This is a genomic window from Microbacterium sp. Ru50 (genome assembly GCF_002920555.1).
Lineage (GTDB): Bacteria > Actinomycetota > Actinomycetes > Actinomycetales > Microbacteriaceae > Microbacterium > Microbacterium arborescens.
On record NZ_PQSV01000001.1, the window covers coordinates 908,864 to 964,773 of the forward strand.

Sequence of the window (55,910 nt, forward strand, 5' to 3'; positions counted from 1 at the left end):
ACGCGGATGCGGTCGTTGGTGCGGGGATCGCTGATGTGCGGAACTCCTGTTCGTGCGGTGGTGGCCACCGGGACGCGAGGACGCGACCCGGGCGGAAGAGCATCGCATCCACCCCGCACGACGCACGTGCGTCGGCATTCGTGTTCCGCACCCTGGCTACTCCGGCCGTTGTGACACGGACGGAGCGGAGTGCATGACCCGGTAGCCTGGAACGGCAAGCGCGGGTGGGATGTGATCCTCTTTCGATCCGGAGTAGAACACTCCGGTGCCCGCACAGTCTAGCAGAGAGCGACACGTGGACACGAACCCCGCCGACAACAGCACCTTCACCGACGACGAGGCTCGTCGCCAGCGGTGGGAGGAGCAGGAGCGCGCCGCCTCCGCCGCGACCCGCGACATCGCCGATGTTCCCGCCGTCGAGGTCATCACCACCGCCGCCGTCCACCTCATGAGCGCCGCCGCGGTCAAGGTCGGACTCGCCGACGACCCGGCCACGCAGCTCGATCTCGACGAGGCCCGCAAGCTCATCAACGCCCTCGCCGGGCTCATCACCGCCGGCGCACCCGAGATCAGCGACATGCACGCGCGTTCGCTGCGCGACGGCCTGCGCTCGCTGCAGCTGGCCTTCCGCGAGGCGTCGACGATCCCCGACCCGATCGGCAAGGGTCCCGGCGAGAAGTTCACCGGCCCGGTCAACTGACGTCGTTCCGGGCTCGGGCCGCGCCCGGGTCCGGGACCTCCGTCAGGACGCGCGCACCAGCTTGACCGTCAGCGAGTCGACGAGCACCGCGATGCGATCGTCGGCAGCCCACCGCGAAGCGAGCCGCGACAGCACGGCGTCGAGCTCGGCGGCATCCAGTCCGTCGATGAGATGGAGCCGAACGACCAGCTCGGGTCCGCGCATGCGCGCGTCGGGATCCCCCGCCGCGACCGAGAGGTCGAGCACCGCGAGTTCTCCCCCGATGCTCGCCTGCAGTGCGGTGAAGACCTCGGGTGAGGTCGGTGCGGGCTCCCACGGCAGACCCTGACCGATCGCCCAGACGGCAGGTCGCCGCAGCACGAACTCCGTCTCGGAGCCCGGATCGATCACGATCAGGTCGGTGTCATCGGATGCCGCGGCCATGGCCGTGCGCACACCGTCGGCCGGGACCGGCCGAGCGACGGAATCCCACCGCGCCAGCGCCGCGACCGAGGTGAAGACCGGCAGGACCCGACGGCCGTCGGGGGCCGCAACCGTGACGATCGACAGCTCCTGCGTCTTGTCGACACGGAGCCCGGTGGGTCCGATCCCCTCGTCGCCCTTCTCGGGGACGAGCGGGATCAGCAGCCGCGCCGTGCGGTACGCCTCGACGACCGCCACCGCGTCACCAGCGCCGACGCGGAACGCCTCCAGCGCGGCGAGCAGCGCGGGATCGGCGGAGCCATCGTCGCCGGCGTGCGGGTTCGACTCGAAGCTGCGCCCCTCCCAGGGGACGCCCGCCGAATCGGCGGCGTGGCCGCAGCCGTCGTCAGTCTCCGGCGACATCCAGCGCCTCGGCCAGCGTGAACGCGCCGGCGTAGAGTGCCTTGCCGACGATCGCGCCCTCGACACCGAGCGGCACGAGCTCGCGGAGCGCGGCGATGTCATCGAGGCTCGAGATCCCACCGGATGCGACCACGGGCTTGGGCGTCCGCGAGGTGATCTCGCGCAGCAGCTCGATGTTGGGCCCCTGCAGGGTGCCGTCCTTGGTCACGTCGGTGACGACGTAGCGGCTGCAGCCGGCATCCTCGAGGCGCTCCAGGACGTCCCAGAGGTCGCCGCCGTCTCGCGTCCAGCCGCGGGCGGCGAGCGTCGTGCCGCGGACGTCGAGTCCCACCGCGATCGCGTCGCCGTAGCGTCCGATCACGTCGGCCGCCCACTCCGGGTTCTCGAGCGCCGCAGTGCCGAGGTTGATGCGGGTCGCTCCGCTCTCGAGGGCCGCCTCGAGCGTCGCGTCGTCGCGGATGCCACCCGAGAGCTCGATCTGCACGCCCTTGACCTGCTTGATGACCTTGCGCAGCACGGCGGCGTTGTTGCCTCGGCCGAAGGCGGCGTCGAGGTCGACGAGATGGATCCACTGCGCGCCCTGCTTGGCCCAGGCGAGGGCCGCGTCGACGGGGTCGCCATAGGTCGTCTCGCTGCCGGCTTCGCCCTGGGTCAGGCGCACGGCCTTCCCGTCGGCGACGTCGACCGCGGGCAGGAGGATCAGTTCGGGGGTGGACGCGAAGTCGTTCATCACATTCCAGGGGTGGGTCGGGATGCGCGCTCGTCCACGCGAGCGCACCAGAGGGAGACTAGTGGCGCGGCAGGGCGCCGATCCAATTGGCGAGGAGACGGATGCCGGCGGCCCCCGACTTCTCGGGGTGGAACTGCGTCGCAGACAGCGGCCCGTTCTCGACCGCGGCGAGGAACGGTGCGCCGTAGTCGCACCACGTCAGCACGGGCTCGGCGAAGGGCTTCATGACCTCGAGGCTCCAGTCCTGGGCGCCGTAGGAGTGCACGAAGTAGAAGCGCTCGTCCTCCAGCCCGTCGAACAGCGTCGACCCCGCCCCGGCACGGACGGTGTTCCAGCCCATGTGGGGCAGCACGGGCGCCTGCAGCTCGGTGACGGTGCCCGGCCACTGTCCGAGCCCCTCGGTGTCATCGCCGCGCTCCACGCCGTTGCCGAACATGATCTGCATCCCGACGCAGATGCCCAGCACCGGACGTCCCCCGGCCAGGCGCCGCTCGATGATCTCGTCGCCGCGGCTCTCGCGCAGGGCGGCCATGACGGCGCTGAAAGCACCGACTCCCGGAACGAGAAGCCCGTCGGCGTCGCGGATGAGGCCGCGGTCCGACGTCAACCGCGCATCTGCCCCCGCGGCGGAAAGAGCCTTGACCGCCGAGTGGACGTTGCCCGACCCGTAGTCGAGCACGGCGACGAGCGGCGCGCGTTCGGTCCGGTCACCCTCGGTCATAGGGCGCCCTTCGTGCTGGGGATGCCGTGCACGAGCGGATCGAGCGCCTTCGCCTGCCGGAAAGCTCGGGCGAACGCCTTGTACTCCGCTTCGGCGATGTGGTGCGGATCACGTCCGCCGAGGACGCGGACGTGCACCGTCAGCCCGGCGTTGAACGCGATGGCCTCGAACGTGTGTCGCACGAGCGAACCGGTGAAGTGCCCGCCGACGAGGTGGAACTCGTAACCGTCCGGCTCCCCCGAGTGCACGAGGTACGGACGCCCCGAGATGTCGACGACCGCCTGCGCGAGCGCCTCGTCGAGGGGCACGAGTGCATCACCGTAGCGGGAGATGCCCGACTTGTCGCCCAGCGCGGAACGCAGCGCCTGTCCGAGCACGATCGCCACATCCTCCACCGTGTGGTGCGCGTCGATGTGCGTATCGCCCGTCGCGCGCACGGTCAGGTCGGTGAGCGAGTGCTTCGCGAACGCCGTCAGCAGGTGGTCGAAGAACGGCACGGTCGTCTCGATCGTGCTGATCCCGGTGCCGTCGAGGTTGAGCTCGAGCTCGACGCTCGACTCGCTCGTGGCGCGACGGATGCTGGCCGTTCGGGGGCTGGTCATGCCTCCGAGTCTATCGAGGCCAGTGCTTCGAGGAACGCGGTCGTCTCGTCTTCCGTGCCGGCGCTCACACGCAGGCTGTGCGGGATGCCCACGTCGCGGACGAGGATGCCGCGGTCGTACAGAGCCTGCCAGGTCGCCCGCGGGTCGTCGACGCCGTCGAACAGCACGAAGTTCGTCCAGCTCTCGTACGCGTGATAGCCGAGGGCGTCGAGCGTCGCCGACATCCGGTCGCGCTGCGCGACGATCTCGTCGACCATCCGGAGCATCGTCGTCGAGTGGGAGAGGGCGGCTGTCGCCGCCGCCTGCGTCAGCGCGCTCAAGTGGTACGGCAGTCGGACGAGCCGGAGCGCGTCGATGAGCGTGGGGTCGGCGGCGAGGTAGCCGACGCGGGCGCCGGCGAAGGCGAAGGCCTTGCTCATCGTGCGCGACACGACGAGCCGGTTGCGCTCACCGAGAAGCGTCAGAGCGGAGGAGCTTTCGCGCGGCGCGAACTCCTGGTAGGCCTCGTCGACGATCACGATGCCGTCGGTGGCCCCGTACACCGCCTCGATGACGTCGAGCCCGAGGGGTGTGCCGGTGGGGTTGTTGGGCGCACACAGGAAGACGACGTCCGGGCGGAGCTCGGCGACCTGGGCTGCGGCGGAGGCGGGATCGAGCGTGAAGTCGGGTCCACGTGTCCCCGTGACGTACTGGGCGCCGGTCGCGCGCGTCAGCAGGGGGTACATCGAGTAGGTCGGACCGAAGCCCATCGCGGTGCGTCCCGGGCCTCCGAAGGCCTGGAGGAGGTGCTGCAGGACCTCGTTCGATCCGTTCGCTGCCCAGATGCGATCGGGGGTCAGGCCGTGGCCGAGGTACTCGGCGAACGACTCGCGGAGGTGGGTGAACTCGCGGTCGGGATAGCGGTTGACGTCGCGCAGGGCGCGGGCTACGGCATCCAGGATGTCGTCGGCGACCTCTTCGGGAACGGGATGCGTGTTCTCGTTGACGTTCAGCGCGACCGGAAGGGGCGCCTGCGGGGCGCCGTACGGGGTGAGGCCTCGCAGATCGTCTCTGAGGGGCAGATCATCCAGACTCGGGCTCATCCCACCCATGCTAGGCCGCGCGCGCCACTGTTGCCGCCGGTGTCAGCTCGCGGCGTACTCGGCCGGGATCGCAAGCGTCTGGCCGGCCTCGAGCTGGCCCGAGCCGAGAGCGTTCAGCCGGATGATCGCATCGACGACATCGCGGGGGTCGGCGGCGGGCGCCACCTCTTCGGCGATGGACCAGAGCGATTCGCCGGACATCACGGTCACGGTCGTGAACGAGCCGGCGGGGGCGCCGACCTCGCTCGAGGCGAGCGCGCCTCCCCCCGAGAGCACGGCTGCCGTGATGGCGACGACCGCCGGAAGGGCGGCGATCGTGGCGACGACGCGGCGTCCGCGGCGCGTCAGACGCAGGCGGGTGCGGGGGGCCGGTGCGAAGCGGGCATCGATCGTGGTCATGGCATCTCCTCGGGAGCGGTAGGAAGATTCGCCCCCGCCTCTCGGCCGGGAGAGACGGGTGCGAACTTCGGTTCCGAACGTATCTTCGATATTGTGTGGTGTCAACCACCCACCGAAATCGGAGACCGATCGAAGAGACACGCGGAGCGTTCCGCGATGTCGCCGTCGTATCGGGCTACCTTTTCGACAGCGAGAGCCCACCATGAACCTCCGACATCGGGTCGGGGACGGGGCGCGACGACAGGAGACCGGCGGTATGAGCGAGAAGCCGCAGACGCGACGACGCAAGAATCTGAGCGACAAGCAGCTCGCGATCCTCGAGGTGATCCAGAACGCGATCGCCCGCAACGGCTACCCGCCGAGCATGCGCGAGATCGGCGACGCGGTCGGCCTCAAGTCGCTGTCCAGCGTCACCCACCAGCTGAACCAGCTCGAGCTCAGCGGCTACCTGCGGCGCGACCCCGGCAAGACCCGCGCGATGGAGGTGCTCATCGATCTCCCGGGCACCGCCGGCGAGAACCCGGCCGACGCCGCGCCCGCCCTCGGCGACGCCGCCCTCGTGCCGCTCGTGGGCCGCATCGCGGCGGGCGTGCCGATCACCGCCGACCAGCAGGTCGAGGAGATCTTCCCGCTGCCGCGCCAGCTCGTCGGCAAGGGCGAGCTGTTCATGCTCAAGGTCGTCGGCGACTCGATGATCGACGCGGCCATCTGCGACGGCGACTGGGTCGTCGTGCGGGCGCAGGCAACCGCCGACAACGGCGAGATCGTCGCGGCCATGCTCGACGGCGAGGCGACGGTGAAGACGCTCCGCCAGCGCGACGGCCACACGTGGCTCCTCCCCCGCAACTCGGCGTTCGAGCCGATCCTCGGCGACGACGCGACGGTGCTCGGCAAGGTCGTGGCGGTTCTGCGCACGGTCTGAGGCGCCCCGGGACGGCATCCGCTCCCCACCGTCTCCCCGGTCGAGGTCGGGAAGCCAGGCCTCGCGTAGCGTGGCTGTATGTCGCAGCAGCTTCCCTATGGTTCCTGGCCCTCTCCCCTGACGGCGGCATGGGCCAGCGCGTCATCATTGCGCCTCGACGGCGCGAGCTTCGTGGGTGATGAGATCTGGTGGGGCGAGTCGCTGCCCGACGAGGCCGGTCGCGTCGCGGTCATGCGCCGCCGCGGCGATGGCACCGTGCAGGTCGTCCTCCCCGCACCCTGGAACGCCCGGTCGCGCGTGCACGAGTACGGCGGCGGAGCCTGGACGGTGTCGGATGACGGCGAGCTGTTCTTCGTCGACAAGTCCGACCAGCGCATCCGGAGCCTTCGCCCGGGCGGCGATCCCCGACCGCTCACTCCGGAGGAGACCGGCACGCACTACGGGGGCCTCCGCTGGCAGCGCGGCGTCCTTCTCGCGGTTCGCGAACGCGAACGTCCCGGCGGCACGCCCGAGCGCCACATCGTCCGCATCGAGCGCGCTGACAGCGCCGAGGTTCCCGACGCCTCGAGCGTGACCGAGCTCGCCGGCGGTAGCGACTTCGTCGCCCAGCCGGCGCTGTCGCCCGATGGCTCGCGCCTCGCCTGGGTGGCCTGGGATCACCCCGACATGCCCTGGGACCGCACGCGCATCCGCGTCGCCGACCTGGACGCCCCCCGCGGCATCCGTGACGTCGCGGGCGGCGCCACCGCCGCGCTGCAGCCCGAGTGGACCGACGACGGCGCGCTGTTCTTCGCCGACGAGCCGACCGGACGCTGGAATGTCTACCGCGTCGACCCCGCGACCGACGCCCCGCCCACGGCCGTCTCGCCCGCCGACGCCGACACGGGTGGTGGCCTGTGGGTGCTCGGCACCCGCTGGTACGCGCCGCTCGATGACGGCCGCCTGGTGGCCGTGCGCACCCACGGATCGGACCAGCTCGTGATCGTGGACCGCGACGGCGGCGCCATCCCGCTTCCCTTCCCCGCCACCGCACGCGTGCAGATCGAAGACGTCCGCGGCAGCCGCGCCCTCGTCAGCGGGGCGATGCCGGGAGGGGCGGGCCTGTGGCTCGTCGACCTGGACACCGGCGAGACGAGCGCGGTCCGCGGCGGTGCTCCGGACGTCGACGCATCGTGGATCCCGCACGCCCGGCAGCTGACGACGGAGGGCCCGCACGGCCTGGTGCATGCCTTCGCCTACCCGCCGACCAACCCCGACGTCACCGCGCCGGCCGACGAACTGCCCCCGTACCTGGTCTGGGTGCACGGCGGGCCGACCTCGCACGTGGGCGGCGCAGCCGACAGCAAGGTGGCCTACTTCACGAGCCGCGGCATCGGCGTCCTCGACGTCAACTACGGCGGTTCGACGGGATACGGCCGTTCCTACCGCGAACGGCTGAAGGGACAGTGGGGTGTCGTCGACGTCGACGACGTCGCCGCGGCCGCACGCGGTCTCGCCGACGAGGGTCTCGCGGATCCGTCACGGCTGGCGATCGAGGGAGGATCCGCCGGCGGCTGGACCGTGCTCGCGGCGCTCGTCGGAACGGATGTCTTCGGGGCGGGCGTCTCGCGCTACGGTGTCGGCGATGCGCGTGCTCTGGCCGCCGAGACGCACGACTTCGAGGCGCGGTACCTCGACGGTCTCATCGGCCCCCTCCCCGAAGCCGAGCCGGTCTACATCGAGCGATCGCCGCTGAGCCGACCCGAGCGGTTCCGGGTGCCGCTGCTGCTCCTGCAGGGCGACGAGGACGCCGTCGTGCCGCCGGCGCAGGCCGAGGCCATCCGCGACGCGCTCGTGGCGCACGGTGTGCCCCACGCCTACGTGCTATACGCGGGCGAGGGACACGGGTTCCGGCGCACCGAGACGATCGTGAACGCGCTCGAGACCGAGCTGGCGTTCCTCGGCCGGGTCTTCGGCTTCGACACCCCCGGCGTCGCACCGCTCGCGCTCGATTGAGCCCCGCGACGGCCGGTGCTGATACATCCGTCAGGCCGGTGGTGTTGGTGAGGCCTTCCACGCGCGCGGAGGACTCACCGGCACCACCGATCGTGCAGGTGTATCGCCGCGCGCCGATTCAGACGGCGTAGGGCGCAAGCTCGGCCGCGAGACGCTCCGAGACATGCGCGTGCACGGCGGTCCCGTCCTGCTCGTGCGACGTCGCGACGATGTGGCCGCTCTCGTGCACGGCCGAGATCAGGTCGCCGCGGTCGTACGGCACGAGCGCGCGCACCTCGACGGCCGGCAGGGGCAGCGCGTCCTCGATGGCGGCGCGGAGCTCATCGATGCCCTCGCCGGTGCGCGAGGACACGAAGTGCGCCGTCGGCTCGAGCCCGCGCAGCAGCAGCCGAGCATCGTCGTCGACGAGGTCGGCCTTGTTGAACACGACGAGCTCGCGCGTCGCACGAGCGCCCACGTCGCCCATCACATCGCGGACGGTCGCGAGCTGTGCCGCAGGATCGGGATGCGACCCGTCCACGACGTGCACGATGACGTCCGCACCCGACACCTCCTCGAGCGTCGACCGGAAGGCCTCGACGAGCTGATGAGGCAGATTGCGCACGAAGCCGACGGTGTCGGTGAGCGTGAAGACGCGGCCGTCGGCGGCCTCGGCCCGGCGCACGGTGGCATCCAGCGTCGCGAACAGGGCGTTCTCGACGAGGACGCCGGCGCTCGTCAGCCGGTTGAGCAGGCTCGACTTGCCGGCGTTGGTGTAGCCGGCGATCGCGACCGAGGGGATTGTGTTGCGCCGGCGCTCCGCCCGCTTGGCCTCGCGCGACGGCGCGAACTCGCGGATCTGCTTGCGCAGCTGCGCCATACGGGTGCGGATGCGGCGACGGTCGAGCTCGATCTTCGTCTCACCCGGTCCGCGCGAGCCCATGCCCGCGCCGCCGGCGCCGACCTGGCCACCGGCCTGACGGCTCATCGACTCACCCCAGCCTCGCAGGCGCGGGAGCAGGTACTCGAGCTGGGCGAGCTCGACCTGGGCCTTGCCCTCACGGCTCTTCGCGTGCTGGCTGAAGATGTCGAGGATGACCGTCGTGCGGTCGATGACCTTGACCTTCGCGACGTCCTCGAGGGCACGCCGCTGACTCGGCGCCAGCTCAGTGTCGGCGATCACGGTGTCGGCTCCGACCGCGGCGACGAGGTCGCGCAGCTCGGCGGCCTTGCCGCGTCCGATGTAGGTCGCGGGGTCCGGATGCGGCCGCCGCTGGAGCACGCCGTCGAGCACGACCGCGCCGGCGGTCTCGGCCAGCGCCGCGAGCTCGCGCAGCGAGTTCTCCGCGTCCTCCTGCGCCCCCTGGGGGTAGACGCCGACGAGCACGACGTTCTCGAGTCGCAGCTGGCGGTACTCGACCTCGGTGACATCCTCGAGCTCGGTGGACAGGCCGGGGACGCGACGCAGCGCGGCACGCTCCTCGCGGTCCCACTGGTCGCCGTCGGTGTCTCCGTACGCGACGGTCGCCTCGTCCTGCAGCGCCTGGGCGCCGCCGAAGACGCGGATCGACGAACGCGTCTCCGCGCTCGCGAGCACGCGCTCGACCGGGTCCACCGCGATGTCGTCGTCGCCGTCGGGGGTGGTGATATGCGTCATAACTCTCTTCCCGGGATGCCCGTGCCCGGGCATCCGTGAATTCTAGTCTCCCGCCGGTACGTCCGGCTCCGATACGCTCGGATGCATGGGGAGCGATCATTACTTCAGCGCGTCCCCGTCCAGCGAGCAGAACCTCCGCCGCATCCGCGTGACCCTCGCGGGCCGTGCCGTGGAGGTCACGACCGCGGGCGGGGTGTTCAGCCCTGACCACGTGGATTCGGGCACAGGGGTTCTTCTGGCCAATACTCCGCCGGCACCGTCCGGCGGGGATTTCCTCGACCTCGGCTGCGGCTGGGGGCCGATCTCGCTGTCGCTGGCTCTGGAGTCGCCTCACGCCACGGTGTGGGCCGTCGACGTGAACGAACGGGCACTCGACCTGGTGCGACGCAACGCCGCTGATCTGGGACTCGACAACGTCAACGCCGTCCTGCCCGACGATGTTCCCGACGACGTCGTATTCCGGACCATCCGCTCCAATCCGCCGATCCGCGTGGGCAAGAACGAGCTCCACGGGATGCTGCAGCGGTGGATCCCGCGTCTGGCCGAACGCAGCGACGCGTGGCTCGTCGTGCAGCGCAACCTCGGTTCCGACTCGCTGCAGCGGTGGCTCGCCGCCACGTTCGACGACGGCTACGGCGTCTCGCGCGCGGCGACCGGCCGCGGATTCCGCGTGCTTCGGGTGCGCCGGCACGGCACTCCCCCGACGGGCGCGATCGAACTGCCCTGATCACGGGCCGGGCGTCCGGACGCCGTGGCGCTCGGATCAGTCTGCGAGGGTGACCTGCCCCGAGAACACCAGCGTCGCGGGGCCCGAGAGCAGAACGTGCTCGCCATCGGCCTGCCGCACGATGCGCACGCCCAGCGTTCCGCCCGGCACGTCGACGGTCCAGCGGTCGGGCGCGGCCGCCCCGGCCCAGTGGCGCACCGCGAGAGCGGATGCCGCCACCCCTGTGCCGCACGACAGGGTCTCTCCCACGCCGCGCTCGTAGACGCGCATCCGGATGGCCCCGACTCCGTTCTGCACGAGCGGCTCGGCCGGGACGACGAACTCGACGTTCGCGCCGGCCGACGGACGGGGCTCGAGGGTGGGCTGCACCGTCAGGTCGAGCCCGTCGAGTTCGTCCTCGCCCGCGAGCGCGACGACGACGTGCGGGTTGCCGACGTCGATCCCTTGACCGGGGCGGGCGACTCCGAGCCCGCGTGCCCGGACGAGCACGTCGCCGTCGTCGGCGCGCCAGAGCCCGAGGTCGACTTCGAAGCCGTTGTCGGCGCGAGTGATCGTCTTGACGCCCGCGCGCGTGCCGATGCGGAGTCCGGCCTCGACCGACGCGAGACCCGCGTCGGCGAGGTAGCGGGCGAAGACCCGCGTTCCGTTGCCGCACATCTCGGCCTTCGACCCGTCGGCGTTGCGGTAGTCCATGAACCATTCGGCCCCGGCGGCAGCGGCATCCGCTCCCTCGGGGATCGCGGACGAGCGGACGACCCGCAGCAGCCCGTCGGCGCCGATACCGACGTGGCGGTCGCACAGGGCGGCGATCTGCGCGTCGCTGAGGTCGAGCGCACCGTCCGGATCGGCCAGGATCACGAAGTCGTTGCCGGTGCCGTGGCCCTTGGTGAACGCGAGAGTCGCCATGAGCCCAGCTTAGGCGGGGCCGCCCGGGCCATCGACGACGAGGCGCTTGCCCGTCGACCACACGGTGAACGGCTCGTAGCCGAGCTCGTCGTAGAAGCCGCGCACGGCCTCGTTCTCGGGCCGCACCATGAGCTGCACCTTCGGGCACCCCATGGCCTCCAGCAGGCGCTCGGCCTCCGCGACGAGCATGCGCCCGACGCCGAGTCCGCGGTGCGAGGGGTCCGAGGCCAGGTAGTAGAGCCAGCCGCGGTGACCGTCGTACCCGGCCATCACGCTGCCGACGACGGCTTCGGTCGTCCCGTCGTCAGGCTGATCGACCGCTACGAGGAACAGCTCGGGCTGAACCGTCAGCTTGCGCCTGATGTCGGCACGCGGGTCGTTCCACGGTCGCGTGAGACCGGCCGCGTGCCACAGCTGGACGACCGCGTCCTCGTCGGCGAGCGCGAATGCGCGCACGGTGATGCTCATCGTTCCTCCCCTGTCGACCGGGACGCTCCATCACCCGGCGCGGCCGCCCCGTCGACGACGGACGCCGCGTCGACCTCGCGGGCGTCGACCCACCGCACCTCGTCGTAGCGCTTGAACCATGAGACCTGCCGGCGCGCGTAGCGCCGCGTGAGGGCCTGCGTCTGCGCGATGGCCTCTTCCTCGCTCAGGTCCCCGCGCAGCTGCGCGAGGGCCTGCGCGTAGCCGATCGCGCGCCCCGCCGTCACTCCGCGCTCGAGGCCCTGCCGCCGCAGCGCCTCGACCTCGTCGAGCAGCCCGGCGGCCCACATGCCCTCGACACGCGCGTCGAGCAACGGGACCAGCTCCTCGCGCGGCACCGCGGTGCCGATGATCCGGGTCCGGGGCGACCAGAACACCGGTGCCTCGGGCAGCGCTCCGCCGTGGGTACGTCCGCCTTGAGCCAGCACCTCGAGCGCGCGCACGACCCTGCGGCCGTTCCGCGGATCGATGCGATCGGCCGCGGCCGGGTCGGCGGCACGCAGGCGCGCGAACAGCGGCCCCGCGCCGAGGCGTTCGAGCTCGTCCTCAAGGCTCGCGCGCAGCCGTTCGTCGCGCGGAGGGAAACGGAAGTCGAACAGCACGCTCGATGCGTACAGGCCGGAGCCACCGACGAGGATCGCGTCCGCGCCCCGGCCGTGGATCGCATCGATCGTGCGTCGCGCGAGCTCCTGGTACCACGCGACCGCGGCCTCCTCCGCGACGGCGAGCGCATCGAACAGATGGTGCGGGATGCCGCGGCGATCCGCCTCGGGGATCTTCGCCGTGCCGATGTCCATGCCGCGATACAGCTGCATCGCATCGACGTTGACGATCTCGGCGCGGCGTCCGCGGGCGGCGAGCTCTTCGGCGAGATCGAGGGAGAGACCGGTCTTGCCGGTGCCGGTCGCACCGAGGATCGCCCACAGGATCGGCGGCCCGGCATCCTCGCCGTCGCGGTGGCCGGGGGCCCGGCCCGGAGCTGCGGTCACACGCCGACGCGCAGGGACGGCAGACCCAGCGAGACGGAGCGCGGGCCGCCATCCGACGTGGCCGGAGCCGGCACACCGCACGACTCGGCCAGCGAACGGTCCCACGCGTCACCGGCCCGGGTGCGGCGGACACGCAGCGGTGAGCCGTCGGTGCTGTCGGCGAGCAGATGGAACGGCGCGGCATGCGTGACGGTCACCGTCACGACATCCCCCGGCCGCGGCGTCTCGGAGCCGTCGGGCACCTCGAAGTGCACCAGGCGGTTGTCCTCCGCGCGCCCGGTGAGTCGGTGCGTCTCGGCGCCCTTCTTGCCTTCGGCCGACGAGACCAGCACCTGGACCTCGCGACCGAGCTGCTTCTGATTCTCCTCGAGGGCGATCCGGTCCTGCAGTGCGACGAGGCGTTCGTAGCGCTCCTGCACGACCGCCTTCGGCACCTGGTCGGGCATGGTCGCGGCGGGTGTGCCTTCTCGGATGGAGTACTGGAAGGTGAACGCGCTCGCGAAGCGGGACTGCTCGACAACCCGCAGGGTGTCTTCGAAGTCGGCGTCGGTCTCGCCGGGGAACCCGACGATGATGTCGGTCGAGATCGCCGCGTGCGGAATGCGCTCGCGCACACGATCGAGGATGCCGAGGAACTTCGAGCTGCGGTACGACCGGCGCATCGCTTTCAGGATGCTGTCGGAGCCCGACTGCAGCGGCATGTGCAGTTGCGGCATGACCGCCGGGGTCTCGGCCATCGCGTCGATGACGTCGTCAGTGAACGCCGCCGGATGCGGGCTCGTGAAGCGGATGCGCTCGAGACCGGGGATCTCCCCCGCCGCGCGCAGGAGCTTGCCGAACGCCTGGCGGTCGCCGAACTCGACGCCGTAGCTGTTCACGTTCTGGCCGAGGAGGGTGACCTCGATCGCCCCGTCGTCGACCAGCAGACGGATCTCGTTCAGGATGTCGCCGGGACGACGGTCCTTCTCCTTGCCGCGCAGGTGCGGCACGATGCAGAACGTGCACGTGTTGTTGCACCCGACCGAGATGGACACCCAGCCGCTGTAGACCGAGTCGCGCTTCGTCGGGAGAGTCGAGGGGAAGGTCTCGAGCGATTCGAGGATCTCGAGCTCGGCCTCGCCGTTGTGCCGCGCGCGCTCGAGCAGGCCCGGAAGAGCCCCCATGTTGTGGGTCCCGAACACGACATCGACCCAGGGCGCCTTCTGCTGCACCGCGGCCTGATCCATCTGCGCGAGGCAGCCTCCGACGGCGATCTGCATACCGTCGCGCTTGTCCTTGCGCGACTTCAGGTGCCCGAGGGTGCCGTACAGCTTGCCGGCCGCGTTGTCGCGCACCGCGCAGGTGTTGATGACGATGACGTCGGCCTCGGTACCGGGATCAGCCGGGAGGTATCCGGCGCTCTCGAGCGAACCCGACAGGCGCTCGGAGTCGTGGACGTTCATCTGGCAGCCGAAGGTGCGCACCTCGTACGTGCGCGCGCGGCCGTCGGCGGTGCGCGCCGCGAGCGACGGCGCGATGAGAGTGGGTGCGCTCGAGGGAGTCGACATGATTCCCTCATTCTACGATCGGCTGTCCGGAGTCCCGCCGATTCACCTGTGCGCGCTCGTCCGCCCCCGGGCCATCTGCACACCGCGGAGGCGAACTCAGAACCAGCTCAGTAGCCGCTCCGCGATTGCTCATTGGCACCGCTCTCACGGGCTGGCTAGGTTGAGCAGGGACAGCGTGAAACCGGGGGGAGCATCACGGGACCATGATGGACGATCGATTCGGATGGCCGACGTCGGGAAAGACGGGCAGAACGGCCTCCTCCACAGCGCCGCGCGACGTCCTCATCGGGGCAGGCAGAGATGCGCGCGCCTTGACGGACGCGTTGATCCGAGGCGCATCGACCGTGCTGGTCGGTCCTCTCGGGTCGGGCAAGACCTTCCTGATGCAACACGTCGCCGAGGCGCTCGCCGCCCGCTCGGTGTCGCCGGTGATCCTCCGAGGAGCAACCGCACTCGCAGACGTCGAGTACGGGGTCGTGAACGCCTCATCCGACCCCCGGGCGTCCGAGCTGCGGCAGGGCACGCTCGAGCGCAGGGTCGTGCTCATGGTCGACGACGCACAGCATCTCGATTCCGCGTCCGCCGAGGCCGTCGCGCGTGCGGTCCATCGCGGGCAGGCGGCGATGCTCGTGGCGCTCTCCGAGCCGCGGATCCCCTCTCGCGAGCTCGACACGGCGGGTCACCTTCTTGCCGATCTGTGGCTCGATGGGACGGCCGAACGGCTGGACCTCGGCGGTTTCACCCCGGAGGAGGGATCGCGCCTGTTCGCCGAGTTCACGTCGAACCAGACTTTCGACGGTGTGACCCGCGCAGCGATCATCTGGCAGGCCGACGGTTCTCGCCTATTGCTTCGAGCCCTCGCCGATCACGCTGTCGACGCCGTCTCCCGCGGCGAAGATCCGATACGCGCGATCGACGACGCCCCGCCCAGCAGCAAACTCGCCGCAGCTCTGAGCGCACACATCCGCGACGTCGATGACGCCGCCCTCCAAGCACTCGTCCTGGTCGGCCACGCGCCGGGCATCACCTTCGGCGACGCGGCGAGATTCGTCCCGACAACCGTCCTCCATCATCTGCGAAGCGCAGGCATAGTGCAGGACGACCGCAGCCTCGCACACCGCCTGACCGCCAATCGCGCGGTCGCGCGCGCGGCCGCGCGCGCGACCGGTGCGAGCCGAGCCGAGGCAATCGTCCGCGAAGCGACCGACCGCATGATCGAGGATGGCGGTCAATGGTGGAATGGACCGCTGGCGAGGCTGATCGCCGAGCGATGGATACGCGAGTCGGGCAGTGCCGCTCGCCTCGCCGACGTGTCCGCCGATCTGATCGTCCGCGTACTCGCCGATGCCGCACGCCTCGCCAACGACGAGGGTGACGCCGGGTCGGCCGCAGCATACGCCGCCTGGGCGGGCGAGCACGCCTCCACGCCGGTCCTCGCGCTCGAAGAGGATCTTGCTCACGTCGTGCTCGGGGCGAAGCGCACCAGTCACCTCAACCTGCACGCGCTCCCCTCCCATGGCCAACGGAGGACGCTCACCGCCGCGGTGACGCTCGCACTGCAATTCGACAGCTCCCCCCGCCCGCAGACCGACGCCGTCGTGGCGGCAGAGTTCACCGTCGACAGCGCGCTCGCCGATGCACGCGACGCCATCAGCAGGATGGAGATCGAACGAGCCGACGGCGTTCTCCGGTCCGTCCGGGAGCACCCGGATCTCGACCACGCCGACCGGATCGACATGGAGCTGCTGGCCGCGAGTGTGTCAGCGTACCTGGGCCGCGAACAGGACATGCGACGTCAGCTGCGGTCGGTCGAGTGGCTGCTGCGCAGCGGCGGACGCCGCGGCTCGGCCGCAGAACTGCTCGCTGCTCGCTGCCGGGACCTCGCCGCGCGAACGACGGCCGGGGTCGACGACACCGACGTGCTCGTGCAGCTGGACGCCGAGCGTCGCCTCGCAGTGCACACCGGTGACACGAGTCTCGCGCTGGCAGGCGTCGCCTCCGTGCTCACGCTCCTCCGGCGGGGGCACGTGCTGGAGGCACGCATCGAGCTTCTCGCGGCTCTCCGACGCAGCCCGATCAACGGGGGCGAGGGGCAGGGCCTCATCGTCCTCGAGACCGCGCTCGGACTCGCCCTGTACGGGCACGTCAGCGAGGCGCGACACCTCATGGACGCGTTGGCACCGCTCGAAACCCCGAGCCCGTTGTTCGCGCACATGGAGCACGCGACGCGCGCCACGATCGAGCTCGCCGAGGGACGATGGGATGACGCTCGACGGTCGGCTGCCCAAGCGTGGGTCATCAGCGGCCGCACCGATGCCGTCATGCTTCAGACCCGGACGCTGCACCGTCTCGTCGTGGTCGGGCATCCGGATGCCGGCGCGGCGCTGCACGATCTGCGTGCGCTGGTCAGCGACATTCCGTCCGATGCTGCACGGATGATTCTGGCGAGCGCCGAGCAAGCCGCTCGGAGCAACGAGATGACAGTCCCGGCGGCGCTCCTTCACCTGCGACTCGACCTCTGCCCGCCGCAGCTCCTCCCCGACCTGGCCACGCACGGATCTCCCGATTCCGCGGAATCACAGAGCACACTCACCCCGCGCGAGCTCGAGATCGCCGAGCTCGTGCACCGGGGCCTCTCGAACCGGCAGATCGCGAACGCCCTCTTCCTGTCGGTGCGGACGGTCGAGTCCCACATCTATCAAGCGCGCTCCAAGATCGGGGCTCGAAGTCGCCAAGATCTCGCGGCCCTCATCGCTGCGGACGACCGGGACCACCAGAACTTCCGCCGAACGTGGGGGTGAACCGCCGAAACCACGATCCTCGCGCTTCCCGCCGAGCCGGACCCAGCTTCGTGTCGCCCTCAGGTCAGCTCTGACAGCGCCTGACGGGCGGCGTCGAGTGCCACCGAACCCCGAAAACCACGCCGGGCCAGCTGCCCGTGCAGGCGCCGCAGGGCGACATCGTGGTCGAGATCCGACATGCCGCGGGCGCGCTGCCGAGCGAAATCGAGCGCGCGCTCGGCCTCGTCGTCGGGTAGCGACGCCATGGCGATGTCGATGACCTCGCGGTCGAGGCCGCGGCGGGACAGAGTCTGCGCGATCGCGGTGGCGCCCTGCGCCTTGCGCCCGAGCGCCCCATCGAGCAGCTGCTCCGCCAGCCGACTGTCATCGAGATAGCCGTTGTCGAGGAAAGCGGCGATGACCGCCTCCGCCTCAGCGTCGGCGAGATCCGCCTCGCGCAAGACGTCGCGAGCTTCGCGCACGGACAGTGACCTGCCCCGCAGGCGTTTGAGCAGTGCGCGCTCGGCACGTGCGCGCACGTCGGATTCGTCAGCGGGCCTCACCGCTGCCGGCTCGCGAGGAGCCGATCGAGTTGCGGGCGACGGATCGGAGGCGACTGTTCGCGGCTCGGTGGTCCAGGTGGTGTGCCAGCTCTGGCCGCTCTCCGGGGCCGCCGCGCTACGCGGGCGAACCTCTGACCGAGCGGCATCCGCTTGCCCGAAGAGCGGGATGACGGGGGCGAGGCGCTCGGCCTCGCCCCCGCCGTGATCCGTCCTGCTCACGCCGGGCGGCGCGCCGCGAGCTCGTCGGCCTCGGGCGTCGCGGTCGCGGCGGGCTGACCGATGCCGAGCTTCTGCTTGATCTTGTTCTCGATGTCTGCGGCGATGTCGACGTTCTTGATCAGGAAGTTGCGCGCATTCTCCTTGCCCTGACCGAGTTGCTCGCCGTCGTACGTGTACCAGGCACCCGACTTCTTGACGATGCCGTGTTCGACGCCGAAGTCGATCAGGCTGCCTTCACGGGAGATACCGACCCCATAGAGGATGTCGAACTCGGCCTGCTTGAACGGCGGCGCCATCTTGTTCTTCACGACCTTGACGCGCGTGCGGTTGCCGACGGCCTCGGTACCGTCCTTGAGCGTCTCGATACGGCGGATGTCGAGGCGGACGGAAGCGTAGAACTTCAGCGCCTTACCACCGGCCGTCGTCTCGGGCGAGCCGAAGAAGACGCCGATCTTCTCGCGCAGCTGGTTGATGAAGATGGCCGTCGTCTTGGTCTGGTTCAGGCCACCCGTGAGCTTGCGGAGGGCCTGCGACATGAGGCGCGCCTGCAGGCCGACGTGGGAGTCGCCCATTTCGCCCTTGATCTCGGCCTCGGGAACGAGCGCCGCGACGGAGTCGATGACCACAAGGTCGATCGCGCCGGACCGGATCAGCATGTCGGCGATCTCGAGCGCCTGCTCACCGGTGTCGGGCTGGGAGACCAGCAGCGCGTCGATGTCGACGCCCAGCTTCTGCGCGTAGGAGGGGTCGAGCGCGTGCTCGGCGTCGATGAATGCGGCGATACCGCCCGCGCGCTGCGCGTTGGCGATGGCGTGCAGGGTCAGCGTCGTCTTACCGGACGACTCCGGACCGTAGATCTCGATGATCCGGCCGCGCGGGAGCCCCCCGATGCCGAGGGCCACGTCGAGGGCGATCGACCCGGTGGGCACAACCTCGACGGGTGCGCGCTCGTCGGAGCCGAGGCGCATGACCGAGCCCTTTCCGAACTGACGGTCGATCTGGGCGAGGGCCGATTCGAGGGCCTTCTCGCGGTCAGCGGGTGATGGCATGGCGTGCTCCTTATGCTCGCGTTTCCGACGCCTGTAGGCTGTCGCGCTCCCGGCAGGGCGCCGGGATGCTGCGACAAGGCATGGTGTGTGTCTCTCGACGCTGTCCACGGTACGGAGGGCCTCCGACATCGGTCGACGACCGGCCCGTATCCGGGGAACCTCGACGGGAGGAACCACCTGTGCAGGACACTACGCTCGTTTCGAACAGATATTCGACGACACGCCGAAAGATCACGACCGACGTCGAACACACGAGGACCGAGATGCCCGCGACGGGGAGTCAGCGCTCTCGCGGATCCAATCGACCGACGCCGTAACGCCGGGACTCCGGCACGTCTGCCTCGACGCACAACGCCAACCAGACGGCACGCGGTGACTCGCCCGCATCGAGAGCCTGGCGCGCGGTGCGATCGCCGAGCGGTCCCAGAGCGAGGTCGTCGATCAGCGCCGGACCGCGACCGCCGAACTCCGCCGCGACGGCGCGATCGAACTCACTGCGACGCATGGGAGGGAGCGCTGGTCAGTGCAGCGAGAGCTCGGGGGCGACGAGATCGCCGTCGAGCCCCGCGATGTCGTCGGGAACGACATCCGACAGAACCGGGAGTCCCTCGAGGACGGAGATGCGGTCGCCGACTTCGCGCATGATGCTCGAGATCGGAACGTCGAGCGCTTCGGCGACGGAAGCGAGGATCTCGCTCGAGGCCTCTTTCTGGCCGCGCTCCACTTCGCTCAAGTACCCCAGTGCGACACTCGCACGGCTGGCGACCTGTCGCAGCGTACGACCCTTCTGCAGGCGGAGGTCACGCAGAACGTCGCCGATCTCCTGTCGAACCAAGATCATCTCGGACCCCCTCCTTCGTCGTGGTGCTCGCTCGTCCCGGGTGGACAACGGTATCTCATCAGCACGTCACCCTAGCCCGCTCCCGCTGTGGGTCGCATGAGAGTTGACATGCGCTGCTCACGATGACAAGAACGACGGCCGCGCCGTGCGTATTCCGTCACAACGCGTCGAGCGTCAATCGGATCGCACGAGCCGTGGCCTCCGCGCGGATCTGGGCCCGATCGCCCTCGAGCTGCAGGCTCTCGATGCGCACGCCCAGCGCGGTGGCGACAGCGATGTGCACCGTCCCGACAGGCTGTCCGTCCGGAGACCCCGGGCCCGCGATGCCGGTGGTCGCGATGCCGACATCCGCCGCCGCATCCCGGGGGCCGAGCGCCACCCGAGCCCCCTCGGCCATCTGGCGCGCGACCCGAGGGTGGACCGCACCGTGAGCTTCGAGAAGCGCGCCGTCGACATGCAGCAGCCGTTGCTTCAGCTCGGTCGCATAGGCCACCACTCCCCCGCGCAGCACAGCCGATGCCCCCGAGACGGCCACGAGCTCCGCGACGACGAGCCCGCCCGTCAGCGACTCGGCGACGGCGAGCGTCCAGCCGAGTTCGCCCAGTCGGTCGATGAGCCGCTCCGCATCCGTGCGCCGGCCGGTCGAGACGAGGGTCGACTCCAGTTCGTCGGGCAGGTCGTGCACGTGCTCGCGTGCCGTCACGATGCCGCTCCGCGTCGCCGAGCACCGCGGACGGCGGTGATGACGTAGTCGATCCCGCTCGCGACGGTCAGCAGCACCGCGATCCACATCGCGATCGAGTTGACGATGTGGATGCCGTCGCCGAAGACCGTCCACAGCGGAAGGAGGGCGAGCGCGAGAGCGATGGCCTGCGCGACCGTCTTGAGCTTGCCCATCCACGCGGCGGCCACGACATGGTCGCCTGCCACGATGAGCCGGTGCACGGTGATCCCGAGCTCCCGCACGAGCACGACGATCGTGACGGCCCAGGGCAGCTCTCCGAGCAGCGACAACCCGATGAACGCAAGGCCCGTGAGGACCTTGTCGGCGATCGGGTCGAGCAGCTTCCCGAGGTCGCTGACGATGCGGTACTTGCGTGCGAGGTACCCGTCGATGCCGTCCGTCGCGATCGCGACGATGAAGAGCACACCGGCCCACCACCGCAGGGCCCCGTCGGATCCGCCGTCGACGAGAAGCAGCCACAGGAAGACGGGCGCGCACAGAATGCGCACGATCGTGATCGCGTTGGGCAGTTGCCGGGGGATCGCCACGGAGCCGAGCCTATCCGTCAGTCGCGCCCGGTGAGACCCCAGGCGTCCTCGGAGGCGTCGTCACCGTCGACGACCTCGAGCCCCTCGAACTGCGCTTCGACCGGGTCGACGGGCGCAGCGGCCGAAGCCGCAGCCGGCGCGGGCGGGTCTTCTCCGCGCAGACGCGCGAGGACGGCCGGAAGCTGGTCGGGAGTGACGAGGACATCGCGCGCCTTCGACCCTTCCGAGGGGCCGACGATCTCGCGCGACTCGAGGAGGTCCATGAGGCGCCCGGCCTTGGCGAACCCGACGCGCAGCTTGCGCTGCAGCATCGAGGTCGAGCCGAACTGCGTCGACACGATCTGCTCGGCGGCGGCGAGCAGAAGCTCAAGGTCGTCGCCGATGTCGGCGTCGATCTCCTTCTTCTCGGCGACGGCGGCCACGTCGGAGCGGTACTCCGGCTGCGCCTGGCCCTTGACGTGGGCGACGACCTTCTCGATCTCGGACTCGGCGACCCAGGCCCCCTGAACGCGGATGGCCTTCGACGTCCCCATCGGCAGGAACAGGGCGTCGCCCTGACCGATCAGACGGTCGGCGCCCGGCTGGTCGAGGATGACTCGCGAGTCCGTGACGCTCGTGACGGCGAATGCCAGTCGCGACGGCACATTGGCCTTGATGAGCCCCGTCACGACGTCGACCGACGGCCGCTGGGTCGCGAGCACCAAGTGGATGCCGCTCGCTCGCGCGAGCTGGGTGATGCGGACGATCGAGTCCTCGACGTCGCGCGGAGCGACCATCATGAGGTCGGCGAGCTCGTCGACGACGACCAGGAGGTAGGGGTACGGCTTCAGCACGCGCTCGCTGCCGGCCGGCAGCTGGATCTCACCCGCGACGACCGCCTTGTTGAAGTCGTCGATGTGACGGAACCCGAACGACGCGAGGTCGTCGTACCGCATGTCCATCTCCTTCACGACCCACTGCAGCGCCTCGGCCGCCTTCTTGGGGTTCGTGATGATGGGGGTGATCAGGTGGGGAACGCCGGCGTAGCTCGTGAGTTCGACGCGCTTCGGGTCGATGAGGACCATCCGGACGTCGCTGGGCTTCGCCCGCATCAGCAGGCTCGTGATCATCGAGTTCACGAAGCTCGACTTACCCGACCCCGTCGAACCTGCGACCAGGAGGTGGGGCATCTTGGCGAGGTTGGCCACGACGAATCCGCCACCGACATCCTTGCCGACCCCGATCGTCATTGGGTGCGTCGACGAGGTCGCCGCGTTGGAGCGCAGCACGTCGCCGAGCGTGACGATCTCGCGGTCGGTGTTGGGGATCTCGACGCCGATCGCGCTCTTCCCGGGGATGGGCGCGAGGATGCGCACCTCGTTCGAGGCGACGGCGTATGCGATGTTGTTCGTCAGCGCCGTGATCTTCTCGACCTTGGTGCCGGGCCCGACCTCGATCTCGTACTGCGTGACTGTCGGCCCACGTGAGAACCCGGTGACCTTGGCGTCGATCGAGAACTGCTCGAAGACGCCGGTGATGGCACGCACGATGGCGTCGTTCGCCTCAGACCGCGTCTTGGCGGGTGTGCCTGCGCCGAGCGCCGCGACGGCGGGCAAGCGGTACGGCGTCGCCGGGGGCTGGCCGTGGAAGTCGCCGCCGAGGCCGGTGAGCCCGGGCAGATCGTCGATCTCACCGGTGTCGTGGTCGTCGCGCACGGCAGTGTCGGCCGGGCGCCCCGAACGCGCCGCGGTGGCGGCCCGCTCGATGACGCTGGGGTCGATGATCTCGGTCGGCGCATCGGGAAGCGGGGGCGGGGTGGCCACAGCCTGCTCGAACCCGCCGGCGGCGGAACCGGCTACCGATGGTCCGAGGAGCTCGGTGAGATCCTGCGATGCGCTGCTGTCGTCGGGATCCTCCTCGCGCCCGCTCTTGTTGCGACGCCACCAGGGCAGCGCGTCATCGTCGTCGGCATCCTCGTCCGCAGCCGGCGCCGCCTTCTTGCCCTTCTTGGGCGAGAACGCAACCGTGGGGGCTTCGCCGTCGGGGTCGGCGACGGGACGCTCGGCCCCGAACATCCAGGCGTACAGGTCTCCGAGGCGACTGCCGATACGGTTCGGCGGCGTCTTGGTGAGGATGAGGATGCTGAGAACCGTCACGAGCCCCAGGACGGCAGCGGCGCCGTACGCCGTCAGGATGGTGAGCGGCTCACCGACGGCCCATCCGAACAGACCGCCTGACGCGCTCAGCTGAAGCGCGCCGGCCTTCGGCTCGGGACGCGCACCGAAGACGTGGCAGAAGCCCGCAACGGAGAGGATGAACAGCCCGAATCCGATGCCGATGCGCCCGTTGTCGTTCACCGAAGCGGGATGCCGGAACAGCCACCCCGCGAGGAAGAGAAGAAGCACCGGCATGATGAACGCCTCACGACCGATGAGGAAGCCCACCGTGTACGCGCTGACGAGCGTTCCGGCCTCGGTCCCGATGAGGAACCACTCGACCGCGGCGCCGGCGATCGCGAGGAGCACGAGCAGGAACGGCAGCCCGTCGCGGCGCTGGTCCTTCTCGAGCGTCTCGGGACCGAACGCGCGGAACATCCCGCCCGTCGCGTGGGCGAGGCCCATCCATGCGCGCGCGATGACCGGCGGCCGCTCGGACTCGTCCACGTACCGCTTGGGTGTCGGTTCGCTCTTCCGGGCGCGCGAGGTCGAGGTCTTCGCCGGTGCGCGGCGTCCGGAGGGCGCGTTCGTGCTCCTGGCCATCCCTCCACGGTACGCGGGGGTTCCCCCATTACCGCGGAACGACGCGGGTCAGGCCTCGATGACGACGGGCACGATCATGGGACGCCGACGCAGCGACTGGTTGACCCAGCGGCCGATCGTGCGGCGGACGACCTGCGACAGCGCGTGGTTGTCGCGCGTTCCCGACTGCACGGCCTCCGCGAGTGCCGCCGCGATCTTCGGTTTGACGCTCTCGAACACCGCATCGTCCTCGGCGACACCGCGAGCGTGGATGTCCGGGCCGCTCACCACGCGTCCCGTCTTGCCGTCCACGACGACGATGACCGAGATGAAGCCCTCTTCACCCAGAATCCGGCGGTCCTTCAGATCGGCGTCGGTGATCTCGCCCACGGTCGAGCCGTCGACGTACACGAATCCGATGTCGAGCTGGCCGACGACCTCCGCGACGCCGTCCTTCAGGTCGACGACGGTGCCGTTCTCGGCGAGGATCGTGCGCTCCTCCGGAACGCCGGTGTCCTGCGCGAGCTTGGCGTTGGCCATGAGGTGGCGGTATTCGCCGTGCACCGGCAGCACGTTGCGGGGCTTGAGGATGTTGTAGCAGTAGAGCAGCTCGCCGGCCGCGGCGTGACCCGAAACGTGCACCTTGGCGTTGCCCTTGTGCACGACGTTGGCGCCCAGCTTGGTCAGCCCGTCGATGACGCGGTAGATCGCGTTCTCGTTGCCGGGGATCTGGCTCGACGCGAGGATGACGGTGTCACCCGGCCCCGGCTCGATCGCGTGCTCGAGGTTGGCCATGCGCGAGAGCACCGCCATCGGCTCGCCCTGCGAACCGGTGGACATGTAGACGATGCGGTCGTCGGGCAGGTCCTTGGCCTTCTTGTAGTCGATGAGCACGCCGTCCGGGACGTTGAGGTACCCGAGGTTCTCGGCGATGGTCATGTTGCGGACCATGCTGCGGCCGAGGAAGGCGACGCGGCGACCGTTCGCGGCGGCGGCATCCACGACCTGCTGCACGCGGTGGACGTGGCTCGAGAAGCTCGCGACGATGACGCGGCGCGGCGACTTGCTGATGACCTGGTCGAGCACGGGCCCGATGCCGCGCTCGGTCGGCGTGAAGCCGGGGACGTCCGCGTTGGTGGAGTCGACGAGGAACAGGTCGACCCCCTCTTCTCCCAACCGGGCGAAAGCGCGCAGGTCGGTGATGCGGCCGTCGAGCGGGAGCTGGTCCATCTTGAAGTCGCCGGTGGCGAGGACGAGTCCCGCGGGGGTGCGGACTGCGACGGCGAGCGCATCGGGGATCGAATGGTTGACCGCGATGAACTCGAGGTCGAACGGGCCGACCTGCTCCTCCTGACCCTCGGCGACCGTGAGGGTGAAGGGGCGGATGCGGTGCTCCTTGAGCTTCGCCTCGATGAGGGCGAGCGTCAGACCCGAGCCGATGAGGGGGATGTCGCCCTTGAGCTTGAGCAGGTAGGGAACGGCGCCGATGTGGTCCTCGTGGCCGTGGGTCAGCACGACACCGACGATGTCGTCGAGGCGATGCCTGATCGGCTCGAAATCGGGCAGGATCAGGTCGACGCCGGGCTGGTGCTCCTCGGGGAAGAGCACGCCGCAGTCGACCACGAGGAGCTTGCCCTCGTACTCGAAGACGGTCATGTTGCGGCCGACCTCGCCGAGACCGCCGAGCGGGTAGACCCGCAGCGTTCCGGGTTCGAGAGCGGGCGGGCTGAAGACGTTCGTGGGCATTGGCACGCTTCCTCGGGACGCCGACGTGCGCGGCATCCTCATTGTTTTCGTCTAGCGGGTCGTCCCGTGCACCTTGGGCAGCGCACCGCCGGCGGCGGCATTACGGTCGGGACGGAAGTTGGAGAAGTCGGCGCCGGGGACACCCGAGACGAGGGCGAGCTCATCCTCGATGATCGCAGCCTCCCACTCTTCGGGGCCGACGAGGGGCAGGCGCACGCGCGGGCTCGAGATGCGTCCCAGGCCGTGCAGGATGTACTTCGCGCTCACGGTGCCGGGGACGTGCGTCATGACCGCTCGCACGAGCGGCTCGAGGCTCTTGTGCGCCTCGGTCGCGGCCGCGAGGTCTCCCCGGTTCACCGCGTCGACGATCGTGCGGTACGGCGTGGCGGTGATGTTAGCCGTGACGCCGATGAGGCCGCTCGCGCCGATCGAGAGGTGGGGCAGGACGTTGGCGTCGTCGCCGGAGAAGTACATGAGGTCGGTCTGATTGAGCACGCGGCTGACCTCGCTGAAGTCGCCCTTCGCGTCCTTGACGGCCAGGATGTTGGGGTGCTTCGCGAGGCGCAGGATCGTCTCGTACTTGATCGGCACGCCGGTGCGACCCGGGATGTCGTAGAGGATGACGGGCAGATCGGTCGCATCGGCGACGAGGCGGAAGTGCGTCAGGATGCCGGCCTGCGTGGGCTTGTTGTAGTACGGCGTGACGATCATGATGCCGTCGGCGCCGGCCTTCTCGCTGGCCTTGTAGAGCTCGATCGCGTGCGCGGTCTCGTTCGAGCCGCCTCCCGTGATGATCTTGGCGCGGCCGGCCGAGACCGACTTTCCGACCTCGACGAGGCGGAGCTTCTCGGGGTCGGTGAGCGTGCTCGTCTCCCCCGTCGTGCCCGTCACGACGATGCCGTCTGCGCCGGCCGTGATGACGTCGTCGATGTGCTTCTCGACGGCGGGCCAATCGACTTCACCGTCGGCGGTCATGGGAGTGACCAGCGCGACGAGGACCTGTCCGAAGGGATTGCCCGAGTGCGTCATGGTCTCAGGGTATCGGTTCCGCCTTTGCATCGCGTATGGCCGACGGACCGACTCCCGGTCGCCGATACGTTCGCAGGATCGGAGGTGCTGGTGGCGTTGCGGAGACGCTGCCGGGCAACACCAGCCCCGAGGATCCGACGAATGTATCGAACGTCCGTCAGCCGCGCCGGCGGATCGCGTCCAGACGGGCGAGGACGGCTCGCTCGACGCGGGGCCAGTCGAAGACGACGAGGGCATAGTCGAAGCGCAAGGTCTCGTAGCCGATCGCCGCCGCTTCCGCGTCGCGCACGAGATCCTTGTGACGCAGCGACGCACCCTCGTGGTTGACACGGCCGTCCACCTCGATGATGAGGCACCCCGCGACCAGGAAGTCGACCCGCCCCACACCCCGGATGAGCACCTGGCTCTCGACGGTGATGCCGAGCCGCGAGAGGCGCAGCCGCAGGAGGGACTCCAGCCCGCTGTCGGCATCGGGACGGGCGAGATCCACCAGATATCGGAAGCGGGCCGGAAGCGTCGCGCGCACCTCGGCGCGGTCCGCGCGCGTGAGCAGCCCGAGCCGCCACGCCGACTCGAACGCCACGAAGAACCCCTCCGCGCCGAGGCACGACGCCCCCTGCACGAGCGCGTCGACGAGCGAGACGGCACCGAATGCCGCTGCCTCCCCATCGTGATGCGTGACGCAACGGCATCCGTCATGCGGGTGCACGCGGCCGGCCCGACCGACGCGAACGTGCAGGCGTTCCTCCGGCTCGAGCACCCACACGCCGCGCCGTCGCAACGCGGACGCACAGCACACCTCGCCGCCGTGCGCGGCGGCGACGACGACATCCGGCTCGGCATCGGGCGTCGCGTAGACGCCGTGACGAACCCTGACGAGCGCGCCCTTCTCCACGGCTCGCGTCAGCTGCAGTCGCGTGACCCCTCGCGTGGTCAACCACCGCGACCGTACGCATCCGCCCATCGCGCGGATCCTCGTGGCCAGCTCGTGCGCACTCATGCACCGACGTTCGCCGAGAATGCGATCTCATCAGCCCGGCCACCGGCCATCTGGGGACGAGCCAGACCCGCAGCGGCCTGGGGAGGAGCCCAGAGCATTCGCGAGCCCGATACAACCGTCGGATTTGCGGTGCACGATGCGCCTCCAACGCCGGCCCAGGCGACACCAGCCCCGTCGGTCCGACGGATGTATCGCCACCCGGGCCACCCGAGCCGCATGGGCCACCTCGGTCGGGCGCTCTAGGGTGGCGGCATGGCCTGGACGACCCGAAGCACCCGCACGACGTACGAGAACCGCTGGATTTCGGTGCGGGAGGACGAGGTCATCGGGCCGGCGGGCGACGGCATCTACGGCGTCGTCGAGATGCGGCATCCGGCCGTCTTCGTCGTGGCCATCGACGATCACGACCGGGTGTGCTTCGTGGAGGTCGACCGCTACACGACCGGGCTGTCGCTCGAGGTGCCGGCTGGCGGGAGCGACGGCGAAGACCTGCTCGACGCCGCGAAGCGGGAACTCCTCGAAGAGACGGGGCTCACCGCCGACGCGTGGGAGCCCATCGGCCGGATGAATGCGCTGAACGGCATCGCCGTCGCGCCCGAGCACGTCTTTCTCGCGCACGGCCTCGCGCCGGCCGAGGATGCCACGACGTCTCAGCTCGAAGAAGGGATCGAGCGTGTCGTCTGGATCCCGTTCGCCGAGGCGCTGCGCCAGGTCGCCGAGGGACGGATCGACGACGGCGAGACGGTCGCCGCCCTCGCCTACGCGGGCATCAGCCTGGGCCGATTCGTCTGAGTCGAGCTCGGGCCGCCGCCCTCCGACGCCAGTGAGCGACGCGTCAGGGAGCGACGCGTCCGTTGGCGTTGAACGCGGCGTGCGTCAGCGGCATGAGCTCACGCCAGAAGGTCTCCATCTTCTCGGCGCACATCTCGATCTCGCGCTGCGGGAACGAGGGGAAGTGCGTTCCCTCGACCTTGGTCCGCAGCGACAGGAAGTTCATGAGCGAACGGGCGTTGACCGTGACGTACATCGACGAGTAGATGTTCAACGGCAGGACGATTCGTGCGACCTCGCGAGCGACGCCGGCGTCCAGCATGCGCCGGTAGGCCTCGTACGCCTGGATCGACGCCTGTCGCGTGCTCTCGTCCACCACCGCGAACTGCTCGTCGGTGCCGGGCAGGAACTCGTACGCGCCGGGCTTGCCGACCTGGTTGAGGTTGCGCTCGCGCCCGGGGACGTAGAACACCGGACGCAGCTCGCGGTAGCGGCCCGATTCCTCGTTGTAGGAGGCCATGCGGTGCCGCATGAACTCGCGGAACACGAAGATGGGCGCCTGCACGTAGAAGGTCATCGAGTTGTGCTCGAAGGGCGAGCCGTGGCGGTCGCGCATGAGGTAGTTGATGAGGCCACGGTCGCGTCCGGATGCCTCGGTGCCTGCGGCGGCGGCATCCAGGGTCTGCTCCCCCTGCGTCGACACGCGAGCCGCGAACAAGACATCCGAGTCGGCGGCGCTCGAGCGGATGAGCTCGACCGTCACATCGCTGCGGAACTCGATCTCGGGACTGGTCGGGGTCTGCTCGGCGTCGCTCACAGCTTCAGATTACCCCCGGCGCCCGAGTGCTCCCGGCCGCTCGCGACGGTCTACTGTGGGCTGTTGTGGAACTCATGGCGGTGGCGGTCGTCCTGGCCTGCCTGTTAGCGGTAACAGGTGGGATCGGAGTCTTCGTGCGGTGGCGCGCCTCGCGCCCCTACCCCATCCCCCGTTTCGATGTCGTCGACCCGCGTCGACTCGGCGCTGATCCCGACGCGCTGGGCCGGACCGCCACGCTCCTGCAGTTCAGCACCGAGACCTGTCATCGCTGCCCGGCCGTGCACCGCACACTCGCGGAGATGGCTCGCGACTGCGACGACGTCGTCCATCTCGACGTCGACGTGACCGATCGCCCCGACATCGCGCGTCGCTTCCGGATCGCGCAGACGCCCACCACGCTCGTCCTCGACGGGCGAGGCGTCGTGCGCACGCGTTTCGGCGGTGCACCTCGACGGGATGTCGTGCAGCTCGAGATCCTGAGGCTGCGGGCCGACTCCGCCTCGGTCTGAGCTGGCGGGCGGAAACTGTCAAGACGTTCCGGCGAAGCCCCCGCCGACCTAGGCTCGAAACAAGCGCACACCGCGCCGTCTCGAAGCGGCACGTCATCTGCCGCCTGTGAAGAGGAGAGTCATGAGCGTCACGAGCGAAGCAACCACCAGCTGGAAGGGCAGCCTCACGGAGGGATCCGGTCAGATCGCCCTGGAGAGCTCGAACCAGGGACCCTTCGAGGTCAACTGGAAGGCGCGCAGCGAAGGCTCGAGCGCGGTGACGACTCCCGAGGAGCTGATCGCCGCCGCGCACTCCTCGTGCTTCTCGATGGCCCTCTCCCACGCGCTGGCCGAGAACGGGACGCCGCCCGAGTCGGTCGAGACCACGGCATCGGTCACCTTCATCCCGGGCACGGGCATCACCGGTTCTCATCTCAACGTCAACGCCGTCGTCCCGGGACTGTCTGCCGAGGACTTCGATCGGCTGGCGCAGGAGGCCAAGAGCGGATGCCCCGTATCGGCCGCCCTCGCCGGCATCGAGATCACCCTCGAGGCCACGCTTGGCTGATCAGGGCTCCGCGGGCCGCGTCGTCGTCGCGGGCGCGTCCGGTCTGATCGGACGCGCCCTCGTCGACGCGCTGCACGAGGACGGGATCGAGGTCACGCGCCTCGTCCGCCGCTCCCCCATCGCGGCCGACGAAGTCCAGTGGTTCCCCGGGGAGCGTCCGCTCGACCCGGGCGTCCTCGACGGCGCTCGCGCCGTGGTGGGCCTCAACGGCGCGAGCATCGGCCGGTTCCCGTGGACGCGTTCCTACAAGCACGAGCTGGTGTGGTCGCGACTGCTTCCGACGGAGACCCTCGCGAGGGCCGTCCGCGCCCTCGGATCGGATGCTCCGGCGTTCCTGTCGTCCTCGGCCGTCGGCTACTACCCCACGCGTCCCGGCGTCCGGATGACCGAGACCGCACCCCGCGGCGATTCCTTCCTCGCGGACCTGTGCGGTGAGTGGGAGGCGGCCGCACTGACCGCTCGTGAGCAGGCGCGCGTGGTCCTCCTGCGTACGGCGCCGGTCGTGCATCCCGAAGGCGTGCTAAAGCCGCTCATGCTGCTGACCCGGGCGGGTCTGTCGGGTCCGATCGGTCGAGGCACGCAGGTGTGGCCCTGGATCTCGCTCGTCGACGAGGTCGCCGCCATCCGCCACCTCATCGACGCCGACGTCGCCGGTCCCGTCAACCTCACCGGACCGACGCGCGCGACGGCCAACGACCTGGGCTTCGCCCTCGCTATGAGGATGAACCGCCCGTATCTGGTCCGCGCTCCCGAGTGGGGGCTGCGGCTCGTGCTCGGGAGCGACGCCACCGAGGCGCTGCTGACCAACGACACCGACGTGGCTCCCGCCGTGCTGCAGAAGTCGGGCTTCGTGTTCACGCACGAGCGCGTCGAGGATGCCGTCCGCGCCGTCGTCCCGCCCCGCTGAGTCAGACGCGCCGCTCGGCGCGCTCGAGAGAGATCGCCGTGCGCACCGCCTGCCGGGCGCGGCGCCGGTCGCCGGCGCCGTCGTAGGCGAGCCCGAGCCGGAACCAGGCGCGCCAGTCCTCGGGCGCGTCCTCGACGGCCTCGCGGTACCGCGGGAAGAGAGCGTCGGCCTCAGCGCGATCGGGCCGGCCGCTCGGCGACAGGTCGAGGCTCTCCTCCGGCAGCGCCGACTCCTGCTCGAGGCGTCGGCCGAGCCGGGACGCGCCCGCACCGAACGCCAACTCGCGCCAGAGCGCCCAGGCCGCGATGACCGGCAGCACGATGAGCGCGACGCCCATCACGACACCCACGGGCTCGCCGGTCATGACCAGGAGCACGGCGCGCTGCGCGACGAAGACGATGTACAGCGCGAGCAGCGCCGCCATGATCAGCGTCAGGATGCGGGCGCTCATGCTCCAGTGACGCGCGCGACCTGGCCGGGAACGTCGCCCTCGTCGGCCGGGCCCGTCGGCGCCGGTGCCGACGGCGGGCGGATGCCGATGTCGATGAAGCTGTCGAGACCGACGGTGATCCCCCGGGCCCCCCGCGCTGCGTCGAGCGCGATGCGGATACCGGGCTCGTACGCGCGCGCCGGATCGATCGTGTCGTGCACGATCGACAGCGCCTCACCCGGTCCCGAGAGGATGGTCTCCTGACGGGCGACGACGCCCGGCCGACGCAGCGAGTGGATCGGGACGCTCGCGACCTTCTGTCCGCGGGCGCGCTGATCGGCGTGCGGCGACTCGACCGGGCCGACCCCGGCGCGGGCCGCGGCGATGAGCTCGGCCGTGCGGACCGCGGTGCCACTGGGCGAGTCGACCTTCGTCTCGCGATGGGCCTCGATGATCTCGATCGACGGGAAGAGCGCAGCCGCTGCCGCGGCGAGAGCGCTGCCCACGACGGACCCGAGCGAGAAGTTGGGGATGAAGACCACACCGACACCGGCAGCCTCGACCGCGGGCCGGACCTGGGCGATGCGCTCCTGGGACCACCCCGATGTGCCGACGAGCACGTTGATGCCGCGCTCGACGGCCGCCCGGACCACATCCGTCGACACGGCGGGGGTCGACGCGTCGACGACGAGGTCGGCGCCGTCGAGCTCGTCGAGACTGCTGCGACTGGTCAGGACCGCGCAGATCTCGAAGCCATCGGATGCCTCGATGACGTCTCGGATGATGCCGCCGAGCTTTCCGGTGCCGCCCACGAGGGCCACGCGCGTGGTCATGACCACCAGCCTACGCGGGCGCGAACTGCACGAACGTGTCCCAGGCGAGCTTGACGACCAGGATCGACAGGACGACGAGGAACACGATGCGCACGAAACCGCTGCCGTTCTTCGTCGCCATGCGCGCGCCGATGAACCCGCCGGTCATGTTCGCCGCGGCCATCACGACGGCCAGGAGCAGCAGGATCTCACCATGCACCCCGTAGACGAGGAGCGCTGCGAGGTTCGTGGTGAGGTTGGCGATCTTCGCGTTGACGCTCGCCTGCAGGAAGCCGTACCCGAGCACGGCGACGAGGAGGATGACGAAGAACGAACCGGTGCCGGGACCGAGGATGCCGTCGTAGAAGCCCACGACGAGTCCGATGAGTGCCGAGCGCCATACGATCGCCGCCCGGGATTCGTGGCGCGGCTCGTGATGCAGGCCCATCTTGGGCTTGAGCAGCGTGTAGATCGCGACCGCGACGACGGCGACGAGAACGATCGGAGTCAGGAGCTCCCGCGGGACGTAGCGCGACAGCGCCGCCCCCACGGCCGATCCGCCGAAAGCTCCGGCCACGAGCGGCACGAGCAGCACGAGCTGCACCCGGATGCGCCGCAGGTAGACCCAGCTCGCCGAGAGCGTGCCCGCGAAGGACGACAGCTTGTTCGTTCCGAGGATGAACGGCGTGGCGACATCCTTCGGCACGCCGATCACGAGCGCGGGAAGCTGAATCAGCCCTCCCCCGCCGACGACCGCGTCGACCCATCCAGCCACCCCGGCCGCCACGACGAGGAAGATCAGCGCGGAGACGGAGACGGGAAGCCAGTCGGCGAGCAGAGGACCATCGAGCACCGATCGATTCTCCGGTTCGGTGAGCGCCAGGTCCAATCGTCCCGCCCAGAGGGGTCGCCGGGAGGGGCCGCCGGGGGGGCGACTCAGCCGCGCATGTCGCTGAAGAACGCCGTCTTCGCTCGGGTGTAGTCGTCGTAATCGGCCTTGCCCGCGTTCGCGGCCGACAGCCGGCGCTTGAGATCCTGATAGCGAGCGCGGAGCACGGGGTCGGAGCACAGCGCGTCGCGGAATCGCACGGTCTCGCGCGCCCACGGCGAATCCGAGCGGCGCACGTGCAGGATCACGTCGGCGCCGGACGCGACGTAGAGCCGCTTCTCCCAGACGTCGGCAGGGATGTCATCGGCGCCCCGAGGGATGTCGCGGCTGACGCCCGGCGAGTCGGGGCGCGACCCCCACGCGCGGCGGAAGCCCGCAGGGACCAGTCGAGCGCTCAGGTCGTCTTCGGAGGGCAGCGGAAGGATGCTGACCTGGAGGTCGATGATCGGTTTGGCATCGAGTTCTGGAACCGCCGTCGACCCGATGTGGTCGAAGCGGGCGGCATCCGCTCCCGGCAGCCCGTCGAGCGCTGCCCGGACACGATCGAGAATCGTGCGGGCCTCGACGGCCCACACCGGATCGTGCGGCCGGAGCTGCGCGGGGTTGCCGGACTCGTCGGCCATCGGCTCAGACGGGCAGGATGTCGGGAAGGCCTGTGCGCAGCTCGACCGGGAGGTGCGAGAGGTCGTTGTGCGACACCATCGTCCAAGGGCGGCCGGGACGCTGCGCGAGCACAGTCAGCCCGCAGTGCGCCTGATTGATCGTGAGCCAGCGCCAGTCGGGCGCCTGCAGCACCTCTCGGACGAACCAGGCGATGACGAAGTTGTGCGTGATCAGCAGCTCGTGGGTGTCGGGCTTGCGGGCAAGGAACTCGCCGACGGCATCCGCCATCTGCGCCGCGCCCGCCTCGGTCTCGGCCTCCGTGTACGACCCGAAGAACGGCTCGTAGACGGCAGGCGTTTCGGGCGTCATACCGGTCGGGACACAGTCGAACAGCAGCGAGGAGGCCTGCGGCGAGAGCGAGGGCAGGCGCTTGGCGACGGCGCGGGCGGTCTCTTGCGCGCGCTCGAGGGGCGAGTGCCACACCGCGTCGAGCGGCACGCCGGAGATGCGATCGGCCAGCAGCTCGGCTTGACGGCGCCCACGGGGAGACAGCGGACCGTCCTCGAGACCGTGCTCGGCGTCCTGATGCTCTCCGTGGCGCACGAGGTAGAGATACTGCGTCACAGAAGCTCGATTCGAAACGATGAACAGGGCGCCATCCACCCTACGTCACCCCTCCGACAGCCGGTCCGAGGGATCACGGATCGGCTCACTCCACGGCGCGCGCGATCTCGGCGAGATGCGAGCGGCCGAGCCGGGCGCCGACACCCTGCACGAGCTGGTCGACGTGCGCGGGCCGGCTCGCGTTGACGATCGGCGCGGTGACGACGCGCTGCGCGAGAAGCCACGAGACCGCGATCGCCGCCGTCGAGACCGACAGCTCCTCCGAGATGCGGTCGAGCGCCTTCAGCGTCCGGGCGCCGCGACGGTTCATCCATGCGGCGAGCTGCGAGCCGCGTACCGATGACGACAGACCGGCACGATCGCGATGACGCCCGGTGAGGTAACCGTGCTCGAGAGCCTGCGAGGGTGTGACGGCGAGCCCCTGCGCTCCGGCGATCAAGCGCAGGTCGCCGTCGAAATCGGAGCGGTGCAAGAGGTTGTACGCAACGTCGAGGGCGGCGAAACGCGGGTAGCCCGCGGACGACAGGATGCGGGCTTCGACGAGCTGCATCGCGGTGTAGCCGGCGGCTCCCAGCGAGCGGACCTTGCCGCTGTCGACGAGCCACTCCGCCGTCGCGAGCGTGTCTTCGAGCGCCGTGACGCCGTCGGTCGCGGCATCCAGGTAGAGCACATCGATGCGCTCGATGCCGAGGCGTCCGAGCGAAGCCTCCACCGACCGCACGAGATTGACCGGCCCGAGGCCGGGGTTGTCCGGGTTGCCCCCGACCCGCACCGTGACGACGATCTCGTCGCGGTTGCCCCGGCTAGCCAGCCAGCGCCCGATGATGTGCTCGCTGCGGCCCGACGCGTAGCCGTCCGAGGTGTGCAGAGCGTTTCCGCCACGCTGCACGTAGGCGTCGAGCACGGCATGGCTCGCCGCGAGATCGATGGTCCAGCCGAACTCGGAGCCGCCGAGGATCAGAGGGAAGATCCGCAGGCCGGTCTCGCCGAGATCGACGCGGATGTCGGCCCCGAGGGGCTTGCCGTGGACGGGGATCGGGCTGGAGGGATGCACGGCGGGTGCGGCGGGCACCGCGGTCTCGGCGGGCGCACCAGCGGGTGCCGCCTGAGCCACCCGGTCCCCCGACATCACACACCTCCGGTCGACACCGAGGAATCGCGGGGCGCGGCTCCTCGGCGCGCACTTCGAGAGTAGGACACCCGGCAGCAGTGGGCGCGCATTGCCGCGAACGGGCCGTGAATTCCACATAACTGTTTCATCACGGTCTCCCGGATACGACGGATGCCCGCCCCCGAGACGGGGACGGGCATCCGGGCGATCAGCGGATCAGCCTTCGGCGGGAGCCTCCGGGCCCTCGCTCGCTGCGGCCGAGCCGTCCTGGTCAGCGGTCTCTTCGAGAACGGGCTCGAGGGAGAGCTTGCCGCGGTCGTCGATCTTCGTGATGCGAACGAGGATCTTCTGGCCGACACCGAGGACATCCTCGACGTTCTCGACGCGCTTGCCGCCGGCGAGCTTGCGGACCTCGCTGACGTGCAGCAGTCCGTCCTTGCCGGGCAGGAGCGAGATGAACGCGCCGAACGTCGCGATCTTCACGACGGTTCCGAGGAACTGCTCGCCGACCTCCGGGTTGGTGGGGTTGGCGATCGCGTTCACGCGGGCACGGGCGGCCTCGGCCGAGGGGCCGTCGGTGGCGCCGATGTAGACGGTGCCGTCCTCCTCGATCGAGATGTCGGCGCCGGTCTCGTCCTGGATCGAGTTGATCGTCTTGCCCTTGGGGCCGATCAGCTCGCCGATCTTGTCGACCGGGATCTGGACGCTGATGACGCGCGGAGCGGTGGGCGCCATCTCGTCGGGGCTGTCGATCGCGGCGTTGAGGACACCGAGGATCGTCAGACGAGCCTCCTTGGCCTGGGTCAGCGCTGCCGAGAGCACCGACGACGGGATGCCGTCGAGCTTCGTGTCGAGCTGGATGGCCGTGACGAACTCGCTCGTGCCGGCGACCTTGAAGTCCATGTCGCCGAGCGCGTCCTCGGCGCCCAGGATGTCGGTCAGCGCCGCGTAGCGGGTCTCACCGTCGACCTGGTCGGAGACGAGACCCATCGCGATGCCCGCGACCGGGGCGCGCAGGGGCACACCGGCGTTCAGCAGCGACAGGGTCGAGGCGCACACCGAGCCCATCGAGGTCGAGCCGTTCGACCCGAGGGCCTCGGAGACCTGACGGATCGCGTACGGGAACTCCTCGCGGCTGGGCAGCACCGGCACGAGGGCGCGCTCGGCGAGGAAGCCGTGCCCGATCTCGCGACGCTTCGGGCTGCCGACGCGTCCGGTCTCACCGGTCGAGTAGGGCGGGAAGTTGTAGTGGTGCAGGTAGCGCTTGCTCGTCGTGGGCGACAGCGAGTCGATCTGCTGCTCCATCTTCAGCATGTTCAGCGTGGTGACACCCAGGATCTGGGTCTCGCCGCGCTGGAAGATCGCCGAGCCGTGGACGCGCGGGATGACCTGCACCTCGGCGTCGAGCGGACGAATGTCGGCCAGGCCGCGACCGTCGATGCGGACGCCCTCGCTGAGGATGCGGCCGCGGACGATCTTCTTGGTGACCGACTTGTACGCAGCGGAGAACTCCGCGAGCGCGGATGCCGGGAGCTGCTCGGCCTCGACGGCAGCGGCGACCTCGCCCTTGACGCGCTCCTTGATGGCGTCGTCGGCGTTCTGGCGCTCCTGCTTGTCGGCGATCTGGTAGACGCTCGTCAGCTCGCCGTAGGCACGCTCGGCGACGAAGTCGTAGACCTCGGGGGCGTACGGCGGGAAGACGGGGTAGACACCCGGCTCACGCGACGCGGAGGCCGCCATCGAAGCCTGCGCCTCGACGAGCTGCTTGATGAAGGGCTTCGCGGCCTCGAGGCCCTGTGCGACGACCTCTTCGCTCGGCTTGACGGCGCCGCCCTTGATGAAGTTCCAGCTGCCCTCGGTCGCCTCGGCCTCGACCATCATGATGGCCACTTCGCCGTCGGGGAGGACCCGGCCGGCGACGGTGAGGTCGAACACGGCCTCTTCGACGACCTTCTGGTTCGGGAAGACGACCCACTGGTCCTCGTGCTCGCCGTGACCGGGAACGAGTGCCAGGCGGACACCGGCGATCGGGCCCGAGAACGGCAGCCCCGAGATCTGCGTCGAAGCGGACGCCGCGTTGATCGCGAGCGCGTCGTAGTACTCGCCGGGCGCGATCGAGAGGACCGTGATGACGATCTGGACCTCGTTGCGCAGGCCGTCGACGAACGACGGGCGCAGCGGACGGTCGATCAGACGGCAGACGAGGATCGCCTCGGTCGAGGGGCGTCCCTCGCGACGGAAGAACGAGCCGGGGATCTTGCCGGCGGCGTACGAACGCTCTTCGACGTCGACGGTGAGCGGGAAGAAGTCGAAGCCTTCGCGCGGGTGCTTGCCGGCGCTGGTGGCCGAGAGGAGCATCGTCTCCTCGTCGAGGTAGGCGGCAACGGCGCCCTGCGCCTGCTGTGCCAGGCGTCCGGTCTCGAACCGGACGGTGCGGGTGCCGAAGCGGCCGTTATCGAGGACGGCTTCGGCTGCGGTGATTTCTGGACCTTCCAAGAGGTCCCTCCTTCTTTGTTTAGACTCGCACGCGCGTTTCGCGCACGAGATCGTGCGAAGGAGCGGGGCAGATATGGGCGCGCGGACGAAACCGCGAGAACCGCCTGCGCTGGTCACCAGTCGAAGATCACCATCTCCGCGACCGGGATTCGATCGGGATGGGAACCCACCACAGGGGACCAGCTTCCTGCCGGATCCGCTCCATGAGCTCAGTGTTGAATTGAGCGGGTGCCGGACGGCAACCTGCCCCAGCCTACCAGCGAGACCCTCGCCTGCGTATCGTGGCCTCATGAGCGAAGCAGACAAGCCCGCGGGCGCGGCATCCGACGATGTCAAGCGCAAGTTCCGCGAGGCGCTCGAGAAGAAGAACGCCCAGCACCGCACGGGAGAGGCGCACCTCGACGGCGATTCGTCGGTGCACGCGTCGCACGGTGCGATGACCAAGCGGGAGTTCCGCCGCAAGAGCGGGTGAGACCGAACGACCACCCGCGACGGGGCTCGGATGCTGACGCGTCCGGGCCCCGTGTGCGTTCTTCGAGTCCTTTGGGGGGCTGTGGAGAGTGACGGACCGATGTCGGAGGTCCGTGACATCATTCGAACATGCATTCGAATGGCGGGCTGAGCGGCGGGATGGGCACCGACGGCGACGTCACTGCGCTCGCGGCTTTGGTGGCGGATGCCGAGGTGGCGGCGGATGCTGCGCGGTCGGCGCAGATCCGGGAGGTTCGGGTGCTCGCGGCCGCTGGGGTTCTCGCGGAGAAGCAGGCCGCTGGGGCGTCGGAGAGGTTCAAGGCGCGTGAGATGGCGTTGCGCGGGATCGCCGCCGAGCTGGCCGGGGTGTTCGTCGCGACCGACCGGACGCTGCAGCGGCGCATCGACGAGGCGCGCGATCTGGTGGAGAACTACCCGGTGACGATGGCGGCGTGGGAGGCCAAACGAATCGTCCGGGGGCACGTGCGGGTGATTCAGGAGGTCGGGTGCCTGGTACCCGTGGAGGAGCGGGCGGAGTTCGAACGGCTTGCGGTCGAGCGGTGCGAGGGCGAGACCCCGAACCGGGTGCGGGACGCGTTGCGGATGATCGCCGAGCGGATGCACCCACGGAGTTTCACGGAGCGGCATGAAGAGGCCGCGGCGGGGCGGTGCGTACGGGTGCAGGCCGGACCGGACGGGATGTCGGATCTCATCGCGACCCTGCCGACGGTGATCGCGGATGGGATTGTCGACCGGCTGACGCGGCAGGCGCGCGAGATCATCAGCGCGCGGCATCAGGCCGACGCGGCGGACGGTGGCACTGACGCTGGCGCTGGCGCTGGCGCTGGCGCTCGAGCCGACGCGGCGTCCGGTGGCGCTGGCGCTCGAGCCGACGCGCTTGGCGAGCGAGCCGACGCGCTTGACGCTCGAGCCGACGCACGAGCCGACGCCAACGGTGGCGGCCGCGATGCCGATGCGACTATCTGCGACGGGTCGTCGTTCGTCAACGATGCGCGAAGCATCGACCAGGTCCGCGCCGACGTCTTCAGCGACCTCCTCCTCGCCGGCACACCCGCCCTCGACCCCACCGCGACCGGTGACGGCGACGGAACCCTCGGAGCCATCCGCGCGCACGTGCAGGTCGCCGTATCCGCGCTCACACTCATGGGCCAAGACGACGGGCCGGCCGACCTCGCTGGCCGCTCCCCCATCGACGCCGCAACCGCGCGGGAGCTGGCGGGCAACGCCACCTCGTGGGACCGGCTCCTCACCCACCCCGTCACCGGGACCGTGCTGGAGTGCGACACCTACCGGCCCACCGCCGCCATGGCGCGACTGCTGCGGGCCCGAGACCGGCACTGCCGATTCCCCGGATGCCGGCAACCCGCCATCCGCTGCGAGCTCGACCACACGATCGCCGCCTCCGACGGCGGTGCGACGCACGTGTGCAACCTCGCCAACCTCTGCAAATGACACCACGACGTCAAACACCACACCCGCTGGCGAGTCCGACAACTCCCGGGTGGTCGGCTCGTCTGGACCTCACCGACCGGACGGATCTACCGCGAAGACGCACCACCGCCCCTCGTCGCCTTCACGACCACAGACCCACCCGACCCGGGGGCCGCGCCATTCTGAGCGGTCGAGTTCCAGCTTCTCCTCGCCGGGCGCGTTGCCCTGCGCGCCGCCGACCCGGTTTGTCCTGCCGTCGGGAACGCCGGTGGCCGCGGAATCCGATTGCTCGGATCCGCGGCCGCCGGATAAGGGGAACGGTCAGCGCGTCGCGGCCTCGCGACGGAGGCGAGCGCGCTCCTCCTTGGCCGCCGCCTCCTCGAGAGCGGCGTCACCGAGGCCCTGCGTGTTGACGGCACCGGTGTCGTCCGACATCCCGTCGTGACCATGACCGGAGAGCATCGCCTCGTCGAACGGGCGCTCTCCGCTGAGGACGGCGCGGGCCTGGTCGCGGTCGAACTCGCGGGTCCAGGTTCCGATGAGGATCGTGGCGACGGCGTTGCCCGTGAAGTTGGTCAGCGCGCGACCTTCCGACATGAAGCGGTCGATACCGACGATCACGCCGACGCCGTTGACGAGGTCGGGGCGGTACGCCTGCAGACCGCCGGCGAGGGTTGCCAGTCCCGCACCGGTGACTCCGGCCGCACCCTTCGAGGCGATGATCATGAAGACCAGCAGGCCGATCTGCTCGGGGATCGACATGGGGGCGCCCATACCCGCGGCGATGAACAGCGACGCCATCGTGAGGTAGATGGCCGTCCCATCGAGGTTGAAGGAGTATCCCGTGGGGACGGTGATGCCCACGACCGGCTTCGAGACGCCGACGTGCTCCATCTTCGCGATCAGGCGGGGCAGCGCCGACTCGCTCGACGACGTCCCGACGATCAGCAGGTACTCGCGTGCGAGGTACTTCATCAGGCTGAAGATGTTGATCCGCGCCACGGCGTAGAGCAGCGTGCCGAGCACCGCGACGATGAAGACGATGCACGTGATGTAGAACGCGATCATCAGCACGCCGAGGCTCACGATGGCGGCGACACCGGTCTTGCCCACCACAGCGGCGATCGCCCCGAAGGCGCCGATCGGAGCGAGCCACAGGATCATGCCGAGGATGCGGAAGACGAGCGTCTGCAGGTTCTTCACGGCGCTCATGATCGGCGCGCCTTTCTCACCGAGTCCCTGAAGCGCGAATCCGACCAGCAGCGCGATGAACAGCACCTGGAGCACGCTCTCACCGGTGAACGCCGAGAAGAACGTGGTGGGGATGATGCCGAGCAGGAAGTCGGTCGTCGACTTCGCCTCGGCCGCCGTCCCGGCGTCGTAGACCGCGCTCTGCATGTTGAGCCCCTCACCCGGGTGGATGATGTTGCCCACGATGAGACCGATCGCCAGGGCGAACGTCGACATCACCATGAAGTAGAGCAGCGCGAGACCACCGATGCGTCCGACCGTCGCGGCCTTGGCGATCGAGCCGACGCCCACCACGATCGTGCAGAAGATGATCGGCGCGATCATCATCTTGATGAGGTTGACGAAGCCCTTCCCGAGCGGCTCGAGGCCGACCGCGAAGGTGGGCCACACGAGCCCGACGATCGCTCCCAGCACGACCGCCAGGATGACCGAGACGTAGAGCCAGGTGTGCTTGTCCCAGGCCTGCTTGCCCTTCCGGGCGTTGTACCCCGGCAGGCGGAAAGATGATGTGAGAGCCATGGTCTCCTCCAGCTGAACAGTCGTTGTCCGATGCCGACGTCTCTGTCGGTGCGCTCTCAGCGTCGGACTGTTCCGCTCGCACGCCGATTTATGGTCGTATTGGTCGCGGCCCGCGACCCGGGCGCACCCGACGATGACGACGAGAGCGAGAGCGGCATGACGACGCGTACCCGCAGCGCCGCCTCGCTGGTGTTCGTGGCGGTCGCCGTGGCCGTGGCCGTCCTCACCCTGGCGATCGCCGGCATCCTCATCGCCGACGGGCAGCGGTCGGCGCGGTCCGAGGCGGAGCGCGTCACCCAGGCCGTCGCGCAGACCGTCGCCGACTCGGCGCAGGTCGCCGACCTCCTCGCCACCGGCGACCGCGACCTCGCGTCCGCAGCACTGCAGCCCCAGGTCGAACAGGTCATCGTCGATGCGCGCGTCGACTTCGTCACGATCATGGATCCCGGCGGCATACGGATCACGCATCGCGACCCCGAGCGGATCGGCGAGCGCTATCTCGGCTCCATCCCCACCACATCCCGGGCCCTCACCGAGGAGTTCACGGGCACCCTCGGCCCCTCGATCCGCACGATCGTGCCCGTGGAGAGCGACGGCTCCGTCGTCGGGTGGGTCTCGGTCGGCGTGACGATCGGCAGCATCGCGGCGACTCTGGGGCCCCGCATCCTCGTCGTCATCGGCATCGCGGCCGCGCTTCTCGCAGCCGGTCTCGTCGGAGCCGTCGTCGCACGTCGGGCGACGCGGCAGGTCACCGGAGACCTGCCCGCCGGCGCCATCCGCGACGCCGTCTCGTCGTTCGAGTCGCTCCGCACCCTCGGCGAAGCCCTGCGGGCGCAGACTCATGAGCACGGCAACCGCATGCACACCGCCATCGCCCTGCTCGAGCTGGGTCGCACCCCCGAAGCGATCGAGATCCTCGCCGAGACCTCGCGGCAGAGCCAGGTGCTGGTCGACGAGGTCGCCGCCCGCCGCGACGGTGACCCGACCGTCGGGGCGCTGCTGCTCGGCAAGGCCTCGCAGGCCAAGGAACGCGGCATCCGGTGGCGCTCCCGCATCGAACCCGACGCGCCTCGCTCGGTGCTCTCGCCGGTCGACGCCGTCTCGGTCGTCGGTAATCTCATCGACAATGCGCTCGACGCCGCCGCCGCCGGACCCGAACCGCGCTGGGTGGAGATCAGGATGACGCGCACCGAGGAGGACGAGCTCGAGATCGCCGTCTCCGACTCGGGAACCGGCGTTCCTTCCGAGCTTCGGCGCCGGATCTTCGAGCACGGCTTCTCGACCAAGCCCGCCGCCGCCGAGGGTCGCGGTGTAGGCCTCGCCCTCGTCGCGGCGATCGTCGACGACGCCGGCGGTACCCTCGCCCTCGACCACGACCCGACGACGTTCCGCGTCATCCTGCCGAGGAGGCAAGCATGATCGGCGTGCTGCTCGTCGACGACGAAGCCCTCACCCTCGACCTGCACCGTCACTACATCGACCGGCTCGACGGGTTCGGTGTCGTGGCCGAATGCAGCGGGGCGCGCGCGGCGCTGCGGGCACTCCTCGACAGTCCCACCGCCGACGAGATCGACCTCGTGCTGCTGGACATGACGATGCCGGACGGCTCAGGACTCGATGTCCTCCGTCATCTGCGAGCACGAGCGCGCGATGTCGACGTCATCGCGATCACCTCCGTGCGCGATGCGGACGTGGTGCGCCAGGTCGTCGGCCTCGGCGCGGTGCAGTACCTCGTGAAGCCGTTCACCTTCGCCGACTTCCAGGAACGGATGTCGCAGTACGCGCGATTCCGCGCACGCGCGAGCGAGACCACGGGCGCAGCGACCCAGGCCGAGATCGACGCACTGCTTGGAGCGCTGCGACCGGTCACCGCGCCGATCCCCAAGGGCCTCGCCCCCGAGACGCTCGAGCGCGTGTCGAACCGGCTCCGCGACGCGGGCGCCCTGTCGGCCCGCGAGGCTGCGGAGGCGCTCGGGATGTCGCGGGTCGCCGCCCGTCGATACCTCGAACACCTCGCCGACGCCGGCCGCGCCGAGCGCGCCCAGCGCTACGGCACCCCCGGCCGTCCCGAGGCCGAGTACCGCTGGCGCGCGTGACCCCCGCCCGCTCCGCCGAGAACGCACCCGTGCCGTGAACGCGTACCGGCGAAGGTGCGTTGTCGCGGGAACGGTACGCGCTCGTCGGGGCGGGGCGGGGCGGGGCGGGCTACTGCTGCGGGGAGGGCGAGCGGCGCGAGTCCATGGGGCCGATGCGCACGTAGGCGGGGAGCTTGGGGGCGACACCGTCGCCGGCGGTACGACCGCGCAGGCGCCGCCACACCCACGGCAGAGCATCGCGCCGCAGCCATGTCCCGGGCACAACCGGGTCGTCATCGAGGTGGAAGGCCTCGTCGAGACCGGCCAGCGCCTCGGCATGCGGCACCCCGAGCGCTTCCGCGGCGCGATAAGCCACGAGCCGGTGCCCGCGCGAGCGCAGGTGCACCTTGTCGTCGGCCCACAGTTCCAGGCGGGCGAGCTCCGGCACCGCCTCGAGATCGACCAGGATCGCGCCCGTCGTCGCTGCGATCGTCCGCAACCGCGCGTTGTAGGCGGCGAACCGGCGGGCGAAGATGCCCGCGGCGGCCCGGCCGGGAAGGAACACGGTGGCGAGCAGCACGTCGGCGCCGGACTCCCGCAACCGCCGGACGGCGATCTCGACCTCGTCGGCGACGCTCGCGACGTCGACCCGTGCCTGCACGAGATCATTGGCTCCGATGAGCACCGAGACGAGATCGGGTCGCAGCGCCAGACACGCCGGCACCTGCTCGTCGACGAGGTGACGCACCCGTCTGCTGCGCACCGCGAGGTTCGCGTACTGGAAGGCGCCCGTTCCCCCACCGACGCGCGGCGCCGCCGAGGCGAGCAGCTGCGCGAGGCGGTCGGCCCAGCCCCGGTGCATGCCCGCGGGCATTCGAGAGGTGTCGCAGAGCCCCTCCGTGATCGAATCGCCCAGCGCGACGTAGCGCCGCCAGAGCGGTGGTCCGTCTGCGGCGGCGGGCAGCTCGGCTCGCGGCCACACGCGCGCGCGCCGCGCGCGGTCGAGCGCATGCAGCTCACCCGCACGCTCGTAGTGGCCGAGCAGGGCGTCGCCGAGGCTCTCCCAGGTCCGCGCGGCGACGGCCTCCCGCGCGGCGGCACCGAACGCTCGCCGTTTGGCGGCGTCACCCGCCAGGTCGGCGACCCGGCTGCGGAGGTCGTCAGGGTCACCGGGCCGGTAGAGCCACCCGTCGACACTGCTGCGGACGAGATCCAGGGGTCCCCCGCGTCCGGTCGCGACGACCGGCACACCGCTCGCCTGCGCCTCCTGGATGGTCTGTCCGAACGTCTCGCTCTCACCCGGGTGCACGAACACGTCGAAGCTCGCCATCGCCGTCGCCAGCTCATCACCCTGCAGATGCCCGAGGAACACGGCATCCGGCAGCAGGCGCTCGAGCCCCGCCCGCGACGGACCGTCGCCCACGATGACCAGTCGCACTCCGGGCAGCGAGCTCAGCGCGGCGAGGTCCTCGATCTGCTTCTCGGGTGCGAGCCGCCCGACGTAGCCGACCACGACCTCGCCGCTCGTCGCCCCCGGCACGGTCCGGGCCCGCCACGCTTCGTCGCGCCGATGCGGTGCGAAGCGGATGCCGTCGACCCCGCGGCCCCAGATCGCGACACGATCCACCCCGAGGCCGACGAGCTGGCGTCGCGCCGCATCGGCGGGAGCGAGCGTCAGCGTCGCGCGGCGATGCAGTCGCCGCACGTGTGCCGCCGTGAGCGCGGTGGCGTGCGGCAGGCCGTAGCGCTCGGTGTAGGCGATGACGTCGGTCTGGTAGACGGCGACGCTCGGCACACCGAGACCGTCGGCTGCGAGCAGCCCCTGCCACCCGAGGAGGAACGGCGAAGCCAGGTGCACGATGTCGGGTCGGAACGAACGCAGGGCGCGGGTGACCGATGCCACCGGCGGAGCGGCGACGCGCACCGCCGGATAGCGGGGCATCGGGATCGACCTGACCGACCGGCCCGGAACAGCGAGCGCATGCCGGCGGCCCGCGCCCGGCGCGACGACGAAGGCTTCATGCCCGCGACGCTCGAGATGCTCGAGCACCCGCAGCACAGAACCGGTCACCCCGTTCATGTGGGGGAGGAAGGACTCGGTGACCACCGCGACTCTCACGAGACCAGGGTGTCGCCCGTGACGCCTCGGCGCGCGCGGATGCGGCAGGTATCGCGCACTGTTCACGCGTTCCTCGGCGGCCGGTCACCTCGCGGATGCCTGACCGTCGCCGTTCCCGCACCGTTCATCCCCGGCTGATAGGGATGCCACGTGCTGGCCGACCTGCTGAACGCGATCTCCGGCGGGCCGTGGCTCCTCGTCGCGGTCTTCGTGCTCGTCCTGCTCGACTCGGTGCTGGTCGTCGTTCCCGGGGAGATCGCGGTGACGGCGGCGGGAGCACTCGCGGCGTCGACCGGCGATCCCCCCGTGGCGGCCGTCGTCGGTGTCGCCGCGGCGGCGGCGTTCTGCGGGGATGCGCTCTGCTACGCCGTGGGGCGTCGGATCGGCCTTCGCCGCTGGGGGTGGATGCGGCATCCGCGCGTGCAGCGCGCGTTCGCGTGGGCGGGGGCTCGGCTGCAGCGGGGAACGGCGACGGTCGTCTTCACCGCCCGCTTCATCCCCTTCGCGCGCCTCGCGGTCAACCTCACCGCGGGCGCGACGCGCGTGTCTGCCGCGCGCTTCCTCACCGTTGCCGCGGTCGCGGCCACGACCTGGGCCGCCTATCAGAGCATCATCGGAGCGGCGATCGGCGCGCTTCTTCCCGATGCTCCGCTTCTCGCGGTCGTCCTGTCGGTCGTCGCGGCGCTCGCGCTGGGCGTCGTGATCGATCTGATCACGGCCGCCGTCGCGCGGCGCCGCGAGCGGGTCACTCCCCCGCGAGACCGCCCAGCAGATGACCGAACGACTTGCCCTCGCCCAGGTACGAGGCCGGGTCGAACGGATCCGCGTCGGTGACGGGCGTGCGTGCCACGACGGCCGCCGCCAGCTCACGCGCCCCGCGCTCGACCCTGGCGCTCAGCGGAGCGACCTCGTCGGCCTTGCTCCCCCAGTCGCTCGATGCCGCGAACACGCCGGTCGAGACCGGGGACGCGTGCAGGTAGGCGAACAGCGGGCGGATGGCGTAGTCGATCGCCAGCGAGTGCCGTGCCGTGCCCGCGTTGGCCCCGATGAGCACCGGCTTCCCGGTGAGCGAGTCGGGATCGAGCACGTCGATGAACGACTTGAACAGTCCCGAGTAGCTCGTCGAGAAGATCGGCGTCACGGCAATGAGCGCGTCGGCCGAGACGACCGAGTTGATCGCCGACTCGAGCGCGGGCGGCGCGAAGCCGGTCAGCAGGTTGTTGGTGATGTCGTGCGCGAGATCGCGCAGCTCGATGACGTCGGCGGTCGCGGTGATGTCGGATGCCGCGAGCTCCGCGATCGTGGCGGTCGCCAGCCGATCGGCCAGCATCCGCGTCGACGACGGGTTCGACAGCCCCGCCGACACGACTGCGATCCGGCGCGCGCTCATCGTGCCGCCGCCACGCCGAAGGCCGAACCTGCGGGCGCCGGAGCGTCCTGGTAGGGCGAAGGGCCGCTGAGGTTGTCGCCGCGGTTGGCGCGGGGTCGCGCCTCGCGAGCGGGGCCGTCACCGTACACCTCACGGACGCGCGCAGCGTGCGTCGGGGCGTCGGGCACCGCGGCGCCGCGTCCCTGCGCGAGCTCCTTGCGCAGCACGGGCACGACCTCGCCGCCCAGGATGTCGAGCTGCTCGAGGACCGTCTTCAGCGGCAGCCCCGCGTGGTCGATGAGGAACAGCTGACGCTGGTAGTCGCCGAACGTCTCGCGCATGGCGGCGTATCGGTCGATGACCTGCTGCGGCGATCCCACCGTCAGCGGGGTCATCTCGCTGAAGTCCTCGAGCGAGGGGCCGTGGCCGTAGACGGGCGCGTTGTCGAAGTACGGACGGAACTGCCGGACGGCATCCTGCGAGTTGGCGCTCATGAAAACCTGGCCGCCGAGACCGACGATCGCCTGCTCGGGGGTGCCGTGGCCGTAGTGAGCGAAGCGCTGACGGTACAGGTCGATCAGGCGCTGGTAGTGCTCCTTGGGCCAGAAGATGTTGTTCGCGAAGAAGCCGTCGCCGTAGTAGGCGGCCTGCTCGGCGATCTCGGGGGTGCGGATCGAGCCGTGCCAGACGAACGGCGCGACGCCGTCGAGCGGGCGGGGCGTCGAGGTGAAGCCCTGCAGCGGGGTGCGGAACTTGCCCTCCCAGTCGACGACGTCCTCCCGCCACAGCTTGTGCAGCAGGGCGTAGTTCTCGATCGCGAGCGGCAGACCCTGACGGATGTCCTTGCCGAACCACGGGTAAACCGGGCCGGTGTTGCCACGGCCCATGATGAGGTCGACGCGGCCGCCCGACAGGTGCTGCAGCATCGCGTAGTCCTCGGCGATCTTCACCGGGTCGTTCGTCGTGATGAGCGTCGTGGCGGTGGAGAGGATGAGGCGCTCGGTCTGCGCCGCGATGTAGGCGAGCGTCGTGGTGGGCGAGGACGACCAGAACGGCGGGTTGTGGTGCTCTCCGATCGCGTAGACGTCGAGCCCGACCTCCTCGGCGTGCTTGGCGATGGTCACGGCTGCGCGGATCTTCTCCGCCTCGCTCGGGGTGTGGCCGGTCGTCGGGTCTGCCGTGATGTCGCTCACGGAGAAGATGCCGAACTGCATCCCCGACCAGCCGGTGTGTTCGCTCGTGTGCGTGTTCACGTCGGTCCGCCTTCCCGGATGCCGCGGCATCCGTTTCATGCAAATGAATATAAACCATGCAACGCCGTCGCGCTCGGACTATTCCCGCGGGATAGTGTTTCATCCACGATGACGCATCCCGCCACCGGCACGACCGGAACGCGCCCGAAGCGGCGCGTGCCCTTCTGGGACAACGCCCGCTTCGCCTGCATCGTGCTGGTGGTGCTGGGACACGCCGTCCAGCGCCTGACGTACGACTCCGACATCGCGATGGCGATGTACCTCGTGATCTACGCGTTCCACATGCCCGCGTTCGCGATCATCTCGGGCTACTTCTCGAAGTCCGATCCGCCGTCGCGGCGACAGATGGCCCGCGTCATCACCGACATCATCGTGCCGTACGCGATCTTCGAGGGCCTGTGGACGCTCACGAAGTTCCTCGTCGAAGGACACGCGAACCCCAACCCGACGCAGCCCTCGTGGACGCTGTGGTTCCTGCTGGCACTGGGCATCTTCCGCCTCGTGCTGCCCTACCTCGCGCTCCTGCGGTGGCCGCTGCTGTGGGCCGTCGCGATCTCGATCGTCTCGGGCTACCTCCCCAACATCGACTCGACCCTGTCGCTGTCGCGCACCCTCGGCTTCCTGCCCTTCTTCGTCCTGGGCTGGTGGCTGCGCGACCGCGACGTGGTCGACAGGTTCGACCTGCTGCGACGCAATGCCGCGACCGTGACGGCGGCCATCGCGACGCTCGGGCTCGCCGGCTGGGCGGCGTGGGCCTTCATCGGCACGTGGCGCGACATCAACCTCGGCAAGTGGATGTTCTACGACGCGAGCTACTCCGACGCGGGCAGCTCCGAGTGGTGGGCGGGAGCGGTGCGGATCGCCCTCGTCCTCGTGGCGCTGGCCCTCACGGCATCCTTCTTCGCCCTCATCCCCCGCGGCTCGCACCGCTGGACCCGCCTCGGGCAGTACACGATGTACGTCTACCTGCTGCACTCGTTCGTGCTGTACCCGTTCCGGGAATCGGGCGTGCTGCGCGATGCCGAGCCGACGTGGGTATGGCTGCCGCTCGTCGTCGTCGCGTCGGTTCTCATCGCGCTCGGACTCGCCACAGCGCCGGTGCGACGCTTATTCCGACGGCTCGTCGAGCCGCGCCCCGCATGGCTGTTCCGCGACCCGGAGCTCGCCGGACGCGAGGGCCGGCGCAACGATCCGACGGGCTCGCGTCGTCCGCGAGAGCCCGGCGCGGTCATCCCGCGCAACAATCGAGCGGATGCCGCAGACGGCTCGTAACCTCGCTGCATGAGCGAGCTCTCCCTCCCCGTTCTCGACTTCTCGCAGCTCGACGGCGACGCCGACCACATCGCCCGCTTCCGCGACGAGCTGCGCGCCGCGACGCACGACGTCGGCTTCTTCTACCTCACCGGCACCGGCATCCCCGAGGGGCTCGAGGACCGCCTGCACCGCGTCGCGCGGGAGTTCTTCGCCCTGCCCGAGGACGACAAGCTCGCGATCGAGAACGTCAACAGCCCGCACTTCCGCGGCTACACGCGCGTGGGCGGCGAGCTCACCCAGGGCCGGGTCGACTGGCGCGAGCAGATCGACATCGGCCCCGAGCGGCCCGCGGTGACCGATCCCGAGGCCCCCGACTACGCGCGCCTCATCGGGCCGAACCTCTGGCCCGCGGCGCAGCCCGAGCTGCGTGAGGTCGCCGATGCGTGGGTCGCCCACCTCTCGGAGGTCGCGCGGCGCCTGCTCCGCGCCTGGGCCGAAGCGCTCGGCGCGCCCTCGACGTACTTCGACGACCACTTCGGCGAACCCCAGACGCTGCTGAAGATCGTCCGCTACCCCGGCAAGGACGACCCGACACCGCAGCAGGGCGTCGGGGCGCACAAGGACTCGGGCGCCCTGACGCTGCTGTGGGTCGAGCCCGGCAAGGGCGGGCTGCAGGTGCAGCGCGAGGGCGAATGGGTCGACGCTCCACCGGTGCCGGGAGCCTTCGTCGTCAACATCGGCGAACTGCTCGAGTACGCGACCGACGGCTATCTCATCGCGACGAACCACCGCGTCGTGTCGCCGCGGTACCCCGACGACCGCATCTCGGTGCCGTTCTTCTTCAACCCCGCCCTCGACGCCCGATTCCCGCTCATCGAGCTGCCCGCAGAGCTCGCCGCCGAGGCGAAGGGCGTCACGAAGGACCCGAGCAACCCCATTCACGGGGTCCACGGCGAGAACGCACTGAAGTCGCGCCTGCGGGCCCACCCCGACGTCGCCGAGCGCTGGCACGCCGACCTGCTCGCCGCGGCCCGCCGCTGAGCACACCCCGCCGAACACCCGCCGCTGAGCACGCACCGTCTCCGCGACGACGTACCAGATGGCGTACGTTCTCGCGGTGAAGGTACGTTCTCGCGACGCCGGCTCGGGAAAAGCCGAAGGCCGCCCCACACCTGGGACGGCCTTCGCAAGAATGTTTTGCGCGATTGTGCGCGGAGTCGCTCTCCTTAGCGGCGGAGACCGAGGCGCTCGATCAGCGTACGGTAACGCTGGATGTCGAGCTCCTGGAGGTAGCCGAGCAGTCGACGGCGCTGACCGACGAGCAGGAAGAGCCCACGGCGCGAGTGGTGGTCGTGCTTGTGGGTCTTGAGGTGCTCGGTGAGGTCCTTGATGCGCTGCGACATGAGCGCGACCTGCACCTCGGGGGATCCGGTGTCACCGGGGTGCGTCGCGTACTCTTCGATGATCGCCTTCTTGACGTCTGCTTCGAGTGCCATAGATGGGATCCCCTTCCTTCTCATTGCGCGGCGCCCGTCACCCGATGTGCGAGCTCTCTTTATCCGCGGCCGATCGAACGGCAACCGCTCTACTGTACCAGTCATCTAGGCTCGTCTGATGCGCCTGCGTCGGGATCACCTCATCGATCTGCGGCCGTTGACCACCTCCCCCGCCTTCGCGCGCATGTGGGTCGGCTCGACCCTCGCGGGTCTCGGGGGGCAACTGACGATCGTCGCGATCATGCTCCACATGTACGACCTGACGGCGTCGACGTTCGCCGTCGCGATGATCGCTGTCGCCGGGCTCGTGCCGATGATCATCGCCGGCCTCTACGGGGGCATGCTCGCCGACGCGTTCGACCGGCGGCGGGTCGCCCTCATCGCGGCATCCGTGACGTTCGCCTCGACGGCCGTCCTGATGGTCCTGACCTGGAGCGGTGGCGAGACGGTCGCGTGGCTGTACGCCATCGCGGTCGTGAACTCCGCGGCCAATTCGGTCGTCATGGCGGCACGGCAGGCGATCGTGCCGCGGCTGATCCCCCGCGAGCTGCTGCCCGCAGCCTCGGCGCTCGGGGGCATCACGATGGGCATCATGGTCTCGGTCGGGCCGGCCGCGGCCGGGCTGCTCGTGGCCTTCACCGGCTACGGCTGGACCTACACGATCGACCTCGTGCTGATGAGCGCCCTCTTCCTCGGCCTCTGGTCGTTGCCCAGCATTCGCCCGGAGGGCGCCGTCGTGCGCCCGGGGCTGCGCTCGCTCGCCGACGGCTGGCGATTCATCAAGCGGGCGAAGAACATCCGGCTGCAGTTCATCCTCGACATCATCGCGATGACCTTCGGGCAGCCCACCGCGCTCTTCCCGGCCATCGGGGCCGTCCTCCTCGGTGGCGGCGCGATCACCACGGGCCTGCTGACGGCCGCCATCGCCGTCGGAGCGTTCTTCTCGAGCCTGTTCTCGGGACCGATCGCGCGCTACCCGATGCACGGGCGCGGAATCGAGCGGGCGATCATCGCCTACGGCATCACGATCGCCCTGTTCGGCGGCGTCCTGCTCGCGGGCTCGCTGGGCGTGCTCTCCCCCGGAAACGTGGGCGAGGACTCCGCGAATGTCGCGCTCATCGCCCTCGCGGCGATCGCCCTGGCCGGGTCGGGCGCTGCCGACAACGTCAGCTCGATCTACCGGAACACGATGGTGCAGGCCGCCGTCCCCGACGCGATCCGGGGCCGCCTGCAGGGCCTGTTCATCGTCGTCGTGGCGGGCGGTCCGCGTCTGGGCGCGCTGTACGCCGGCACCCTCGCGACGGTCACGGCGCTGTGGTTCCCGCCGCTGCTCGGCGGGTTCATCATCGTCGGCCTGGTGGCGCTGCTCGTTCGCCTGGCCCCCGCGTTCCGTTCCTACGATGCGGCACACCCGACGCCCTGAGCCGGCCGAACCGGGGCCGATGACACGACGAGGGGCGGATGCCGCGGCATCCGCCCCTCGTGGGTATCCGGGCGATCAGGCCTGGATGGAGCCCTGCAGGTCGAGCTCGATCGTGACGTCCTTGCCGACGAGCACGCCGCCGGTCTCGAGCGCGGCGTTCCAGGTGAGGCCGAACTCCTCGCGGTTGATGACGGTCTTCGCCGTCGCGCCGGCCTTGTAGTTGCCCCACGGGTCGGTGCCGAAGCCACCGAACTCGACCTCGAAGGTCACCGGCTTGGTGACGTCCTTGATGGTGAGGTCGCCGTCGACGAGGAAGTCGCCGCCCTGCTGACGCACACCGGTCGAGACGAACGTGATGTTCGGGTACTTCTCGACGTCGAAGAAGTCGGCGCTGCGGAGGTGGTTGTCACGCCCCTCGTCCTTGGTGTTGATCGAGGCGACGTCGACCTTGGCGTCGAGCGTCAGCTCGAGCGGGTTCTCGGGGGCGACGATGGTCGCCTCGGCGACGGCGAAGGTGCCGCGCACCTTCGAGATCATCATGTGGCGGACGCTGAAGCCCACCTCGCTGTGGGAGGCGTCGAGCACCCAGGTGCCAGCCTTGTAACCGGGGATGTCGGTGGTCGTGGTCATGATCGTCCTTCGTCGTAGGTGTCCGGGAGGGGTCCGGCGTACAGGGGCGGCAACGCGACCCTCGCACAGCCTATTCCCGCGAATGTAAATTTTCGGTGGCCGAACGGCGACGGGCGGATGCCGCGTCGCGCAGCATCCGCCCGTCGAGAGGTATTCGCCCGCTCAGCCGACCGCGAGCAGGTCGATGATGAAGATCAGGGTCTTGCCGCCGAGGAAGTGGCCGCCGGCGGGGCCGTACGCCAGGTGCGGCGGGATCACGAGCTCGCGGCGTCCGCCGACCTTCATGCCCGGGATGCCGTCCTGCCAGCCCTGGATGAGTCCGCGCAGCGGGAACTGGATGCTCTCACCGCGGTTCCACGACGAGTCGAACTCCTCGCCGGAGGTGTACTCGACGCCGACGTAGTGGACGGTGACGGTGTCGCCGGGCTTGGCCTCGGCGCCGTCGCCGACGATCAGGTCGCGAACGACGAGGTCATCGGGCGCGGGACCCTCGGGGGCGTCGATCTCGGGCTTGGTGCGGTCGTCAGTCATGATGTCCATCCAACCCGAGGGCGCGGGCCGGTGCAACGCGGGGCCCGTCCGAGCGCGCCTCTTGACGCGGCGCGGCGGCGGGAGGATCATGAGGGCAGGCCAACTCAGCGCCCGGGAGACATGCAGGCATCGCCGCAGCACCGGGCGCTGAGTCTTTCACCGGGCGGCGCGGTCCCGGTCCCGCGTCACGGGCGCAACAGCGTCTGGCGCAGGCGCGTGGCCCGGGCGAGATGCTCGCGCTCGTCGGCGAGGGCCCGATCGTCACGACCGGTCAGCGCCCGCTGCCGCGCCGCAGCCAGACGCGTGGCCTCGGCGATGAAGGCGCGCATCGTCTCGCTGCGGTCACCGGGGAGGGTCCGCGCCCAGGCCAGCGCGCGCCGCCGGCCTCCCCCGGTGGCGAGGAGGTCGACCTCGACGGGGGTGAACCATCCCGCTGCCGCGTAGTCGTGGAGGCGCTCCCGCGTGAGCCGCGCCTCCTCGCGTCGCAGCAGCAGGACACCGAGCACGAATCCGATGAACAGGGGCACCTGCAGCGTGACGTAGAGAGCGAAGAAGTCGGCGAAGGCGGCCGAACCGTTCCAGAGCGCGTGCAGCAGGATCGCGACGGCGAGACCGGTCGCCCACGGCCCGAAGACGGCGCTGCCGCGCGCGCCGCGGCGCACCGCGAGTCCGACCGCGAACCCCGTGGCGGCGGTGAACATGACGTGCGCGAAGGGCGAGAGGATGCCGCGCAGCACGAAGGTCACCGACACCTGCGCGATACCGCCGGTGATCAGGCTGTCGGCGAAGTAGAGGATGTTCTCGGTGAAGGCGAAGCCGGCACCGATCATCGCGCCGTAGACCACGCCGTCGACGGGGCCGTCGAAGTACCGGCGGCCGATGCGGAGCATGAGGAGGACGCCGAGCCCCTTCGCGATCTCCTCCACGATCGGCGCCTGCACGACACTCCCCATCGCCTGCGCGAGCGGGTCGCGCGCGGGACCGGCCACGATCGTCACCAGCAGGTCGACGCCCAGCGCGATGACCACCGAGGCGACGGCTCCCCACCCGAGGGCGAGCCACAGCAGCCGCGGCGGCTCGGGCTCCCACCGATCGACGATGCGGACGGCCCAGAGCACGCCGAGCAGCGGAAGCAGGGCCAGCACCGCACCCACGATCGCCGCGAACCACCCCAGGAAGGAGACCAGGTAGGCGACGAGTCCGAGCAGCAGCAGCACGAGGACGGCGCCCACCCAGAGGGCGGCCCATCCCCCGGGGCGTGCCCGCACCGGCACGACGGGCGGCGACGTCGGTGCGGCCGGGATGGGACCGGGATGACCGGGCTGCGGCTGCGACAGGGGCGACGGGAACGACACGCCCCCACCCTAGGGCGCGAGCGGGCTCCGCCCGATGATGAGCAGCCCGCGCCGCGACCGAGTCGCGAGCCGGGTAGCCTGACAGTATGCGCTTTGCCCACGTGATGACCGCGGGGGCCGACGATCCCCGCCTCGTGCTCGTCGACGACGACCGGGCCACCTTCGTCGGCGACCTGTTCGCCGGCGCACCCGAGCGTCTGCAGCAGCTCATCGAGCTCGGTGACGACGGGCTCGCCCGCGTCGCCGATGCCTCGACGGGCGACGACGTCGCGTGGCACGGCATCGAGGGTTCGGCGTTCGCGTCGGCCGTCCTGGCCCCGCCGATCGTCCTCGCCGTCGGCCTGAACTACGCGGCGCACTCGAGCGAGCTGGGCCTGAAGGCCGACACCGCACCCACCGTCTTCACCCTGTGGCCGAACTCGCTCACCGCTCACGAGGCCATCACGTCGTGGCCGCGGAGCCTCAGCGAGTCCGTCGACTACGAGGCCGAGCTCGGCGTCATCATCGGAACGGCGGCGAAGGATGTGACCGCCGACGCCGCCCTCGACCATGTCTGGGGCTACACCGTGGTCAACGACATCACCGCGCGCGACATCCAGTTCTCCGAGGCGCAGTGGTCGCGCTGCAAGTCGTTCGACGGGTTCACCCCGACGGGGCCGTACGTGGTGACCGCCGATGAGATCGCCGACCCGCAGGACCTGCACATCTGGGCG

55 protein-coding genes and 1 pseudogene (2 of these 56 running past the window's edge) are annotated in these 55,910 nt (G+C 70.1%); 18 read left to right on the forward strand and 38 right to left on the reverse strand.

Annotated elements, in window-relative coordinates; genetic code table 11:
• Positions 1–68: the 5' end (the start) of a translation initiation factor IF-3 gene (infC, locus tag C3481_RS04340; protein WP_023951736.1), read on the reverse strand. The gene continues 592 nt to the left of window position 1, outside the view; 68 of the gene's 660 nt are visible here — the first part of the coding sequence; the start codon lies at positions 66–68; its stop codon lies off the left edge, out of view.
• 227 nt (positions 69–295) lie between these two features.
• Between infC and C3481_RS04345 the strand changes: the two genes are divergently transcribed.
• Complete coding sequence (locus C3481_RS04345; RefSeq protein ID WP_023951737.1) at positions 296–700, forward strand: DUF1844 domain-containing protein; 405 nt, start codon at positions 296–298, stop codon at positions 698–700.
• 42 nt (positions 701–742) lie between these two features.
• On the opposite strand, the gene C3481_RS04350 is transcribed toward C3481_RS04345, so the two are convergent.
• The 6 genes from C3481_RS04350 to C3481_RS04375 are packed head-to-tail and all read right to left on the reverse strand — an operon-like array spanning position 743 to position 5,059.
• Positions 743–1,525, reverse strand: a complete 783-nt coding sequence (locus C3481_RS04350) for an SseB family protein (protein ID WP_088380881.1) — start codon at positions 1,523–1,525, stop codon at positions 743–745.
• The gene (priA, locus tag C3481_RS04355) at positions 1,509–2,255 is read right to left on the reverse strand and encodes a bifunctional 1-(5-phosphoribosyl)-5-((5-phosphoribosylamino)methylideneamino)imidazole-4-carboxamide isomerase/phosphoribosylanthranilate isomerase PriA (RefSeq protein ID WP_064956916.1); all 747 of its coding nucleotides are present in this window, start codon (positions 2,253–2,255) and stop codon (positions 1,509–1,511) included. Before priA ends, C3481_RS04350 begins: the two co-directional genes overlap by 17 nt.
• A gap of 58 nt (positions 2,256–2,313) precedes the next feature.
• Positions 2,314–2,976, reverse strand: coding sequence for an imidazole glycerol phosphate synthase subunit HisH (gene hisH / locus C3481_RS04360; RefSeq protein ID WP_064956917.1), 663 nt, complete (start codon positions 2,974–2,976; stop codon positions 2,314–2,316).
• Positions 2,973–3,578 (reverse strand): imidazoleglycerol-phosphate dehydratase HisB, encoded by a 606-nt coding sequence (gene hisB, locus C3481_RS04365; protein ID WP_103840935.1) that lies wholly within the window; start codon positions 3,576–3,578, stop codon positions 2,973–2,975. Before hisB ends, hisH begins: the two co-directional genes overlap by 4 nt.
• Positions 3,575–4,660 carry a histidinol-phosphate transaminase gene (locus tag C3481_RS04370; protein WP_023951744.1) on the reverse strand — a complete coding sequence of 362 codons (1,086 nt, stop codon included), beginning with the start codon at positions 4,658–4,660 and terminating at the stop codon, positions 3,575–3,577. Before C3481_RS04370 ends, hisB begins: the two co-directional genes overlap by 4 nt.
• 42 nt (positions 4,661–4,702) lie before the next feature.
• Positions 4,703–5,059: a LysM peptidoglycan-binding domain-containing protein gene (locus tag C3481_RS04375; protein ID WP_036304627.1), complete on the reverse strand. Its 357-nt coding sequence runs from the start codon at positions 5,057–5,059 to the stop codon at positions 4,703–4,705.
• Positions 5,060–5,315: 256 nt separating this feature from the next.
• Here C3481_RS04375 and lexA point away from each other — a divergent pair, with 256 nt between their 5' ends.
• Both lexA and C3481_RS04385 read left to right on the forward strand, forming a co-directional pair.
• On the forward strand, positions 5,316–5,981 hold the full coding sequence (gene lexA, locus C3481_RS04380) for a transcriptional repressor LexA (protein WP_023951748.1): 666 nt from the start codon (positions 5,316–5,318) through the stop codon (positions 5,979–5,981).
• Between the two features lie 78 nt (positions 5,982–6,059).
• Positions 6,060–7,976, forward strand: a complete 1,917-nt coding sequence (locus C3481_RS04385) for a prolyl oligopeptidase family serine peptidase (protein WP_036304628.1) — start codon at positions 6,060–6,062, stop codon at positions 7,974–7,976.
• Between the two features lie 118 nt (positions 7,977–8,094).
• Here C3481_RS04385 and hflX read toward each other — a convergent pair whose 3' ends face one another.
• Positions 8,095–9,612, reverse strand: a complete 1,518-nt coding sequence (hflX, locus tag C3481_RS04390) for a GTPase HflX (protein ID WP_103840937.1) — start codon at positions 9,610–9,612, stop codon at positions 8,095–8,097.
• An 85-nt stretch (positions 9,613–9,697) separates the two neighbouring features.
• Between hflX and C3481_RS04395 the strand changes: the two genes are divergently transcribed.
• The gene (locus tag C3481_RS04395) at positions 9,698–10,339 is read left to right on the forward strand and encodes a class I SAM-dependent methyltransferase (protein WP_023951754.1); all 642 of its coding nucleotides are present in this window, start codon (positions 9,698–9,700) and stop codon (positions 10,337–10,339) included.
• Between the two features lie 36 nt (positions 10,340–10,375).
• On the opposite strand, the gene dapF is transcribed toward C3481_RS04395, so the two are convergent.
• Genes dapF through miaB form a run of 4 tightly spaced genes read right to left on the reverse strand, consistent with a single transcriptional unit; the run spans position 10,376 to position 14,267 of the window.
• Entirely contained in the window at positions 10,376–11,245 is an 870-nt protein-coding gene (dapF, locus tag C3481_RS04400) for a diaminopimelate epimerase (RefSeq protein ID WP_023951756.1), read from the reverse strand.
• Positions 11,246–11,254: 9 nt separating this feature from the next.
• A complete protein-coding gene (locus tag C3481_RS04405) occupies positions 11,255–11,713 on the reverse strand; it encodes a GNAT family acetyltransferase (protein ID WP_103840939.1) in 459 nt (152 codons plus the stop codon).
• The gene (gene miaA, locus C3481_RS04410; protein ID WP_181021882.1) at positions 11,710–12,720 is read right to left on the reverse strand and encodes a tRNA (adenosine(37)-N6)-dimethylallyltransferase MiaA; all 1,011 of its coding nucleotides are present in this window, start codon (positions 12,718–12,720) and stop codon (positions 11,710–11,712) included. Before miaA ends, C3481_RS04405 begins: the two co-directional genes overlap by 4 nt.
• On the reverse strand, positions 12,717–14,267 hold the full coding sequence (gene miaB / locus C3481_RS04415; protein WP_064956921.1) for a tRNA (N6-isopentenyl adenosine(37)-C2)-methylthiotransferase MiaB: 1,551 nt from the start codon (positions 14,265–14,267) through the stop codon (positions 12,717–12,719). The genes miaA and miaB overlap by 4 nt, the downstream gene beginning before the upstream one ends.
• Before the next feature lie 344 nt (positions 14,268–14,611).
• On the opposite strand from miaB, the gene C3481_RS04420 reads away from it, so the two are divergent.
• Positions 14,612–17,068 carry a LuxR C-terminal-related transcriptional regulator gene (locus C3481_RS04420; protein ID WP_181021883.1) on the forward strand — a complete coding sequence of 819 codons (2,457 nt, stop codon included), beginning with the start codon at positions 14,612–14,614 and terminating at the stop codon, positions 17,066–17,068.
• 59 nt (positions 17,069–17,127) lie between these two features.
• Here C3481_RS04420 and C3481_RS04425 read toward each other — a convergent pair whose 3' ends face one another.
• The 10 genes from C3481_RS04425 to C3481_RS04470 all read right to left on the reverse strand — a co-directional run bounded on the left by C3481_RS04425 (position 17,128) and on the right by C3481_RS04470 (position 27,483).
• Positions 17,128–17,586, reverse strand: a complete 459-nt coding sequence (locus C3481_RS04425; RefSeq protein ID WP_237049193.1) for a regulatory protein RecX — start codon at positions 17,584–17,586, stop codon at positions 17,128–17,130.
• A 239-nt stretch (positions 17,587–17,825) separates the two neighbouring features.
• Positions 17,826–18,878, reverse strand: a complete 1,053-nt coding sequence (gene recA, locus C3481_RS04430) for a recombinase RecA (RefSeq protein WP_023951768.1) — start codon at positions 18,876–18,878, stop codon at positions 17,826–17,828.
• A gap of 280 nt (positions 18,879–19,158) precedes the next feature.
• The gene (locus C3481_RS04435; RefSeq protein ID WP_023951770.1) at positions 19,159–19,383 is read right to left on the reverse strand and encodes a DUF3046 domain-containing protein; all 225 of its coding nucleotides are present in this window, start codon (positions 19,381–19,383) and stop codon (positions 19,159–19,161) included.
• 15 nt (positions 19,384–19,398) lie between these two features.
• On the reverse strand, positions 19,399–19,719 hold the full coding sequence (locus tag C3481_RS04440; RefSeq protein ID WP_023951772.1) for a helix-turn-helix domain-containing protein: 321 nt from the start codon (positions 19,717–19,719) through the stop codon (positions 19,399–19,401).
• 157 nt (positions 19,720–19,876) lie between these two features.
• Positions 19,877–20,422 carry a CinA family protein gene (locus C3481_RS04445; protein ID WP_103840943.1) on the reverse strand — a complete coding sequence of 182 codons (546 nt, stop codon included), beginning with the start codon at positions 20,420–20,422 and terminating at the stop codon, positions 19,877–19,879.
• Entirely contained in the window at positions 20,419–20,991 is a 573-nt protein-coding gene (gene pgsA, locus C3481_RS04450) for a CDP-diacylglycerol--glycerol-3-phosphate 3-phosphatidyltransferase (protein WP_103840945.1), read from the reverse strand. The genes C3481_RS04445 and pgsA overlap by 4 nt, the downstream gene beginning before the upstream one ends.
• A 17-nt stretch (positions 20,992–21,008) precedes the next feature.
• On the reverse strand, positions 21,009–23,729 hold the full coding sequence (locus C3481_RS04455; protein ID WP_103840947.1) for a DNA translocase FtsK: 2,721 nt from the start codon (positions 23,727–23,729) through the stop codon (positions 21,009–21,011).
• Positions 23,730–23,777: 48 nt separating this feature from the next.
• On the reverse strand, positions 23,778–25,454 hold the full coding sequence (locus C3481_RS04460) for a ribonuclease J (RefSeq protein WP_023951776.1): 1,677 nt from the start codon (positions 25,452–25,454) through the stop codon (positions 23,778–23,780).
• A 51-nt stretch (positions 25,455–25,505) separates the two neighbouring features.
• Positions 25,506–26,483, reverse strand: a complete 978-nt coding sequence (gene dapA, locus C3481_RS04465; protein ID WP_023951777.1) for a 4-hydroxy-tetrahydrodipicolinate synthase — start codon at positions 26,481–26,483, stop codon at positions 25,506–25,508.
• A gap of 157 nt (positions 26,484–26,640) precedes the next feature.
• Positions 26,641–27,483: a type IV toxin-antitoxin system AbiEi family antitoxin domain-containing protein gene (locus C3481_RS04470; protein ID WP_258039010.1), complete on the reverse strand. Its 843-nt coding sequence runs from the start codon at positions 27,481–27,483 to the stop codon at positions 26,641–26,643.
• Between the two features lie 252 nt (positions 27,484–27,735).
• Here C3481_RS04470 and C3481_RS04475 point away from each other — a divergent pair, with 252 nt between their 5' ends.
• Positions 27,736–28,275 (forward strand): NUDIX hydrolase, encoded by a 540-nt coding sequence (locus tag C3481_RS04475; RefSeq protein ID WP_103840949.1) that lies wholly within the window; start codon positions 27,736–27,738, stop codon positions 28,273–28,275.
• Positions 28,276–28,318: 43 nt separating this feature from the next.
• On the opposite strand, the gene thyX is transcribed toward C3481_RS04475, so the two are convergent.
• On the reverse strand, positions 28,319–29,071 hold the full coding sequence (thyX, locus tag C3481_RS04480; protein WP_023951782.1) for an FAD-dependent thymidylate synthase: 753 nt from the start codon (positions 29,069–29,071) through the stop codon (positions 28,319–28,321).
• A gap of 74 nt (positions 29,072–29,145) precedes the next feature.
• Here thyX and C3481_RS04485 point away from each other — a divergent pair, with 74 nt between their 5' ends.
• From C3481_RS04485 to C3481_RS04495, 3 genes are all read left to right on the forward strand, one after another.
• Positions 29,146–29,580 carry a thioredoxin domain-containing protein gene (locus tag C3481_RS04485; protein ID WP_181021908.1) on the forward strand — a complete coding sequence of 145 codons (435 nt, stop codon included), beginning with the start codon at positions 29,146–29,148 and terminating at the stop codon, positions 29,578–29,580.
• A gap of 121 nt (positions 29,581–29,701) precedes the next feature.
• Positions 29,702–30,127, forward strand: a complete 426-nt coding sequence (locus C3481_RS04490) for an OsmC family peroxiredoxin (protein ID WP_023951786.1) — start codon at positions 29,702–29,704, stop codon at positions 30,125–30,127.
• Complete coding sequence (locus C3481_RS04495) at positions 30,120–31,034, forward strand: TIGR01777 family oxidoreductase (protein WP_023951788.1); 915 nt, start codon at positions 30,120–30,122, stop codon at positions 31,032–31,034. The genes C3481_RS04490 and C3481_RS04495 overlap by 8 nt, the downstream gene beginning before the upstream one ends.
• 1 nt (position 31,035) lies before the next feature.
• On the opposite strand, the gene C3481_RS04500 is transcribed toward C3481_RS04495, so the two are convergent.
• From C3481_RS04500 to C3481_RS04530, 7 genes are all read right to left on the reverse strand, one after another.
• Positions 31,036–31,485 (reverse strand): tetratricopeptide repeat protein, encoded by a 450-nt coding sequence (locus C3481_RS04500; protein WP_064956929.1) that lies wholly within the window; start codon positions 31,483–31,485, stop codon positions 31,036–31,038.
• Positions 31,482–32,297: a 4-hydroxy-tetrahydrodipicolinate reductase gene (dapB, locus tag C3481_RS04505; RefSeq protein WP_064956930.1), complete on the reverse strand. Its 816-nt coding sequence runs from the start codon at positions 32,295–32,297 to the stop codon at positions 31,482–31,484. The genes C3481_RS04500 and dapB overlap by 4 nt, the downstream gene beginning before the upstream one ends.
• Positions 32,298–32,307: 10 nt before the next feature.
• A complete protein-coding gene (locus C3481_RS04510) occupies positions 32,308–33,129 on the reverse strand; it encodes a TSUP family transporter (RefSeq protein ID WP_064956963.1) in 822 nt (273 codons plus the stop codon).
• Between the two features lie 83 nt (positions 33,130–33,212).
• Entirely contained in the window at positions 33,213–33,788 is a 576-nt protein-coding gene (locus C3481_RS04515; protein ID WP_071918365.1) for a GrpB family protein, read from the reverse strand.
• A 4-nt stretch (positions 33,789–33,792) separates the two neighbouring features.
• Positions 33,793–34,392, reverse strand: a complete 600-nt coding sequence (locus tag C3481_RS04520) for a histidine phosphatase family protein (protein WP_023951798.1) — start codon at positions 34,390–34,392, stop codon at positions 33,793–33,795.
• A gap of 85 nt (positions 34,393–34,477) precedes the next feature.
• Positions 34,478–35,521, reverse strand: coding sequence for an aldo/keto reductase (locus C3481_RS04525; RefSeq protein WP_023951801.1), 1,044 nt, complete (start codon positions 35,519–35,521; stop codon positions 34,478–34,480).
• A gap of 198 nt (positions 35,522–35,719) precedes the next feature.
• Positions 35,720–37,999: a polyribonucleotide nucleotidyltransferase gene (locus tag C3481_RS04530; protein ID WP_103840953.1), complete on the reverse strand. Its 2,280-nt coding sequence runs from the start codon at positions 37,997–37,999 to the stop codon at positions 35,720–35,722.
• Positions 38,000–38,288: 289 nt separating this feature from the next.
• Here C3481_RS04530 and C3481_RS04535 point away from each other — a divergent pair, with 289 nt between their 5' ends.
• Together C3481_RS04535 and C3481_RS04540 are read left to right on the forward strand one after the other, a co-directional pair.
• Positions 38,289–38,471, forward strand: a complete 183-nt coding sequence (locus C3481_RS04535) for a DUF5302 domain-containing protein (RefSeq protein ID WP_036304634.1) — start codon at positions 38,289–38,291, stop codon at positions 38,469–38,471.
• A gap of 158 nt (positions 38,472–38,629) precedes the next feature.
• Positions 38,630–40,108 (forward strand): annotated as a pseudogene (locus C3481_RS04540) (DUF222 domain-containing protein).
• Positions 40,109–40,243: 135 nt separating this feature from the next.
• Here C3481_RS04540 and C3481_RS04545 read toward each other — a convergent pair.
• Complete coding sequence (locus C3481_RS04545; RefSeq protein ID WP_023951808.1) at positions 40,244–41,692, reverse strand: cation:dicarboxylate symporter family transporter; 1,449 nt, start codon at positions 41,690–41,692, stop codon at positions 40,244–40,246.
• Positions 41,693–41,782: 90 nt separating this feature from the next.
• Here C3481_RS04545 and C3481_RS04550 point away from each other — a divergent pair, with 90 nt between their 5' ends.
• Complete coding sequence (locus C3481_RS04550; protein WP_308457270.1) at positions 41,783–43,111, forward strand: ATP-binding protein; 1,329 nt, start codon at positions 41,783–41,785, stop codon at positions 43,109–43,111.
• Positions 43,108–43,788: a response regulator gene (locus tag C3481_RS04555; RefSeq protein ID WP_064956934.1), complete on the forward strand. Its 681-nt coding sequence runs from the start codon at positions 43,108–43,110 to the stop codon at positions 43,786–43,788. Before C3481_RS04550 ends, C3481_RS04555 begins: the two co-directional genes overlap by 4 nt.
• Positions 43,789–43,897: 109 nt before the next feature.
• On the opposite strand, the gene C3481_RS04560 is transcribed toward C3481_RS04555, so the two are convergent.
• Positions 43,898–45,886 carry a GDSL-type esterase/lipase family protein gene (locus tag C3481_RS04560; protein WP_103840957.1) on the reverse strand — a complete coding sequence of 663 codons (1,989 nt, stop codon included), beginning with the start codon at positions 45,884–45,886 and terminating at the stop codon, positions 43,898–43,900.
• 150 nt (positions 45,887–46,036) lie between these two features.
• On the opposite strand from C3481_RS04560, the gene C3481_RS04565 reads away from it, so the two are divergent.
• The gene (locus C3481_RS04565) at positions 46,037–46,720 is read left to right on the forward strand and encodes a DedA family protein (protein WP_103840960.1); all 684 of its coding nucleotides are present in this window, start codon (positions 46,037–46,039) and stop codon (positions 46,718–46,720) included.
• Here C3481_RS04565 and C3481_RS04570 read toward each other — a convergent pair.
• Together C3481_RS04570 and C3481_RS04575 are read right to left on the reverse strand one after the other, a co-directional pair.
• Complete coding sequence (locus C3481_RS04570; RefSeq protein WP_103840962.1) at positions 46,632–47,276, reverse strand: FMN reductase; 645 nt, start codon at positions 47,274–47,276, stop codon at positions 46,632–46,634. The genes C3481_RS04565 and C3481_RS04570 overlap by 89 nt on opposite strands.
• The gene (locus C3481_RS04575; RefSeq protein ID WP_036305013.1) at positions 47,273–48,469 is read right to left on the reverse strand and encodes an LLM class flavin-dependent oxidoreductase; all 1,197 of its coding nucleotides are present in this window, start codon (positions 48,467–48,469) and stop codon (positions 47,273–47,275) included. The genes C3481_RS04570 and C3481_RS04575 overlap by 4 nt, the downstream gene beginning before the upstream one ends.
• Before the next feature lie 147 nt (positions 48,470–48,616).
• Here C3481_RS04575 and C3481_RS04580 point away from each other — a divergent pair, with 147 nt between their 5' ends.
• A complete protein-coding gene (locus tag C3481_RS04580; protein ID WP_064956938.1) occupies positions 48,617–49,780 on the forward strand; it encodes an acyltransferase family protein in 1,164 nt (387 codons plus the stop codon).
• A 9-nt stretch (positions 49,781–49,789) separates the two neighbouring features.
• Positions 49,790–50,803: an isopenicillin N synthase family oxygenase gene (locus C3481_RS04585; RefSeq protein WP_064956939.1), complete on the forward strand. Its 1,014-nt coding sequence runs from the start codon at positions 49,790–49,792 to the stop codon at positions 50,801–50,803.
• Between the two features lie 185 nt (positions 50,804–50,988).
• Here C3481_RS04585 and rpsO read toward each other — a convergent pair whose 3' ends face one another.
• Positions 50,989–51,258, reverse strand: a complete 270-nt coding sequence (rpsO, locus tag C3481_RS04590; protein WP_023951820.1) for a 30S ribosomal protein S15 — start codon at positions 51,256–51,258, stop codon at positions 50,989–50,991.
• A gap of 118 nt (positions 51,259–51,376) precedes the next feature.
• Here rpsO and C3481_RS04595 point away from each other — a divergent pair, with 118 nt between their 5' ends.
• Positions 51,377–52,681, forward strand: coding sequence for an MFS transporter (locus tag C3481_RS04595; protein ID WP_023951822.1), 1,305 nt, complete (start codon positions 51,377–51,379; stop codon positions 52,679–52,681).
• Positions 52,682–52,756: 75 nt separating this feature from the next.
• Here the strand turns inward: C3481_RS04595 and C3481_RS04600 are convergent, their stop codons facing one another.
• The 3 genes from C3481_RS04600 to C3481_RS04610 form a co-directional block, all read right to left on the reverse strand.
• Complete coding sequence (locus C3481_RS04600) at positions 52,757–53,311, reverse strand: YceI family protein (protein WP_023951824.1); 555 nt, start codon at positions 53,309–53,311, stop codon at positions 52,757–52,759.
• Between the two features lie 162 nt (positions 53,312–53,473).
• Positions 53,474–53,842, reverse strand: a complete 369-nt coding sequence (locus C3481_RS04605; protein ID WP_023951826.1) for an FKBP-type peptidyl-prolyl cis-trans isomerase — start codon at positions 53,840–53,842, stop codon at positions 53,474–53,476.
• A gap of 185 nt (positions 53,843–54,027) precedes the next feature.
• Entirely contained in the window at positions 54,028–55,197 is a 1,170-nt protein-coding gene (locus C3481_RS04610) for a PrsW family intramembrane metalloprotease (RefSeq protein ID WP_023951828.1), read from the reverse strand.
• A gap of 86 nt (positions 55,198–55,283) precedes the next feature.
• Between C3481_RS04610 and C3481_RS04615 the strand changes: the two genes are divergently transcribed.
• Positions 55,284–55,910 carry the 5' portion of a fumarylacetoacetate hydrolase family protein gene (locus C3481_RS04615; RefSeq protein ID WP_103840964.1) on the forward strand. It continues 243 nt past the right edge of the window, so the window shows 627 of its 870 coding nt (coding positions 1–627); it begins with the start codon at positions 55,284–55,286; the stop codon falls past the right edge of the window.

What these genes read in the sequence shown, in the direction of transcription:
- C3481_RS04580 (WP_064956938.1), top strand. Translation starts at nt 48,617, where the DNA reads ATGACGCATCCCGCCACCGGCACGACCGGAACGCGCCCGAAGCGGCGC.
- C3481_RS04455 (WP_103840947.1), bottom strand. Translation starts at nt 23,729, where the DNA reads ATGGCCAGGAGCACGAACGCGCCCTCCGGACGCCGCGCACCGGCGAAG.
- C3481_RS04485 (WP_181021908.1), top strand. Translation starts at nt 29,146, where the DNA reads ATGGCGGTGGCGGTCGTCCTGGCCTGCCTGTTAGCGGTAACAGGTGGG.
- C3481_RS04475 (WP_103840949.1), top strand. Translation starts at nt 27,736, where the DNA reads ATGGCCTGGACGACCCGAAGCACCCGCACGACGTACGAGAACCGCTGG.
- C3481_RS04535 (WP_036304634.1), top strand. Translation starts at nt 38,289, where the DNA reads ATGAGCGAAGCAGACAAGCCCGCGGGCGCGGCATCCGACGATGTCAAG.
- C3481_RS04375 (WP_036304627.1), bottom strand. Translation starts at nt 5,059, where the DNA reads ATGACCACGATCGATGCCCGCTTCGCACCGGCCCCCCGCACCCGCCTG.
- C3481_RS04395 (WP_023951754.1), top strand. Translation starts at nt 9,698, where the DNA reads ATGGGGAGCGATCATTACTTCAGCGCGTCCCCGTCCAGCGAGCAGAAC.
- rpsO (WP_023951820.1), bottom strand. Translation starts at nt 51,258, where the DNA reads ATGGCACTCGAAGCAGACGTCAAGAAGGCGATCATCGAAGAGTACGCG.
- C3481_RS04595 (WP_023951822.1), top strand. Translation starts at nt 51,377, where the DNA reads ATGCGCCTGCGTCGGGATCACCTCATCGATCTGCGGCCGTTGACCACC.
- C3481_RS04440 (WP_023951772.1), bottom strand. Translation starts at nt 19,719, where the DNA reads ATGATCTTGGTTCGACAGGAGATCGGCGACGTTCTGCGTGACCTCCGC.
- miaB (WP_064956921.1), bottom strand. Translation starts at nt 14,267, where the DNA reads ATGTCGACTCCCTCGAGCGCACCCACTCTCATCGCGCCGTCGCTCGCG.
- C3481_RS04555 (WP_064956934.1), top strand. Translation starts at nt 43,108, where the DNA reads ATGATCGGCGTGCTGCTCGTCGACGACGAAGCCCTCACCCTCGACCTG.
- C3481_RS04500 (WP_064956929.1), bottom strand. Translation starts at nt 31,485, where the DNA reads ATGAGCGCCCGCATCCTGACGCTGATCATGGCGGCGCTGCTCGCGCTG.
- hisB (WP_103840935.1), bottom strand. Translation starts at nt 3,578, where the DNA reads ATGACCAGCCCCCGAACGGCCAGCATCCGTCGCGCCACGAGCGAGTCG.
- lexA (WP_023951748.1), top strand. Translation starts at nt 5,316, where the DNA reads ATGAGCGAGAAGCCGCAGACGCGACGACGCAAGAATCTGAGCGACAAG.
- priA (WP_064956916.1), bottom strand. Translation starts at nt 2,255, where the DNA reads ATGAACGACTTCGCGTCCACCCCCGAACTGATCCTCCTGCCCGCGGTC.
- C3481_RS04600 (WP_023951824.1), bottom strand. Translation starts at nt 53,311, where the DNA reads ATGACCACGACCACCGACATCCCCGGTTACAAGGCTGGCACCTGGGTG.
- C3481_RS04460 (WP_023951776.1), bottom strand. Translation starts at nt 25,454, where the DNA reads ATGCCCACGAACGTCTTCAGCCCGCCCGCTCTCGAACCCGGAACGCTG.
- C3481_RS04370 (WP_023951744.1), bottom strand. Translation starts at nt 4,660, where the DNA reads ATGAGCCCGAGTCTGGATGATCTGCCCCTCAGAGACGATCTGCGAGGC.
- C3481_RS04470 (WP_258039010.1), bottom strand. Translation starts at nt 27,483, where the DNA reads ATGAGTGCGCACGAGCTGGCCACGAGGATCCGCGCGATGGGCGGATGC.
- C3481_RS04550 (WP_308457270.1), top strand. Translation starts at nt 41,783, where the DNA reads ATGGTCGTATTGGTCGCGGCCCGCGACCCGGGCGCACCCGACGATGAC.
- C3481_RS04385 (WP_036304628.1), top strand. Translation starts at nt 6,060, where the DNA reads ATGTCGCAGCAGCTTCCCTATGGTTCCTGGCCCTCTCCCCTGACGGCG.
- dapA (WP_023951777.1), bottom strand. Translation starts at nt 26,483, where the DNA reads ATGACGCACTCGGGCAATCCCTTCGGACAGGTCCTCGTCGCGCTGGTC.
- dapB (WP_064956930.1), bottom strand. Translation starts at nt 32,297, where the DNA reads ATGACCACGCGCGTGGCCCTCGTGGGCGGCACCGGAAAGCTCGGCGGC.
- C3481_RS04525 (WP_023951801.1), bottom strand. Translation starts at nt 35,521, where the DNA reads ATGTCGGGGGACCGGGTGGCTCAGGCGGCACCCGCTGGTGCGCCCGCC.
- dapF (WP_023951756.1), bottom strand. Translation starts at nt 11,245, where the DNA reads ATGGCGACTCTCGCGTTCACCAAGGGCCACGGCACCGGCAACGACTTC.
- C3481_RS04605 (WP_023951826.1), bottom strand. Translation starts at nt 53,842, where the DNA reads ATGACTGACGACCGCACCAAGCCCGAGATCGACGCCCCCGAGGGTCCC.
- C3481_RS04570 (WP_103840962.1), bottom strand. Translation starts at nt 47,276, where the DNA reads ATGAGCGCGCGCCGGATCGCAGTCGTGTCGGCGGGGCTGTCGAACCCG.
- C3481_RS04350 (WP_088380881.1), bottom strand. Translation starts at nt 1,525, where the DNA reads ATGTCGCCGGAGACTGACGACGGCTGCGGCCACGCCGCCGATTCGGCG.
- C3481_RS04545 (WP_023951808.1), bottom strand. Translation starts at nt 41,692, where the DNA reads ATGGCTCTCACATCATCTTTCCGCCTGCCGGGGTACAACGCCCGGAAG.
- hflX (WP_103840937.1), bottom strand. Translation starts at nt 9,612, where the DNA reads ATGACGCATATCACCACCCCCGACGGCGACGACGACATCGCGGTGGAC.
- hisH (WP_064956917.1), bottom strand. Translation starts at nt 2,976, where the DNA reads ATGACCGAGGGTGACCGGACCGAACGCGCGCCGCTCGTCGCCGTGCTC.
- C3481_RS04490 (WP_023951786.1), top strand. Translation starts at nt 29,702, where the DNA reads ATGAGCGTCACGAGCGAAGCAACCACCAGCTGGAAGGGCAGCCTCACG.
- C3481_RS04515 (WP_071918365.1), bottom strand. Translation starts at nt 33,788, where the DNA reads ATGGCCGACGAGTCCGGCAACCCCGCGCAGCTCCGGCCGCACGATCCG.
- C3481_RS04435 (WP_023951770.1), bottom strand. Translation starts at nt 19,383, where the DNA reads ATGCGTCGCAGTGAGTTCGATCGCGCCGTCGCGGCGGAGTTCGGCGGT.
- C3481_RS04405 (WP_103840939.1), bottom strand. Translation starts at nt 11,713, where the DNA reads ATGAGCATCACCGTGCGCGCATTCGCGCTCGCCGACGAGGACGCGGTC.
- C3481_RS04575 (WP_036305013.1), bottom strand. Translation starts at nt 48,469, where the DNA reads ATGCAGTTCGGCATCTTCTCCGTGAGCGACATCACGGCAGACCCGACG.
- C3481_RS04585 (WP_064956939.1), top strand. Translation starts at nt 49,790, where the DNA reads ATGAGCGAGCTCTCCCTCCCCGTTCTCGACTTCTCGCAGCTCGACGGC.
- recA (WP_023951768.1), bottom strand. Translation starts at nt 18,878, where the DNA reads ATGCCATCACCCGCTGACCGCGAGAAGGCCCTCGAATCGGCCCTCGCC.